The organism is Streptomyces sp. NPDC005878, assembly GCF_040629815.1.
Lineage (GTDB): Bacteria > Actinomycetota > Actinomycetes > Streptomycetales > Streptomycetaceae > Streptomyces.
In genome coordinates, this window is the sequence record NZ_JBEXWK010000026.1 from 56,388 (window position 1) to 114,058 (window position 57,671).

The following is a 57,671-nucleotide window of genomic DNA, read 5'->3' on the forward strand; positions in this document are numbered from 1 at the left end:
CCACAAGGACAGCCGCAACCACTACGCGGTGGCCGCCCGGCGCGGTGAGCGGCTGCCCGTCGCCATCGCCTTCGGCTGCCCGCCGGCCGTCACGTACGCCTCGACCGCGCCGCTGCCGGGCGACATGGACGAGTACATGCTCGCCGGGTTCATCCAGGGCAAGCGCGTGGAGATGGTCGACTGCAAGACCGTGCCGCTCCAGGTCCCGGCCAACGCCGAGGTCGTCATCGAGGGGTGGCTGGAGCCCGGCGAGATGCTTCCCGAGGGCCCGTTCGGCGACCACACCGGCTTCTACACGCCGCAGGAGCCGTTCCCTGCGCTCACCATCGACTGCGTGACCATGCGCCGGCGCCCGCTGCTCCAGTCCATCGTCGTGGGCCGCCCGCCCACCGAGGACGGGCCGCTGGGCCGCGCCACCGAGCGGTTCTTCCTGCCGCTTTTGAAGGTCATCGTGCCGGACATCGTCGACTACCACCTGCCGGAGTCCGGCGGCTTCCACAACTGCGCGATCGTCTCGATCGAGAAGAAGTACCCCAAGCACGCGCAGAAGGTGATGCACGCGATCTGGGGGGCGCACATGATGTCGCTCACCAAGCTGATCGTGGTCGTGGACGCCGACTGCGATGTGCACAACCTGCACGAGGTGTCCTGGCGGGCGCTGGGCAACACCGACTACGCCCGTGACCTCACCGTCGTCGAGGGGCCGGTCGACCACCTCGACCACGCCTCGTACCAGCAGTTCTGGGGCGGCAAGGCGGGCATCGACGCGACCGCGAAGTGGCCCGAGGAGGGCTACACCCGCGACGGCGGCTGGCCGCACATGGTCGAGTCGGACCCGGAGACAGCCGATCGGGTGACCCGACGGTGGAAGGAGTACGGACTGTGAGCGCCTCCGCCGCCGCCGTCCCTCAGCCCGGCCGGACCAGGGCCTTCCTGCGGCTGGTCATGATCGAGCACTCGGTCTTCGCGCTGCCCTTCGCCTACATCGCCGCCCTGACCGCCATGTTCCGCCTGGACGGGGACATCCACTGGATCAAGCTGCTGCTGGTCACCGTCGCCATGGTGGGGCTGCGCACCTTCGCGATGGCCTGCAACCGGATCATCGACCGCGAGCTCGACGCCCGCAATCCGCGCACGGCCCAGCGGGAACTGGTCACCGGCGCCGTGTCGGTGCGCTCGGCCTGGACCGGCGCGCTGATCGCGCTGGTCGTCTTCCTGGGCGCCGCCGGACTGCTCAACCCGCTCTGCCTGGCCCTCGCGCCCATCGCGGTGATCCCGATGGTGGTCTATCCGTACGGCAAGAGGTTCACCAACTTCCCGCAGGCGATCCTCGGCCTCGCCCAGGCCATGGGGCCGGTGGGCGGCTGGCTCGCGATCACCGGGGAGTGGTCGTGGCACGCGGTGGTCCTGGGTCTCGCGGTCGGCGTCTGGATCGGCGGCTTCGACCTGATCTACGCCTGCCAGGACGTGGAGTCCGACCGCGAGTGCGGCGTGCTGTCGGTGCCCGCCCGGTTCGGCGTGCCGAACGCGATCCGGGGCGCGCGCGCCTGCCACGCCGTCACCACGGCGCTGCTCGTCTGGTACGCGCTGGCCACCGGCGCCGGGGTGTTCTTCTGGACCGGGCTGGTGATCGTGGCCGGGGCGTTCGTCTACGAGCACACGATCGTCAAGCCGCACGACCTGTCCCGACTCAACCGGGCGTTCTTCACCACCAACGGTTTCATCGGGATCTCGCTCTTCGTCTGCGCGCTCCTCGATCTGCTGGTGCGCGGGCTCTCGGTGTGACGGTTCCCGCCCCCGGGTGGCCGGATAGGCTCGGACGCGTGGAGCAGGTGAACGTACACAGTCAGCGAGAGGCGCCGCGGCCGCGCACGCCCTGGGTCGTCGGGGTCTCCGGCGCGTCCGGGACGCCGTACGCGGCGGCCGTGCTGCGCGGGCTGCTCGCGGCGGGGGAGAGCGTGGACCTGGTGGTCTCGCGGGCCTCGCGACTCACCCTGCTCGACGAGACGGGGATCGCCTTCCGTGACGCGCACTGGCGCGAGGACCTCGCGGCATGGCTGGCGCGGGGCGCGGACGGCAAGCCCGGGACCTTCGGCGTGGACGAGGCGTCGCTGGAGCGGGTGCGGCACTGGAGCGCCGGGGACCTCGGTGCGGGGCCGTCGTCCGGCTCGTATCCGGTCCGGGGGATGCTGATCGTGCCGGCCAGTACGGCGTGTGTGGCGGGGGTGGCGCTGGGGCTGTCGAAGGACCTGTTGCAGCGGGCCGCGAGCGTGACGCTCAAGGAGCGGCGCCCGCTGGTGGTCGCGGTGCGCGAGACGCCCCTGAACGGGCAGACCCTCCGGCATCTGGTGACGCTGGACGAGGCGGGAGCCGTGGTGCTGCCCGCCTCACCGGCGTTCTACGCGGGGGCGACGCACATCCAGGACCTGGTGGACTTCGTCGCCGGGCGGGTGCTGGACGCGGCCGGAGTGCCGCACGGCCTGTACCGGCGGTGGGAGGGGGAACTCGGGGGAGGCTCTCGTCCCGGCTAGCGCTGCCGGACGGCGTACTCGCACGTCGTGCTCAATGTTTCGCAGGGTGTCGACCCTGCATGCCTTAGATTTATCCATAAACTCGCGGTATTGCTGAATAATGGAAGGCTTCAGGCATATGGACGCCGTGGACAGGCAGCTCATCCAGGCTCTGCGGGAGAACGGCAGGGCCTCGTACGCCGAACTCGGCCGGCTCGTCGGTCTCTCCGGGCCCAGCGTCACCGACCGCATCAACCGCCTGGAGGCGGCGGGCGTCATCACCGGCTACCGCGCCACCGTCAACGCCGCCTCGCTCGGTCTCGGCGTGACCGCCCTCATCGGCATCTCGCTCTCCGACGCGGCCGACCACGAGGACGTCGCCCGCCGGCTGCGCGACCTGGAGGAGATCGAGGACTGCTGGTTCATCGCCGGCGACGACTCGTACATGCTCAAGATCCGCGCATCCGACGTGGACGGCCTGGAGAAGACCATCCGGCGCCTGGGCTCCACCAAGGGCGTCTCGCGCACCCGTACGACCATCGTGCTCTCCACCAAGTGGGAGAACCGGGTCGGAGAGCTGCCCGAATAGAGGGGGGCGTACCGTGGTGGTGGTTTTGTACGCAAGACATTGGGAGGCCGCCGCATGACCGCATCGATCACGGATGTGGGCTTCAAGCGCGAGCTGGAGGCGAAGGTCCGGGCCGGCGAGCGGCTGTCCCGCGAGGACGGCGTCGCGCTCTACGAGTCGGACGACCTGACCTGGCTCGGCGGCCTCGCGCACGAGGTGCGCACCCGCAAGAACGGTGACGTCGTCCACTTCAACGTCAACCGCCACCTCAACATGACGAACGTGTGCACCGCGTCCTGCGCGTACTGCTCGTTCCAGCGCAAGCCGGGCGAGAAGGACGCGTACACGATGCGCATCGAGGAGGCCGTCCGCCTCGCCAAGGCGATGGAGAGCGAGAACCTCACCGAGCTGCACATCGTCAACGGGCTCCACCCGACGCTGCCCTGGCGCTACTACCCGCGGTCGCTCAAGGCCCTCAAGGAGGCCCTGCCGGACGTCGGCCTCAAGGCGTTCACGGCGACGGAGATCCACCACTTCGAGACGATCTCGGGGCTGACCGCGTCCGAGATCCTCGACGAGCTGATCGAGGCGGGCCTCGAATCGCTCACCGGCGGCGGCGCGGAGATCTTCGACTGGGAGGTCCGGCAGCACATCGTCGACCACGACACCCACTGGGAGGACTGGTCGCGCATCCACCGGCTCGCCCACGAGAAGGGTCTCAAGACCCCGGCGACGATGCTGTACGGGCACATCGAGGAGCCCCGGCACCGGGTCGACCACGTGCTGCGGCTGCGTGAGCTCCAGGACGAGACCGGCGGCTTCCAGGTCTTCATCCCGCTGCGCTACCAGCACGACTTCGTGGACATGCAGGACGGCAAGGTCCGCAACAGGCTCCAGGCGCGCACCACGATGGCGACCGGCGCGGAGGCCCTGAAGACCTTCGCCGTCTCGCGGCTGCTCTTCGACAACGTGCCGCACGTGAAGTGCTTCTGGGTCATGCACGGCGTCCAGACCACCCAGCTCGCGCTCCAGTTCGGCGCGGACGACATGGACGGCTCGGTCGTCGAGTACAAGATCACGCACGACGCGGACAACTACGGCACGCCCAACAAGCTGACCCGTGACGACCTCCTCGACCTGATCCGCGAGGCCGGGTTCCGCCCGGTGGAGCGCAACACCCGCTACGAGATCATCCGCGAGTACGACGGGCCGGACCCGGCGCTGCGCGAGTCGCCCCAGGCGATGCGGATCTGACTCCGTGGCGCTGACGTTCACACTCGACCCACCCCTCACCCGCGAGCTGCGCGAGGGCGTCCTCGCGCTGTGGGTGGACGTGTCACAGGCCGGGGGCGCGGTCGGGTTCGTGCCTCCGGTGGACGTCGAGGACGTCCGGGCCGAGCTGGTGCGCCACCTCGTCGGGATGTCCGAGGGCCGCATACGGCTGCTCGTCGGTCTCGACGAGGACGGGGCCGTCGCCGCGGCCGCGTTCCTGGTGCACAACACGCACCGGCTGATGCGGCACTGGATCTGGGCGTACACCGTCATGGTGCACCCCGCCCACCAGGGCCGCGGCCACGGCCGCGACCTCATGGCGGCGCTGGCCGGCGCCGCCCGCTCGCTGGACGGGATCGAGGCGGTCCGCCTGACCTGCCGGGGCGGTCTGGGCCTGGAGCGCTTCTACACCTCCTGCGGCTACAAGGAGGTTGGCCGGGTGCCGGACGCGATCCGGGTCGCGGACGGGGACGATCGCGACGACATCACCATGCTGCTCCCGCTGAATTGATCGAATACCGGACGTGCTTCACTGGTCGGGCAGGGTCGCCGTACGAGAGAGAAGGTCAGCCGTGAACATCGCCAAGCCGAGCGCCACCGTCCGGTACACCGCGATGCGCGTCGCCGTCTTCGTCGCCTGTCTGGTGTTCGTCGCCCTGCTGGTGCACTTCGAGATCGTGCCCTCGGGTCTCGGCGACGCCAACGCCATCTGGGTCGTGCTGCTGGCGCTGGTCCTCTCCGCGCCGCTCAGCTTCGTGCTGCTGCGCAAGCAGCGCGACGAGATGTCCGCGCAGATCGTCACCAAGGTGGAGTCGGCCAAGGCCCGCCTGGAGGCCAACCGCAGCCAGGAGGACGGCGCGGTCCAGTAGCCGCCCCGCACGTACCCTTGCCCGGGAGCAGGACGGCGGCCCGGGAGGATGCGGACTGATGGGTGCGGATGGGGACGCGGGTTCGGGCAGGGGCCGGCGGATGCCGCGGGCCGTGCGCGAGCGGCAGATGCTGGACGCGGCCGTACGGACCTTCGCGCGGCTCGGGTACCGGGCCGCCTCCATGGACGAGATCGCCGAGCTGGCCGGGGTCTCCAAGCCGCTGGTCTATCTCTACCTCAACTCCAAGGAAGACCTCTTCACCGCCGTGATCCGGCGCGAGGCGCGTGCCCTCGTGGACGCGGTACGCGCCGGCACCGAGCCCGGCCTGCCCCCCGACGCCCAGCTGTGGGCCGGGCTGCGGGCCTTCTTCCGCCACACCGCCGAACACCCGGACGGCTGGGCGGTCCTGCACCGCCAGGCCCGCACCCACGGCGAGCCGTTCGCCGCCGAGGTCGCGGTGATGCGCGAGGAGATCGTGGCGTTCGTGACGGCCCTGATAGGCGCCGCGGCCCGGGAGGCCCACGACACCCCCGACCTGGCCGCCCACGACGTGGCGGCCCTGGCCGAGGCCCTGGTGGGCGCGGCGGAGTCCCTGGCGGGCTGGGCCAACGAGACGGAGGACGCCTCGGCGAAGGAGGCGGCGGCGACGCTGATGAACTTCGCCTGGATGGGGCTGGACAGGCTGATGCGGGGGGAGCGCTGGGGGCCGGGGCGGTGAGGACGCGGGGGCCCCGGTGCGGTGTGCCGACGCGGCAGCGCCCGCCCCCCTTTCTCCGGGGGCGGGCGCTGTCGCGTTTCAGGGGGTGTGGGGGGTCAGAACAGGCCCACCACGTTCTGCACCAGCGCCGCGTCCCCCACGACCGTCGACGTGCCGTGCGTCGTCGGGGTGCCGGGGTAGAAGCGCAGGCCGCCGGGGGCCGCCTTGAAGACCGCCCAGAAGTCGGGGGTCTCCTGGCCCGCCGTGGGCTCGAACTTCAGGTACGTGCCAGTGTCCACGACCGTGCCCTGCGCGTTGCCCGCGCCCGCGAAGAACGGGATGTTCGTCGACTGCCAGGAGTTCGGGCCGTAGACCGTGCGGGCGCCGACGCCGTACGTGGAGTTGCCCGAGGTGTCCGTGGCGCGGGTGCCCGGGTACAGGTACAGCTTGCCGTAGTCGGCGTGGGCCGGGTCCGTGGTGATGTGGCGGCCGAGCAGGTCGGGGATGCCGTCGCCGTTGACGTCACCGGGCGAGGTGAAGTCGAAGCGGTCCCAGGAGGTGAAGCCGAACTGCTTGGCGGGGAGCAGCTTGTACGAGCCGGGCTCGGCCGCGAGCGGGCCCTCGGCGGTGCCGGAGTACAGCCACATCCCCTCGCCCTCCTGGACGATGAGGTCGGAGCCGGGCATGCCGTCGGCGTCGCGCGGGGTGAGGATCTGGCCGGTGCCCGCCCAGGTGCCGGGAACCACCCAGTCCTGGGTGGCGGTGGTACGGCAGTTCAGGATCTGCACCGGGGTGCTCTTGACGACCGCGCCGGCCGCCGTGTCCAGGCAGCGTCCCGAGCCCTGGTTGAGCAGGGAGCCGTCACCGCGGTCGAGCCACTGCTGGGCCGGGCTGCCGTCGCAGTCGGCGAGCTGGACCGCGGAGGCGAGGTCGGTGCCCGCGACCGCCGCGCACTTGCCGAGCACCTTCAGGGCTCCCCCGGTGAGCTGGAAGTCCTGGGCGGCGGTGGCGTTGCAGGTGTAGATCTGGAGCGGGGTGCCGTTGGTGCTGCTCGCGGACTTCACGTCCAGGCAGAGGCCGCCGGGACCGGTCAGCGGGCCGTTGTCCTTGCCGGTGGGCCGCAGCAGCTCCTTGCGTTGGGTGGTGAGCGGCATCCCGTTGCCGTCGCCCGGGTACAGGTAGAGCTTGTTGCCGACCTTGACGAAGAAGTCCTCGTACCCGTCCATGGTCTGGCCGTCGGTGGCGGCGATGAAGTCGCCGCGGTGGGCCACGCGCACACCGTTCCAGCCGCCCGAGGCGAGGGTGCGCGGCGCCTTCAGGGTGCCGTCGCCCTGGCCGCTCAGCAGCCGCAGGGTGCCGTCGGAGGCGGTGGCCAGCAGGTCGACCTGTCCGTCGCCGTCGAGGTCGCCCGGCAGGTCTCCGTGGACCCGCCCGGCCGCGTCGTGCACGAACGCGGGCCGGTCGGTGGCGATCAGGGTGGTGTCGGTGGGCGCCGAACCGCCGCCGTAGGCGGAGGAGTTGCCCGCCTTGTCGTACGCCTGGACGTGCAGCCGGTTGTTGGGCCACAGGCTGGGCTTCACGGTCACCGTGGCGGTGCCGTCGGCGGCCGCCTTCACATACGTACCGCTCGGGCACCGCAGGCCGGAGACCGACAGGGGCTGGTTGAGCGAGTAGCAGAAGCCGTCCACGCCGCCCTGGTCGGTGGAGGCGAACCTGAGCCTACGGTCGGTGCGCGCGGGCACCTCCGCCACGTCCAGCGCGTGCCCGTCGGTGGCGGCCACGGTGGGCTGGGCGGGCGCGTCCTTGTCCACGCCGAGCCCGCAGGCCGTGGTCCACGCCGAGGTGTCCAGGCCGTCACGGGACTGGACGGTCCAGGTGTAGCGCTTGCCGGTGGCGAGCAGGGAGGCGTCGATCCGGGCCTGGGCGGTGCCGCCCGCGGTCACGGTCGAGGTGGGCGAGGCGATGACCGCGCCGGTGTCGTAGTCCTTGAGCTGGAAGGCGCCGGTGATCTGGCCGCCCTCCGGGTCGGAGATTTTCGCGGTGAGGGTGAGGCCGTCGTTGCCGACGACGGGGAAGGCGGCCGGGTCGGTGGAGCAGGCGATCGGCAGCAGGCCGTCGGCGCCGGGCGCCCAGGAGCCCTGGAAGGCGCCCGAGGAGTCCACCTTGGGCGGCGAGTTGTAGGTGATCTCCAGGCTGGGGTCGTTCTGGAACTTCTTCCAGCTCTGCTCGTTGCCCTCGAAGTCGGCGCGCGAGCGCAGGCCGAGGGTCATGTCGGTGGCGCCGCTGTCCGCGACGGCCTGCACCGCGGTCTTGATCGCGGCGGCGTCGAAGTCCTCGCCGGCCGCGGCGCACTGGGTCGAGGACCAGCCGTGCGCGAACGTCTTCTCCTGGAGGGTCTGCTTCCAGGCGGGCTGGTTGTTCCAGGTGGTCGCGGTGGAGATGGGGCCGGTCAGGCCCAGCTCGACCGGGGTCTTGGTGCAGGACCAGGAGTAGCTGTTGAAGACGTTGAAGGTGGCCGAGATGATCTTCGATCCGGCCAGGCCCTTGGTGTTCAGCTGGAAGTACGAGCGGGCGGTGCCGTTCGTCGACGTCTCGTGGCCCAGGCGCGCGATCTTGTCGCTGAAGGTGCCGCCGTTCCAGTACGCGGTGTTGGCGATCGTGGAGTTGCCCGCCTGCTTGTACGCCATCGCCCAGTTGTTGCGGCCGCCGCCGGAGAAGACGGGGTCGATGACGACCGGGAAGACCGTCTTCGGGTCCTTCAGCATCGCCGCGTCCGGAGTGATCCGCAGGTGGTCCCCGTCGACCTCGGTGCCCATCGGGACGAGCGCGGGGGGCCCGGTCTCGGCGGCCGGGCGCGCGCCGCGGGCCAGCCGGGCGGCCGCCTGCTTCGGCAGGTGCGAGGAGTCCCACATGGTGGGCGCGGGGGCGGTGAAGAGCCGGGCGCCGGAGCGGGTGTCGGTGGCCGTCAGATTGCCCCGGGCGTCGGCCTTCAGGCGCGCGCCCGCCAGGCGCAGGGCGAGCGAGAGCTCGGTCAGGCGCGGATTGGCGGCGGCCTCGCGGTCCTTGACGACCAGGTGCTGGGCGAAGCCGTCGACGTCGGCGCGCAGGGTGAGGTCGACGCCGGGCAGCACCTCGGGGTAGAGGGCCGTGTCGCCCTCGACGCGGGGCTGCGGCAGCGCGTCCGGCCAGGAGACCGAGAGGGCCCTGCCGTCCTTGGTCATCGTGGCGAGCGGGCCGGTGCCGCCGCCGGAGAAGGAGATGCCGAAGGTGGCGGCGGCCGGGGCGTACCGGCCGTCGGCGCCCTGCTTCAGCGTGGCGTCGGCCGCGCGCCAGGCGCCGCCGACCCGGGCGAAGGCGGGGCGGACGTACTGGCGCATGGTGAGCGACCCGTCCGGGTTGGCCAGCACCTGTGACATCTCGTCGCGGCGGTCCAGGATCTCGATTTGGCGGCCGGTCCGCTTCGCCTGGGCGCGGGCCTCGGCCTCGGCGGCGGACACCCGATTGCCGGAATTACCGGCTCCGGAAGTGGAGCTTCCGGAGCCAGTAATTCCGGAAGTGTTGATTTCGGCCGCGGAATCATTGATTCCATGTGCACTTGTCCGGCTCTGCGTACCGCTGCCGGTGATCTCGTCCGCAAATGCCGCGTGTGCCGCGGCCAGTTGAGCAAGGCCCCCCGCGCCGAGCGCGGCTGCCATCAGCGCGGCCGGCAGCCGTCTGCCGCGGCGCATGTGATGTCCCCTCACCAAACCCCACCCTCGTATCAGTTAATGCTGCTTGCAGAGCGGGAGCGTAACGCCGGAATAACGTCCGAACTGGCCTGTTCGCACCCTTGGCAGGGCCTTTGCGTGCGTATGTTTCGGGGATCGTTCTCCTCTCGTTACCTCCCCCCTCAACTGCGGTGTTCAGCGTACGAATTGTTCTTCCGCCCAGAAATTCCATGGTGTTAAGTTCCCCGAGGCGCCCCCGACTTGGGGCGCCTTTTGAGCTGAATACGGAGAGTTGGAGACTTCCAGTGAGTCGTTCACGGGCGGGGACTTTGAGATACGACGAGGACTCGGGAGGAGCCAGACGCCGACGCGCCACGGCGGCGCTCGGCGCGCTCACGGCGAGCGCGGTGCTGGTCACGCTGCTGCCGAGCGTCGCGGCGGCGGCGGGAAAGGTCGACTTCTCCCTGCGTTCGGTGCAGAAAACGGCCTCCGTTACCGGCTCCGAGCTGGGCAAGGGCGGTTCGGCCGCCACGAGCGAGACCGCGAAGCGGCCCTGGCGGGCGCCGAAGGTGACCTGGCCCGCGGCCGGGGACAGCGAGGTCGACCTGAGCCGGGTCGCACCCGATGCGTTGGCAAAGAGCGCGGCGGGCCGCAGCGTGGCCGGATCGCGTCACGCGGCCGCACCGGGCAGCCCGGTCGGGATCGCGCCGCTCGCGCCGAAGGCGGCCAAGGGCGCCGCCTCCGCCGCGGGTCCGGCCGCGGCCGGGGCGCCCGCCAAGGTGCGGGTACGGATGGGGGACCGCAGGGCGGCCGACCGTCTGGGCCTGGACGGGGTCGTGCTCGGCGTCGCCCGTGACGACCGCGGGACCACGGCGGGCCGCGCCTCCGTACAGCTCGACTACACCGCCTTCCGGGGGGCCTACGGGGCGGACTGGGCGACCCGGCTGCGGCTCGTGCGGCTGCCCGCGTGTGCGCTGACGACGCCCGAGAAGGCGGAGTGCCGGGGGGTGACGCCGCTGGCTTCGCACAACGACGCGATGACGGGCAAGCTGACGGCCGAGATCGATGTGGCGCCGGACGCCGCTGTGGCTGGTGCGGGTGGAGCGGCTGCACGCCGTGGGTCCGCTGTGCCCACCCCTTCCGCCCTTGCGGAACGTATGCCCACAGCGGGGGCCGCCTTCACCGTCCTGGCCGCCACCGCCACCCCCGACGGGGCCAACGGCGACTTCAAGGCGACCTCGCTCGCCCCGTCCGGGAGTTGGAGCGCGGGCGGCAACGAGGGCGGCTTCTCCTGGGAGTACCCGCTCCAGGTGCCGCCCGTGCCCGGGGACCTGAGCCCCAAGCTCGCCCTCGGCTACTCCTCCTCCGGCATCGACGGCCGCACCGCCTCCAGCAACAACCAGCCCTCCGCGCTCGGCGAGGGCTGGCGGATGGAGATGGGCTTCATCGAGCGGCAGTACATGGCCTGCAAGGACGACAACGGCACGGGCACCAACGCCCCGGCCAAGTCCGGTGACCTGTGCTGGCGCTCGGACAACGCCATGATGTCCCTGAACGGCTCCTCGACCGCGCTGGTCAGGACGGGCACCGGGGACGTGTGGCGGCCGGCCGAGGACGACGGCTCGCGCATCCAGCGGATCAAGGGCACCGCCACCGACACCAACAACGGTGACGACGACAACGAGTACTGGAAGGTGACCACGCTCGACGGCACCCAGTACTGGTTCGGCAAGAACCGCCTCCCCGGCTGGGCCTCCGGCAAGACCGAGACCGGCTCCGCCTTCACCGTCCCGGTCTACGGCAACCACACCAACGAGCCGGGCCACGCCACCGCCTTCACGGACTCGGTCCGCGACCAGGGCTGGCGCTGGAACCTCGACTACGTGGTCGACCCGCACGGCAACGCGATGGCGCTCTTCTACACCCAGGAGAAGAACGCCTACGCCAAGAACTCCGGCGGCTCCACGACCACCAAGCCCAAGGCGGACGCGTCCTACACGCGCGGCGGTTACCTGGACCACATCGAGTACGGCCACCGCGCCGGATCGGTGTACACGGCCCAGCCCTCGGCCAAGGTGAACTTCGCCATGGGCGACCGCTGCCTGGGCACCGCCACCGACTGCGCCTTCGACAAGGCGCACGCCTCCAACTGGCCGGACACCCCGGTCGACGAGGTCTGTGCGTTCGGCGCGGACTGCCTCAACGGCTCGCCGTCGTTCTGGTCGAAGAAGCGGCTGACCTCGGTCACCACCCAGGTGCTCAAGGGCACCACCTACGCCGACATCGACACCTGGGCGTTCGGGCAGAGCTTCCCCGGCACCGGTGACACCGGCGGCAACGGGCTGTGGCTCGACTCGATCACCCACACCGGCAAGGCGGGCGGCACCCCCCTGTCCAAGCCGGCGGTGACCTTCGGCGGCACCCTGATGCCCAACCGCGTGGACGCCTCCGAGGGCCGTCCGCCGCTGAACAAGTACCGCATCACGCGCATCAGCTCGGAGTACGGCGGCGACACCCTCGTCTCGTACTCGCCGACCGAGTGCGCCTACGCGAGCCCGCCGGACGAGGCGACCAACACCAAGCGCTGCTACCCGAACTGGTGGACGCCCGAGGGCGGCAGTACGCCGGTGAAGGACTGGTTCCACAAGTACGTGGTGACCAAGGTGACCGAGGACGACAAGGTCGCGGGCACCGACTCGGAGGTGACCGAGTACGAGTACCTGGGCGGGATCGCCTGGGCCAAGGACACCAGCGAGTTCACCCTCGACAAGCACCGCACGTACAGCGACTACCGCGGCTACGGCAAGGTGCGCACCCGGACCGGCACGACCAACAAGACGCTGTCGGAGGCGACGTACCTGCGGGGCATCGAGGGCGCCCAGGTGGCCGACTCCTTCGGCACCCTGTACACCGACGCCGAGCAGTACAGCGGCCAGGAGCTGGAGAGCGTCGGCTACGACAAGGACGGCGGCAGAATCGTCGAGTCGTCGGTGGAGAAGCCGTGGTCGAAGCTGACCGCGACCCAGACCCGTCCGGGCACCACCGACCTGCACGCCTACCAGACGGACACCGAGACCACCACCGGCCGGTCCCTGATGGACGACGGGACCTGGCAGACCACGCGTTCGACGGACACCTTCGACGCCTACGGCCAGACCCTGACCTCCTCGGACGAGGGCGACATCGCTGTCAGCGGTGACGAGCAGTGCACCCGCACCACCTACGTCACCCCCGACACCACCAACTATCTGATCTCCTACATCGCCTCCGAGCAGAAGAGCTCCACCGGCTGTGGCACGGCCCCCTCGGCGGCCACGGTCACCGGCGAGACCCGCACCACGTACGACACCAGCGCGTACGGCGCCGCCCCCGTCGCGGGCAAGGCGATGGCGTCCAGGATCGAGGAGCTGGACCACTACAGCGCCGGTCTGCCGGTGTACGTCACCACCTCCACCGCGCTCTACGACGCGTACGGCCGGATGACGCAGACCACCGACGCGGCCGGGGCCAAGACCCTGACCGCGTACACCCCGGCCACCGGTGCCCAGCCCACCCAGGTGGTGACCACCGACAACAAGGGGTACACCACCAGCGTCGAACTCGACGGGCTGCGCGGCCTCACGCTGAAGGCGACCGACGCCAACGGCCGGGTCACCAGCCAGGAGTACGACGCGCTCGGGCAGCTCTCCGCCGCCTGGAAGCCGGGACGGACCAAGCCCGCCTCGGCCGACGTCACCTTCTCCTACCAGGTGCGGGGCGAGAGCGGCCCGAGCACGGTCACCTCCAACACGCTGCTGGAGAGCGGCAAGTACCGCAAGGCGGTGACGCTCTACGACGGTCTGCTGCGCAAGCGCCAGACCCAGACCGACGCGTACGGCGGCACGGGCCGGCTGATCACGGACAGTTTCTACGACAGCCAGGGCCGCACCTACAAGGACAACGCCGAGTACTACAACGACCAACCGGTCGCGACGGCCGTCTTCGCGGTGCCCGACAGCCAGGTCCCGGCGCAGACCGTGACCGAGTTCGACGGCATGGGCCGCGCCACCGCCGCCATCGCGCTCACCAAGGGCACCGAGCGGTGGCGCACCACCACCACCTACGGCGGCAACTGGACGGCGACCCTCCCGCCGAGCGGCGCGGCCGCCACGCTGGTGGTCAGCAACGCCCACGACAAGCCGGTCGAGCTGCGCCAGTACAAGGACCGCAACCCGGTCATCGGCGCGAGCGCCGACAAGTACGAGGCGCTGAAGTACACGTACGACACCGCCGACCGGCTCACGAAGCTGGTCGACGCGGCGGGCAACACCTGGTCGGCCACCTTCGACCTGCGCGGCCGCCAGGTCACCTCCTCCGACCCGGACAAGGGCGCCGTCTCCACGACGTTCACGCCCGACGGCAAGACGGAGACGACGAAGGACGCCCGGGGCGCCGTTCTCGCGTACACCTACGACGAGCTCGGCCGTCCCACCAGCCTGCGCAAGGACAGCGTCACCGGCCCCAAGCTCGCCGAGTGGACGTACGACACGCTGGCCGGCGGCAAGAAGATGCTCAGCTCCTCGACCCGCTGGGACAACGGCAACGCCTACACCACGGCCGTCAAGGGCTATGACGCCTCGGGCCGGGCCACCGGTTCGGTGATCACGGTTCCGGCCGCCGAGGGCAAGCTCCAGGGCACCTACGAGTTCGGCTCGACCTACACGCCGACCACGGGCCTGGCCAACACCACCACCTTCCCGGCCGGCGGCGGGCTCCCCGCGGAGACCGTCCGCCAGGGGTACACCGACTACGGTCTGCCGACCACGGTCGGCAACGGCACGGACGTGTACTCGCTGGGCACCCAGTACGCGCCCTCCGGGGAGCTCCTGCAGACCGTGCTCGGCGCGGTCGGCGGACGCACGGTCCAGACGTACACCTACGAGGAGGACACGCACCGGCTCAGCAGCGTGGTCAACGACCGCGAGTCGCAGGCCCCGCAGACCATCGACAGCAAGGTCTACAGCTACGACCCGGCCGGCAACATCACCCGTATCCGCGACGACCGCGACGACAAGTCCGTCACCGACACGCAGTGCTTCACGTACGACTTCGCGGCGCGGCTCTCGCACGCGTGGACCGGCACCGACGACTGCGCGCTGAAGCCCTCGACGGACGTGCGCCCGAAGGTGGGCGGCGTCGACCCGTACTGGTACTCGTACACCTACGACACGGTCGGCAACCGGGCCGCCGAGGTCCAGCACGACGTCACCGGCGACACCGCCAAGGACGTCCGGCGCGGCTACTCCTACCCGCAGCCGGGCGAGACCCGTCCGCACGGCATGGACAAGGTCGACATCACCGGGCCCGGGGCGCGCACCGACGCGTTCGAGTACGACGCCTCCGGCAACACCACCCGCCGGGTGACCTCGGCCGGTGACCAGCAGCTGATCTGGGACGCCGAGGGCAACCTCGCCTCCTCCACGATCGACGGCCGGACCTCCACGTTCCTCTACGACGCGGACGGCTCCCGCCTGCTGCGCCGGGAACCGGGCTCGGTGACCCTGTACCTGGGCGCCGAGGAGCTGACGCTGAACAAGGCCGACAACACAGTCAGCGGCGTCCGCTACTACTCGGCGGGCAACACCACCGTGGCACGCGGTTCGGACGGCTCGGTCACCTACCTGCTCAGCGACGCCCAGGGCACCGACGAGGTGGCGGTCGACTCGGTGACCCTGTCGGTCACCCGGCGCGCCTCCGGCCCGTTCGGCACCCCGCGCGGCACCCAGCCGCAGAAGGGCTGGCCGGGCGACCACGGCTTCGTGGGCGGCGTCACCGACAAATCCACGGGCCTCACGCACATGGGCGCCCGTGAGTACGACGCGGCCAACGGCCGGTTCGCCTCGGTGGACCCGGTCATGGACCTCACCGACCCGCAGCAGATCAACGGGTACGCCTACGCCAACAACTCGCCGGTCACCGACAGCGACCCGAGCGGCGAGTTCCACATCGGCCACATCATCAAGAAGATCAAGCACGCGGTGAAGCGGGTCATCCACCGGATCAAGAAGGTCATCCGCCGCATCGTGCACAAGGTCGCGCACCGGGCCAAGGCGTCCGCCTACGCACGGGTCCTGCGGGCGATGTGGTCGCACGGCGAGAAGGGCACCCAGTTCGGCCACTTCAACGTCGGCAAGGGTCCCGACCGGGGCATCATCATGATGCGGTTCTTCATCCACACCAAGGACGCGATGAAGATCCCGGGCCTGGGCTACCAGCTGCTCGGCGACAACCGCGAGTACACGACCGACCCGGACGCGGCCTACCGCATGGTCCTGTTCTGGGACACGGCCACGGGTGACGTGACCTTCAAGATCTCGCCGTCCCACACCAAGCCGTCGACCAAGCACGTCTCGTCGTACCTGCTCGGCCAGGCGGGACAGAGCGGCCCCGGCTACGACATCGAGTCCCCGTCGAGGATGATCCCGGCGTTCCCCATGTCGTTCAACGACTATCCCTCGGGGAGCGTGACCGGCCGGAACATCGTGAACTACAACTTCCTCGGCAAGTACCACTCGAACTCGTCCAAGCTCGACCTCGGCATAGCGGGGGTGAACAGTCTGATGTCGCTGTTCTCCGTCGACACGCATGTGACGATCGCCGCCAACAAGGGCTCGGTGACCGTGACCAGGAAGGGAGACCATTACCCGGACATGGAGGTCGTCCAGTACCGTCGGGCGCAGAAGCCGCTGGTCGTGGCCCACGACCGGATGGACAACGTGTCCGGTCTGGACTCGATGCCCTGGTACGGCAACAAGGACATGCGGTACTGGAACTCCGCCCAATGCCTGAAGGATCCGCCGAAGTGACCCACGCACCCTGGTTCCCGCGCTGCGCGGCGAGGTACGTACCGGTCTGCGCGATCGGCTGGTTCCTGGCCATGGCGCTGACCCCGCGCGGCACGCTCTCCTTCCCGGAGCAGCTGGCCGACGGCATCGGTCTGATGCTGTTCGTCGCGGCGGTCTCGCTGTTCCTGCTGCTCCTCCTGGGCCTGCTCAAGAGGTACGGAACGCCGGGCGGCTTCCGCACGGCGGCCGTGTTCCTGCTGCTCATGCCGGTGCTGCCACTGGCACTGGGCGGCGGGGGAGCGCTGTTCGGGATCATGCTCCTCACCCAGGTGGTCTTCGCGACGGCACTGATGCCGAAGCCGGAGCTGCTGGCGGTGTGAGGCAGTACGTGTGAGGCAGTACGGGTGAGGAGGGCCCGGCACCGGTCACGGTGCCGGGCCCTTTGCCGTGCCGGTGGTTACCGCGCGGCGTACGAGACGAACGCGGCCCAGGCGTGGGGCACGACGGTGATCTCCGGGCCCGGGGTGACCTTGGAGTCCCGGATGTGGACGGCGGAGGGGTGTGCGGCGACCTCGACGCATTCGCCGCCAGCGCCGCTGCTGTAGCTCGACTTGCGCCAGTCGTAGGCGACTTCGAGGCAGGCGCCGCCTTCGCCGTCGCTGTAGCTGCTCTTGAACCAGTTCATGCGTCTCCCAGCATCTTCTCGATCAGGGACAGAGACTCCCGTGGGGTGAGAGCCTGCGCCCGGATGATGCCATAGCGATCAGCGAAGACGCGGACTTCGTTGTGATCAGTGATCAGCCGGGGATGCCCATAGATCTCCGTGTACGCAACTTGGTGCTTCCCCTTGGGCGTCAGCAGGATGAACGGTCCACCGAGCCCGGCATGGTCCTCGCGATCGGTCGGCATTACCTGAAGCTCAACTGTTCGAAGGCTACCCAGGCGCAGCAGCCGCTGAAGCTGGTTCATCTGGACAGTCCGTCCACCAACCGGTCGGCACAGGATGGACTCTTCGAGCACGAAGCTGAAGGTTGGCGCGGGCCAGCGGTCGAAGATCTGCTGTCGGGCCAGACGATCTGCTACTCGCTTCTCGACCGTTTCCTCGTCCAGCAAGGGGCGACGCTGCGTGAACACGGCTCGGGCGTAGGCCTCGGTTTGGAGCAGCCCCGGCAGCGCATGAGTGCTGTAGTCGTGCAGCGCGACCGCCTCCGCCTCCTCCTTGGCGTAGTCGCGGAACCAGCCGGGATGCCGCACCCGGGCCCGCGCCTGCGCGCTCTCGATCGCCTTCCGCGCAGCCCGCAGCACACCCCCCGCGTTCAGGACGTCGTCCGCCTTGTCGAGGAAGTCCGGCTGGGTGATCCGTACGCCCCGCTCCATCGCGGAGATCTGGCTCTCCGTGTAGCCGACGATCCGGCCGAACTCCTTCTGGGTCAGCCCGGCCCGGACCCGCAGCACCTTCAGTTGCTCACCCACGGCGATGAACAGCTCCGAGGTGAGGCCGTCGTCGTCCTCCATGCACGCCTCCAGAGGGTCACGGGCGACGACTCGTACAGGGCTCTCGCCGTACCCGTACAGAAAGGCCGGTGTCGGGGCGACACCCCTTGTTCAGCGTACGCACATCTCGTCACGCTCGGTGACATGAATCCCCAAATCACCACCCCCACGGTCGAGTTCGCGCGGAGCTTCAGCAGTACGCGGCGGGGCGCCAGCAGTGCGCGGAAACTGGCGCTCGGGCAGTTGGACGCGTGGGGCATCCCGCACGGGAGCGAGCGCTCCGACCGGGCCGCCCTGATCGTCGCCGAGCTGGCCGCGAACGCGGTGCTGCACGGGCACGTACCGGGGCACGCGTGCGAACTCCGGCTCGTACTCGGCACGGTACTCCGCATCGAGGTGACCGACACCAGGGCCGTGCGCCGGCCACTGCGCCCGGAACCGGCCGGTGAGGCCGAGTCCGGGCGCGGGCTGCTGCTGGTCGAGGCGCTGGCGAGGGCGTGGGGCGTGGAGGAGCACCCGCCGGGCAAGACGGTGTGGGCGGAGGTGGGGTGCTAGCAGTTGCCCACCGGCGCGCGCCCGGCGAAGCGGTCGGCCAGCCAGTCGGCGGCGGGCAGCGCGCCGACCGTCACTCCGCCGATGTGACCGAGGAGCGGGAGCGTGTGCCAGGAGACGTTCGCGCCCCGCTCGCACCAGTCGGCCCGCAGCCCCTTCCCCACCTCGTACGGGATGAGCTCGTCCACCGAGCCGTGGTAGAGGTACACCGGCGCGTCCGGGGCGTGGGTGCCGAGGCGGGACTCGCCCAGGCGGGCCTGCCAGTCCGGCTGTTCCAGCGGGTTCCTGACCGTCAGATCGGTGATCTTCTTGAAGGAGCCGACGACGGTGTCGACGGCGACGCAGTTCGTCCGGAAGTAGTCGACGAGCGCCTTGCCGGCGGGGTTCAGGTACGTGTCGAGCCCCAGCTCGGGGAAGGCCGCGTCCTGGCCCGCCGCCGCCATGAAGATCAGGCCGGAGCCGAGGCCGCCGTCGTTGGAGTGGGCGACCTTCATGAGGTCGGCCGGGACCCCGCCGGTGGCGGTTCCCTTGACCTTGAGTTCGGGGGCGTAGGAGTCGTGCAGCTCGGCGGCCCAGCCGCTCGCCTGGCCGCCCTGGGAGTAGCCCATGATCCCGACGGGGGAGTCGGCGGAGACGCCGGGGATGCCCAGGCGCTGGGCGGCGCGGGCCGCGTCGAGCATGGCCGTGCCCTCGGCCCGGCCGACCGTGTAGGTGTGGTCCCCCGGCGTGCCCAGGCCCTCGTAGTCGGTCACCGCGACCGCCCAGCCGCGCTGCACGATCTGGTTGATCAGCGTGGCCTCGACGGCCGTCCCGTACGGGAAGTTCGCGCTCGGGGCGCACGAGTCGCCCAGGCCGACCGTGCCGACGGCGTACGTGACGAGCGGGCGCTGCCCGGTGCGGCCGTCTCTGGGCACGATCACCGTGCCGGACACGACGCTGGGACCGCCGGTGGCGGTGGTGGAGCGGTAGGTGATGTGCCACGCCCTGGTGTTGGTCCACTGGCCCGGCAGCGGGTGGAACGCGGTGGGCGCGGAGCTGACGACATCGCCCGGGCGGGCGGCGGGGGCGGCTTTGTCGTCTGCCGCCGCGAACGCGGTCGGGGCGGCTGCGGAGAGGAGGAGTCCGGCGGCGAGCGCACCGGCGACTCTCGTGCGGAGGGACATTGCGGCACTCCCAACGGTCGTGGGGGGCGGTGCGGTTGGGGAGACCGTAGTGACTGACCGGTAGGTACGGGGCTGACCGTACCGCTCAGCTTCCCTGGCCCAGCCGATACGCACCCGGCGTCGTCCCCGTCCAGCGGCGGAACGCCCGGTGGAAGGCGGTGTCCTCGGAGAACCCGAGCCGGGCCGCGAGCTCCGCGATGGGCTCGCGCCCCCCGGCCAGGCCCGCGATCGCCGCGTCCCGCCGCACCGCGTCCTTGAGCCGCTGGAAGGAGGTGCCCTCCCGCTGGAGGCGGCGCCGCAGGGTGGCGGGGGAGAGGGCGAGCCGGGCCGCCGTCTCGTCCAGCGTCGGCAGCCGGGGCGAGGCGTGCAGCGCGCGGGCGAGGTCGCGGTGGACCTGCTCGGCCACCGTCGTCCCGTACGCCCGGCGGCTCAGCAGCTCGAAGGGGGAGCGCCGCAGCATCCGCTCAAGCGCCGCCTCGTCCCGGACGAGCGGCGCGGTCAGCCAGCGCGCGTCGAACACCGCCTCCGTCCGCGCCCGGCCGAAGCGGACGGGGCAGCCGAAGAGCGACGGATACTCGTCGCGGTGCGGGGGCGGCGGATAGCCGAACGCCGCGCGCAGGAGCGGGATGCGGCGGCCGATCAGCCAGCTGCACAGCCGGTGCGTGATGATCAGCAGGCACTCGGTGAGGAAGTGGTCGTCGTCCCGCCCGCCGAAGTCGCCGTGGACGGCCAGGGAAGCTTCTCCGGCGTCCGTGGTGAGGGCGAGCCGGGGCCCGCCGGGGAACAGGCCGTAGAACGTGATCCCGCGCCGCATCGCCCCGCCCAGATCGCGGCAGCCCAGCGCCGCGCAGCACATCATGGCGAACGTGCCGGGGCGGCTCGGGGCCGTGCCGAGCCCCAGGAACTCGTCCTCGGTCGCCCGGTACAGCGCCCGGAACAGCAGCGCGAACTGGTCGGGCGTGACCCGCGCCCGGTCGTCGCCGAGCAGCAGCGGCGGGATGCCGGCGGCCTGGAGCAGCGGCACGGTGTCGATGCCCCGCCGCTCGGCGCCGCGCAGCACGGCACGCACATGGTGCACGGTGACCGTCCCCTTGCCCATGGGCGAGACCGTAGCGGGATCGGGCGGCGCGGTCAGCGGGCCGTACGGGAAAGGCAGGAGCCCTTCTCCGTACGTCGCCGTACGGGGAAGGGCTCCTTGGGTACTGCTGCTAGTCAGCGATCGCCGACCCGGGCAACTAGGCCGGGGTGACGTTCTCCGCCTGCGGGCCCTTCGGGCCCTGCGTGACGTCGAAGTTCACGACCTGGTTCTCCTCGAGGGAGCGGAAGCCAGACGCGTTGATCGCGGAGTAGTGGACGAAGACATCCGGGCCGCCGCCGTCCTGGGCGATGAAGCCGAAGCCCTTTTCAGCGTTGAACCACTTGACGGTTCCGGTAGCCATAAGCCCTCCTTGGGCCAAAGGGTTGCCCTGCTCCAGAACCTGCAAAGAAGTCTGAAAACTACAAAAGCCTGCGGGTTACATGCTCCGCAGGCTCTGTACTGCAAGGGAAACCAAACTGCAACTTGCGCTGAGCGTAGCACGCAGGATCGGGGCTGCGGTAGAGGGAAAGATCACGCCACTCGGACGTTTGACGTGCCCGTGACGCGCTGACGAACGACCCGCCGTAGCTGGACAAACAGGACAGGTCTAGTCTCGCGATGTGGACCAAACAACCACCCGGCCACGGGTCGGGCACATCCAGTTCCTCAACTGTCTGCCGCTCTACTGGGGCCTCGCCCGCACGGGCACCCTGCTCGATCTGGAGCTGACCAAGGACAGCCCCGAGAAGCTGAGCGAGCAGCTCGTCCGGGGAGACCTCGACATAGCGCCGGTGACCCTCGTGGAGTTCCTGCGCAACGCGGACGACCTGGTGGCCTTCCCCGACCTCGCGGTCGGCTGCGACGGGCCCGTCATGTCCTGCGTGATCGTCTCGCAGTGCCCGCTGGAGGAGCTCGACGGCGCCCGGGTGGCGCTCGGTTCCACCTCGCGCACCTCCGTACGCCTGGCCCAGCTGCTGCTCGCCGAGCGCTTCGGCGTCACGCCCGACTACTACACGTGCCCGCCCGACCTCGGCCTGATGATGCGGGAGGCGGACGCGGCGGTCCTGATCGGGGACGCCGCCCTGCGCGCCTCGCTCCACGACGCCCCGCGCCTGGGGCTCCAGGTCCACGACCTGGGCGCCATGTGGAAGGAGTGGACGGGCCTGCCGTTCGTCTTCGCCGTGTGGGCGACCCGCAAGGACTACCTGGCCCGTGAACCCGGGGTCGTGCGCGAGATCCACCAGGCGTTCCTGGCGTCGCGCGACCTCTCCCTGGAGGAGGTCACCAAGGTCGCCGAGCAGGCCGCCCGCTGGGAGGTCTTCGACGCGGAGCTGCTGGAGCGCTACTTCACGACGCTGGACTTCCGCTTCGGCGCCGACCAGCTCGCGGGCGTAAGGGAGTTCGCCCGCCGCACCGGCCCGACCACCGGCTTCCCGGCGGACGTGGCGGTCGAGCTGCTCGGGGCCTAGGGGGAGCCTTCCGGGGCTTCCCCGGGGCTTGCCTTCCCGGGCTTCCCCGGGCTTGCTTCCCCCGGCTTACCGGTCGGTCAGGGCGACGGGATCGGCGCCTGGAGCTTGCTGCTGATCCACTGCATGGTCCCGTCGGCCATCCCCTTGATGTAGGTGTGGGCGTTGTGCCTGCCGCCCTGGATCACCTGGAGACGGGTCTTGACCGGGCCCTTGCCGTACTTGGCGATGAAGCCGTTCAGGTTCGCCATGCCGCCCTCCTTGGTGCCGATCTGGAAGGCGAGGTCGACCTCGGGGCCGTTGCCGTCGATCAGGGCCTGGGCGAGCTTCTCGGGGTTGTTCGCCTGCTTCTCGGCCTCGTGGCCCGCCCACAGCGGGGAGTCCGGCACGGTGTCCGGGCCGGAGGCGATCACGGCCTTGAACCGGTCGGGCCGCTTGAGCACCGACTTCAGGCCGACGAAGCCGCCGGAGGAGGAGCCCATGAACGCCCAGCCGTCGCGGGACTTGAAGGTGCGGAAGTTCGCCTTCACGAAGTCCGGCACGTCCTCGGTCATCCAGGTGCCCATCCGGGGCTGCCCCGGTATGTCACTGCCGTCGTAGTAGTGCTTCGCGTCCGGGTTGAGGACCGGCATCACCACCACGAAGGGGACGCTCCTGCCCTCCTCGGACCACCGGGTGATGCTGCTCTGGAGCTTGAGGTCGGTGCCCATCCAGTAGTTCTTCGGGTAGCCGTTGCCGCCCGGCAGGGCTATGAGCACCGGGAAGCCGCTCTGCGCGTACTTGGGGTCGAAGTACTGCTTCGGCGCCCAGACCCACACCTTGCCCGTGAACCCCGACTTCTCGCCGTGCAGCGTGGTCACCCCGATCCTGGTGCCGTCCTCCAGCGTGTTCTCCGTGGTGAACCGCGCCTTCGGGCCGGTCGGCAGCAGGGTCTTCGCCACCGCCTCGGAGACCGCGCCCCCGCCCGCCCTGTTCTGCCCGCCGGTCCCGCCGGTTCCGCCGGCCTTGGGCGCGGGCGTCTTCGTGGAGGCCGCCGGGCTGTCGAAGCTCACCGGCTCGCCCTCGTCGGAGCAGCCCGAGACCAGCGCGGCCGAGCCGAGGACGGCGGCGGCTATGAGTGCGGTGGTACGGCGATGCATACGGGGCTCCGAGACGGTTTGATGCGTTTCATGACGGATTTTGGCGGTTTGTGGCGGGTCGTGAGGTTTTCGGGCGCGAACTCCGCAGAGAGAGACGACCGGGCGTTCGTATCGGTTCGTCGCCGTACGGTCCCGATCGGGCCCGGCCCGGTGATCCGGCACACGCCACGCTCTACCCTGCTGTGCGACCGTACGTGACGGCATGGGGGAAGGCAGATCGCGATGCAGCCGCTCGAAGCCGGCGAACCGCGCACCATCGGCGCCTACCGACTGCTCGGCAGACTCGGCGCGGGCGGCATGGGCCGGGTCTACCTGGGCCGTAGCGCGGGCGGGCGCACGGTCGCGGTGAAGGTGGTCCACCCGCACTTCGCCCTCGACGAACAGTTCCGTGCCCGGTTCCGCCAGGAGGTGGAGGCGGCCCGCCGGGTGGGCGGCGCCTGGACCGCGCCGGTCCTGGACGCCGACCCCGAGGCGGCGGTGCCCTGGGTCGCCACCGGCTACGTGGCGGGCCCCTCGCTCGCCCAGGCGGTCGCCGCGCACGGCCCGCTGCCCGAGCGCTCTGTGCGGGCCCTCGGCGCGGGGCTCGCGGAGGCGCTGGCGGCGGTGCACGCGCTCGGACTCGTCCACCGCGATGTGAAGCCGTCCAACGTGCTTCTCACCCTCGACGGCCCCCGCCTGATCGACTTCGGCATCGCCCGCGCCGTGGACGGCACGGCCTCGCTCACCGCGACCGGGGTCTCGATCGGCTCGCCGGGCTACATGTCGCCCGAGCAGATCCTCGGCAAGGGCGTCACCGGCGCCGCCGACGTCTTCTCCCTGGGCGCGGTCCTGGCGTACGCGGCGACGGGCGCGCCCCCGTTCCCGGGCGACTCCTCGGCCGCCCTGCTCTACAAGGTGGTGCATGAGGAGCCCGAGCTGGGCGGACCGCTCGCCGGGGAGATGCGGGCGGCGGTGGAGGCGTGCCTGGCCAAGACGGCCGGGGCCCGCCCCGCCCCCGCCGAACTCGCCCGCCGGCTCGCCCCACGGGGTGCCTCGGCCCTGGTCGCGGAGGGCTGGCTGCCGGGGGCGCTGGTGGAGGAGGTCAGCCGGTCGGCGGTACGGCTGCTGGACCTGGAACCGGAGGCGGCGGACGAGCGGGCGCCGGACGATCGGGTGCCGGGCGAGCGGGGGTCGGGGCCGGTGGCGTTCACCAGCCCGGCGGTGGGGGTGTTCGGACCTCCGGACGCGTCCTATGGGTCGGGAGGGGCGGAGGGGGCGTACGGGTCGGCCGGGTCCGTCGGGACGGACGGGGCGTACGGGTCCGGGGCGCCCGGGTCGTACGCGCACAGCCGCGCCGACGCGGACACGGGCGGCGGCGGTGGCGGCTTCGGGGACGGCAGCGGCGCCGGCTTCGGTGGCGGCTTCGGTGGCGGATCCGTCGCGGACGCCGTTCCGGGACAGCGCGCCCCCGAACCGCCCACCACCCCGCCCTCGCGCTTCTCGCTCTCCGTGGGCACCGCCGTCGAGCCGGGCGAGCCGGGCCGGGGGCGGCGGATGAGCTGCACGGTCGCGCTGGCCGTCGCGGGGGCGGTGGCCGCCGCGACCGTGGGCGCCGCGTTCCTCTTCGACCTGATGCCGGGCGACCGCGACCGCGGCCACGACGCGGCGTCGAGCGGCCCGAGCAGCACGGCCACCGCGCCGCCGGGCGCGACCCCCGGCGGGACGGACGGCCCGGCCGTGGCGCGGGTGCCGGGGGAGTTCCTCGGGACCTGGAAGGGCCCGATGACGGAGTCCACGACCGGGCAGCCGCACGGCGACCTGACGGCCGTGTTCACGGCGGGCGTCACCGGCAAGGACGTCCTCACCACGTCCTCCAAAATCAGCGTGCTGGGCACGACCGTGGAGTGCTTCGGGGTGGGCAGGCTCGTCTCCGGCACCGAGCGGAGCCTGACGATCGAGGAGCGCACCGACCCGGCGCGCCGGGGCACGGCGGGCCTGTGCACCGGCGGCCGGGCGATCCTGGTCTTCACCCGCAACGCGGACGGCACGCTCAAGTACGAGTCCCAGGAGGCGGGCGCGGGCAAGCCGTACGCGACGCTGGTCAAGCAGACGGGCTGAGCGGCACACACCCGTACGGGCGGCGGCGCAGGCACCCCGGGCGGAAGCGGCACGCACCCGTACGGGCGGCCCCGGCACCCGGGCCGAAGCGGGCCGGGCCCGCTGGCGTAGGCTGGCTCGGTCCGTCCGCAACCCTGCCGAAAGGGACACTCCGGTGACTGAGAAGGCCGACCTCCAGTCCGTCCTCGACCGTGCCGCCGCGGGTGGACGCATCACCCCCGAAGAGGCGCTCGACCTCTACCGCTCGGCGCCGCTGCACGCGCTGGGCGCCGCCGCCGACGCGGCGCGCCGCCGCCGGTACGCCGGGACCGAGCACATCGCCACGTACATCATCGAGCGCAACATCAACTACACGAACGTGTGTGTCACGGCGTGCAAGTTCTGCGCTTTCTACGCGGCCCCCAAGGACACCAAGAAGGGCTGGACCCGCGACCTCGACGACATCCTGCGCCGCTGCGCGGAGACCGTCGAGCTGGGCGGCACCCAGATCATGTTCCAGGGCGGCCACCACCCGGACTACGGCGTCGAGTACTACGAGAAGCACTTCAGCGCCATCAAGCAGAACTTCCCGCAGCTGGTCATCCACTCCCTCGGCGCCTCCGAGGTCGACCACATGGCCCGGATCTCCGGCGTCTCGGTGGAGGAGGCGATCGAGCGCATCCACGCCGCCGGTCTCGACTCCTTCGCGGGCGCCGGCGCGGAGCTGCTGCCGGAGCGGCCGCGCAAGGCGATCGCCCCGCTCAAGGAGAGCGGCGAGCGCTGGCTGGAGATCATGGAGACGGCGCACCGGCTGGGCGTGGAGTCCACCTCCACGATGCTGATGGGCACCGGCGAGACCAACGCCGAGCGCATCGAGCACATCCGGATGATCCGGGACGTACAGGACCGCACGGGCGGCTTCCGCGCGTTCATCCCGTACACCTACCAGCCCGAGAACAACCATCTGAAGGGCCGGACGCAGGCGAGCGTCTTCGAGTACCTGCGGATGCTGGCGGTCGCGCGCCTCTTCCTCGACAACGTCGCGCACATCCAGGGCTCCTGGCTCACCGTCGGCAAGGAGGCGGGCCAGCTGTCGCTGCACTACGGCGCGGACGACCTGGGCTCGGTGATGCTGGAGGAGAACGTCGTGTCCTCGGCCGGCGCCAGGCACCGCTCCAACCGCATGGAACTCATCGACCTGATCCGCAAGGCCGGGCGGGTGCCGGCGCAGCGCGCCACGACGTACGAGCACCTGCTCGTCCACGACGACCCGGCGAACGACCCGGTCGACGAGCGGGTCATGTCGCACATCTCCTCGACGGCGATCGAGGGCGGCACGGCGCACCCCGAGCTGAAGCTGCTGGCGTCCAACTAGCCCTCCGGTAGCTTTCCGTGCTGACGATCCACGCCCCTTCGACGGGCGACGCGGTCCTGGTCGAGGGCGACCGGCTGGCGGCGATCGGGCCGTACGAGTCGCTGGCCGCGGCGTATCCCGCGGCGCGGGTGCGGCGGTGGCCGGGCCGGCTGTCGCCGGGCCTGGTGGACCTCGGCGGGGTTGAGCTGCTGGAGCGGGCGTACCACCCGGACCCGCGCGAGGCGGACACGCTCGGCACGGAGCCTCTCGACCCGCCGCCGTTCGCCCTGGACGACGTGCGCCGGGGCGGGTCCGCTCGACGCGGGGTGCAGCGGATGCTGGCGCGGGGGGTGGTGGCGGTGGTGGGTTCGCCGCGGTCGCGTGTGGTGGGGGAGGCGGTACGGCGCTCCGGGCTGGCGGTGGTGTCCGCCCCCGCGCTGCCCCCCTTGGCCGTGGGCGGCCCGGCCCGGTTCGTGGTCTTCGACGAGGGCGGGGTGTGCGTGGCGACGGTGGTGGGGGGCCGCCTGGTGTACCGCGCGAGATGACCCCCACCCCACCCCTTCCCGAAAGCCTCCGGCGGATCCCGTCCGTCTGCGGGCCGGTGGGTGGCTGAGCGCGCAGTTCCCCGCGCCCCTGGGCAGTTGGGGGCGCGGGGAACTGCGCGAGCAACCCAGCACGGTCCGCGGCCGAACGGCGGTTTTTGGGGGCGCGGGGAACTGTGCGACCAGCTATCCACCGGTCTGCGGCCGAACGGCGGTTTTTGGGGGCGCGGGGAACTGTGCGACCGGCCATCCACCGGTCTGCGGCCGAACGGCGGTTTTTGGGGGCGCGGGGAACTGTGCGACCAGCCGCCCACCGGTCCGCAGCCGCACGACGGCCCTCGGAGAGTTTCGGGAAGGGGCGGGGTGGGGGAGAACCGCGCGAAGCGCGAAGGCCCGCGCGCAGCGCAAAGGGGGGCGAGGCCGCACGGCCCGCAGGCGGAACGGGCCCGGGCCGACCCGGGGGGCGCGGGCGGCGGGGGCGAAGCCCCAGGCACAATGAAGACGTGACCCGCGCATCCCTGGACAAGCAGCCACACGACGTCGCCTCGATGTTCGACGACGTCGCCGCGAAGTACGACCTCACCAACGACGTGCTCTCCCTCGGCCAGTCCCGCCTCTGGCGCAAGGAGGTCGCCAAGGCGGTCGACGCCCGCCCCGCCCAGAAGGTCCTGGACCTCGCCGCCGGCACCGCCACCTCCTCCCTCCCCTTCGCCGCCACCGGCGCGTACGTCGTCCCGTGCGACTTCTCCCTCGGGATGCTGAAGGTCGGCAAGGGCCGCCACCCCCACCTGCCGTTCACCGCGGGCGACGCCACGAAGCTCCCGTTCAAGGACGACACCTTCGACGCCGTCACCATCTCCTTCGGCCTGCGCAACGTCCAGGACACCGACACCGCCCTGCGCGAGCTGCTGCGCGTGACCCGCCCCGGCGGCCGCGTGGTCATCTGCGAGTTCTCGCAGCCGACCTGGAAGCCGTTCCGTACGGTCTACAGCGAGTACCTGATGCGCGCCCTGCCCCCGGTCGCCACCGCCGTGTCGTCCAACCCCGACGCGTACGTCTACCTCGCCGAGTCCATCCGCGCCTGGCCCGACCAGCCCGCGCTCGCGGCCCGGCTCCAGCGGGCCGGCTGGTCCAAGGTGGCCTGGCGCAACCTCACCGGCGGTGTGGTCGCGCTGCACCGCGGCTACAAGCCCCAGTAACCCGGCACCCGGCACCGGCACCCCGTGGACCAGCAGGACTACCAGGCCGTCCTCCAGCAGATCGCGGACGACGTCGCGCCCCTCGTGGGCGGCGGCACCCCCGCCGCGTACATCCCCGCCCTCGCCGGCGTGGACCCGTCCCGTTTCGGCATGGCCGTCGCGGACCTCGACGGCAAGGTCTACGGGGTCGGGGACTGGCAGCGCCCCTTCTCCGCGCAGTCGATCACCAAGGTGTTCACGCTCGCCCTGGCCCTCGCGCGCGGCGGCGACAGCCTGTGGGAGCACGTCGGCCGCGAGCCCTCGGGCAACCCGTTCAACTCCCTCGTCCAGCTGGAGTACGAGAACGGCATCCCGCGCAATCCGTTCATCAACGCGGGCGCGCTGGTCGTGACGGACCGGCTCCAGACCCTCACGGGGGACGCCAGCAGCGAACTCCTGGAGTTCCTGCGGCAGGAGACCGGCAACCCCGGGCTCGCCTTCGACGCGGTGGTGGCCGAGTCCGAGGCGGCCCACGGCGACCGGAACGCGGCGCTGGCCCACTTCATGGCCTCGTACGGCAACATCGCCAACGACGTACCGACGCTGCTCGACCACTACTTCTGGCAGTGCGCCATCGAGATGAGCTGCGCGGACCTCGCCCTGGCGGCCCGCTTCCTGGCCCGCCACGGCCTGCGCGCGGACGGCTCGCGGCTGCTGTCGCGCAGCGAGGCGAAGCAGGTCAACGCGGTGATGCTGACGTGCGGGACGTACGACGCGGCGGGCGACTTCGCGTACCGCGTCGGGCTGCCCGGCAAGAGCGGTGTGGGCGGCGGGATCATGGCGGTCGTCCCCGGCCGGTGCACGCTGTGCGTGTGGAGCCCGGGGCTGGACGCCCGGGGCAACTCGGTGGCGGGGGTGGCGGCGCTGGACCGCTTCACGACACTGACGGGTCTGTCGGTGTTCTGAGCCCCACCCCGCCCCTTCCCGAAGGTCCTCCGGCGGACGTCCCGTTCTTCGTCCGCGGCTCGGTGGTGGGTTGCTCGCGCGGTTGCCCGCGCCCCTGGGGGGTCGGGCCTCAGCTTGGCCGAAAGACGCCCACCCCCACGGGTTCAGGGGCGCGGGGAACCGCGCGACCAGCCCACGACGGCCCGCGGACAACCGTCACAGCGACAGCTGGAAGCAGTATCCGGTCCGCTGCGACACCGGTGTCGTGAACGTTTCCGACAACGTCATCCCCAGACGCCGCGTCACCGCCACGGACCGCTCGTTCCGGGCGTCGACCATCGCCACCACGCGCCCGACCCCGGCGCCCCGCACCCGCTCCACCGCGACCCGCGCCGCGGCCGTGGCGTACCCCCGCCCCCACGCCCGCCGGGCGAGCCGCCAGCCGATCTCCACCTCGCCGACCGGGCCCCACCCGTGGGGCCACGGCTGCGCGCCCGTGAAGCCGATCACCGCGTCGTCCTCGTCCAGGAGCGTCCAGAGACAGAAGCCCCGCTCCGCGTCGTGCCGGCGCTGGCGCGCGGTCAGCTCCTCGTACACCGACAGCTCCGCCGCCCTGCCCCCGTGGAACTCCATGACCTCCGGGTCGGCGAACACCTCGTGCCAGGCGTACGCGTCCTCCTCGGTCGGCACACGCAGCCGTACGGCCGGTACGGCGGGCAGGGACTTCTCCTCGATGGAGCTCATGGCGTGGGCAACCCTTCGCGATAACGATCAACACCCACCCATAGACTGCACATGTCCCGTGCGTTCCGGCACACGAAAACGAGTCTTCGGGAGAACCCGCTGTGACCGAGCCCCTCTCCGAACACACCGCGGACGTGATCGTCGTCGGGGCCGGCCCCGCCGGGTCGACCACCGCGTACTACCTGGCCAAGGCCGGACTCGACGTACTGCTGCTGGAGAAGACCGCCTTCCCCCGCGAGAAGGTCTGCGGCGACGGGCTGACCCCGCGCGCCACCAAGCAGCTGGTCGCCATGGGCATCGACGTCTCCGAAGAGGCCGGCTGGCTGCGGAACAAGGGCCTGCGCATCATCGGCGGCGGCGTCCGCCTCCAGCTCGACTGGCCGGAGCTCGCCAGCTACCCCGACTACGGACTCGTCCGCAAGCGCGACGACTTCGACGAGCAGCTGGCCCGCCAGGCCCAGAAGGCCGGCGCCCGCCTCTACGAGCGCTGCAACGTGGGCGCGCCGGTCATCGACGACCGTACGGGCCGGATCACCGGCGTGAACGCCAAGCTCGGCGAGGACAAGCGCGAGGTCACCTTCCACGCGCCGCTCGTCGTCGCCGCCGACGGCAACTCCACCCGTCTCTCCCTCGCCATGGGCCTGCACCGCCGCGAGGACCGCCCGATGGGCGTGGCCGTCCGGACGTACTTCCACTCGCCCCGCCACGACGACGACTACCTGGAGTCCTGGCTGGAGCTGTGGGACCGGCGCGGCCCGGGCGAGGACCGCCTCCTGCCCGGCTACGGCTGGATCTTCGGCATGGGCGACGGCACCTCCAACGTCGGCCTCGGCGTCCTCAACACCTCCGCCTCCTTCAAGGAACTCGACTGGCGCGAGGTCCTGAAGGCCTGGTGCGCCTCCATGCCCGCCGACTGGGGCTACACGGAGGAGAACATGACGGGCCCCATCCGCGGCGCGGCCCTGCCCATGGCCTTCAACCGCCAGCCGCACTACACCAAGGGCCTGCTCCTGGTGGGCGACGCGGGCGGCCTGGTCAACCCGTTCAACGGCGAGGGCATCGCGTACGCCATGGAGTCCGGCCAGATCGCGGCCGACGTCATCGTCCAGGCCCACGCCCGCGCGACCCCCGCCCAGCGCGAACTGGCCCTGCACAACTACCCGAAGGTCCTCAAGGACACCTACGGCGGCTACTACACGCTGGGCCGCGCCTTCGTGAAGCTGATCGGCAACCCGAAGGTCATGAAGATCGCCACCCAGCGCGGCCTGACGCACCCGGTGCTGATGAAGTTCACCCTGAAGATGCTGGCGAACCTGACCGACCCCACGGGCGGCGACGCGATGGACCGCATCATCAACGGCCTGTCGAAGGTGGCCCCCAAGGCCTGAGCGGCCTCCTCGCGCCCGCGCGCACGCGAAAGGGCCGGTGCTCCCCCCGAGAGGAGCACCGGCCCTTCGCCGTATCCCTGGAGCGCCGCGACTAGAGGACGCGGACCGCGCCGGTCGGCCGGTCCCAGTCCATGCTGCGCTCGACCACACCGGTCGAGGAGTTCTGCGCGCCGACGAACTTGCCGCCGCCGACGTAGATGGCCACGTGGTACGCGGAGCCCGCACCGCCCCAGTACAGGATGTCGCCCGCCTGGAGGTTCGAGAGCGAGACCTGGCGGCCCGCGGTCGACTGGTCCTGCGAGACGCGCGGCAGGTCGATGCCCACCTGGCGGTAGGCGGCCTGCACCAGGCCCGAGCAGTCGTACGCGCTGGAGCCGGTGGCCCCGGACACGTACGCCTTGCCGACCTGGGCCAGCGCGAAGTTCACGATGGTGGCGGCGGAACCCGTGGCCGTGGAGGACGGCGTGGTGACGGAGCTGCTGCCGCCACCGGTCGAGGCCAGGGTGGTGCGCGCGGAGGAGCGGGAGGCGCGCGCGGCGGCCTCCTCCTTCGCCTTGGCCTCGGCTTCCGCCTTGGCCTTCTTCTCCGCCTCGGCCTTGGCGTCCGCGTCGGCCTTCGCCTTCTTGGCGAGCTTGGCGGCGCTGGAGGCGGCGGCGTTCTGCTCGGCCTTCAGCTGGAGGTCGGCGGCGACCTGCTGGGTGGCCTCGGAGGCGGCGGCGGCGGTGCTCGCGAGACCGGTCGTGAGCGTGGGCATCTCGATGGTCTCGGTCACCGGCTCGGCGGCGATGGCCGGGGCGGCGGCGCCTGCCACCGCGATGGTGCTGAGGACGCCACCGGCAACTCCGGCACGGAGCGCGAGCTTGGAGGCGCTGCGGCGGGGCTTCCGGTGGCTGGGTATGTGAGCGGTGTGGGACATGAGTACAACCGCTATCAGGGGTTCAGGGTTCCCTTCAAGAAACGTGTGCTGCGCCACAGTTGTGCTCGGAACGGGCGAATCCGCTTCGCGCGCGCCCTTATTGACGCCGTAACGGGCAATACGGGCACGGGCAATCACGGCTGTGATCATGTGGTTTTTATAAATAGTCCGAATTGCCCGTCGCCTACCATCCGTTCACACCGTTGGCCAAGCCCGGTTTAATCCGTGACTGTTCCGTGTGACACAGGTCACTTCGTATCCCGGCGTCATCCGTCCCGTGACCGGCTCGTGATCATGAGAGCGCGGAGGGCGGCGGCGAGGTGTCGCTTCTAGATCATTTAGCGCCGGTCCGGATCGGTCTGCGTCGTTCGGTGCGACGGTGCGGAGTTCGTGAACGCGTGCACAGGTCCACCGGCGGGCGACGCTCTCACCCGCATGAGTGAGCCGCGATCCTTTATCACCCGAACGAGTCCATCGCCAATTTGCTTGTAGGGCCCATGTCTTGATAGAGCCACACCCCGTGCGACCAGCGGTAACAGGAGCGGATGCTACGCCTTGTGATCACTCGGCCGCTTCCGGTGTGAAGATCACCGCTCATCCGACTTCATGATCCTTCGTCAGGTGGTGGAGATCACAAAGCCGTTGGCGCACCCCGTGTCGCAGATCACAGACCACCGGGCATAGGATGCGGTGCAGTCGGGCTTGTGAACTGCCTCACATGTGCGCGATCTTCGCGCGGCGGGAGGGGCGGCAGCGGCGCCCGTGTGCGGTCCAACGGTCAAGGACGACTGGAAGGAGCGAGGAGCGTGAATGCCTACGCGCCCATCCTCGTGCTCGGCGCCCTCGGGGCTGGGTTTGCGATCTTCTCCGTGGTCATGGCCACGCTTATCGGCCCAAAAAGGTACAACCGGGCGAAACTTGAGGCGTACGAGTGCGGCATCGAACCGACTCCCACGCCGGCCGGCGGCGGCCGCTTCCCCATCAAGTACTACCTGACGGCGATGCTCTTCATCGTCTTCGACATCGAGATCGTCTTCCTCTACCCCTGGGCCGTCACCTTCGACGCCCTGGGGGTCTTCGGGCTCGTGGAGATGCTGCTCTTCGTGCTCACCGTGTTCGTCGCCTACGCGTACGTATGGCGGCGCGGCGGCCTGGAATGGGACTGAGGGGCTGAGGGGCACCTATGGGACTCGAAGAGAAACTGCCGAGCGGCTTTCTGCTGACCACCGTCGAACAGGCCGCGGGCTGGGTGCGCAAGGCGTCCGTCTTCCCCGCCACCTTCGGTCTGGCCTGCTGCGCCATCGAGATGATGACGACCGGCGCCGGCCGCTACGACCTGGCCCGGTTCGGCATGGAGGTCTTCCGCGGCTCACCGCGCCAGGCGGACCTGATGATCGTGGCCGGCCGGGTCAGCCAGAAGATGGCGCCGGTCCTGCGGCAGGTCTACGACCAGATGCCGAACCCCAAGTGGGTCATCTCCATGGGGGTGTGCGCATCGTCGGGTGGAATGTTCAACAATTACGCGATTGTGCAGGGTGTCGACCACATTGTCCCGGTCGACATCTATCTGCCCGGCTGCCCGCCCCGGCCCGAGATGCTCATCGACGCGATCCTCAAGCTCCACCAGAAGATCCAGGGCTCCAAGCTCGGCGTGAACGCGGAGGAGGCCGCCCGCGAGGCGGAGGAGGCCGCCCTCAAGGCGCTGCCCACCATCGAGATGAAGGGGCTGCTGCGGTGAGCGACGACCGTACTCCCAAGGGGCCGGGCGACGGCGCCCCCGGGACGCCCGAGGCGCCCGAGAGCGGCGGCCTGCCCGCCCAGCGCGACGACACCGGCGACGTCATCGGCGTCCGCCGGGGCATGTTCGGCGCCGAGAAGGGCGGCGACACCAGCGGCTACGGCGGCCTGGTGCGCACCGTCACCCTGCCCGGCGCCTCCTCCCGCCCCTACGGCGGCTGGTTCGACGAGGTGGCCGACGAACTCGAAGGCGCCCTGGAGGAGCAGGACCTGCTCCCCGAGAACGCCATCGAGAAGACGGTCGTGGACCGCGGCGAGCTCACCTTCCACATCGCGCGCGAGCACCTCGTCCGGGTGGCCCGCACCCTGCGCGACGACCCGGCCCTGCGCTTCGAGCTCTGCACGGGCGTCAGCGGCGTCCACTTCCCCGGCGACAAGGGCCGCGAGCTGCACGCCGTCTACCACCTGCGCTCGCTCACCCACGGCCGGCTGATCCGCCTGGAGGTCACCGCTCCGGACAGCGATCCGCACCTGCCGTCCCTGGTCGCCGTCTACCCGACCAACGACTGGCACGAGCGCGAGGCCTACGACTTCTTCGGCCTGGTCTTCGACGGCCACCCCGCCCTCACCCGGATCATGATGCCGGACGACTGGCAGGGCTTCCCGCAGCGCAAGGACTACCCCCTCGGCGGCATCCCCGTCGAGTACAAGGGCGCCCAGATCCCGGCTCCGGACCAGCGGAGGTCGTACACCTGATGAGCACTTCCAGTGACGCTTCCCGCGCCTTCGCGCGGGAGACGACCGAGGGGACCGTCTACACGGTCACCGGCGGCGACTGGGACGAGGTCGCCCGCACCGCCGCCCGCGCCGACGACGAGCGCATCGTCGTCAACATGGGCCCCCAGCACCCCTCCACGCACGGTGTGCTCCGGCTGATCCTGGAGATCGACGGCGAGACCGTCACCGAGGCCCGCTGCGGCATCGGCTATCTGCACACCGGCATCGAGAAGAACCTCGAATTCCGCACCTGGACGCAGGGCACCACCTTCGTCACGCGCATGGACTACCTGACGCCGTTCTTCAACGAGACGGCGTACTGCCTGGGCGTGGAGAAGCTGCTCGGCATCACCGACCAGATCCCCGACCGCGCCTCGGTGATCCGGGTGCTCCTGATGGAGCTGAACCGGCTCTCCTCGCACCTGGTCTGCATCGCCACCGGCGGCATGGAACTCGGCGCCACCACGATCATGATCTACGGCTTCCGGGACCGCGAACTCATCCTCGACATCTTCGAGCTGATCACCGGTCTGCGGATGAACCACGCGTTCGTCCGCCCCGGCGGCCTCGCCCAGGACCTCCCGCCGGGCGCGATGGACCAGCTCCGCGAGTTCGTGAAGACGATGAAGAAGAACCTGCCGGAGTACGACAAGCTCGCCACCGGCAACCCGATCTTCAAGGCCCGGATGCAGGACGTCGGCTACCTCGACCTGACCGGCTGCATGGCGCTCGGGGCCACCGGCCCCATCCTGCGCTCCGCGGGCCTGCCGCACGACCTGCGCAAGACCGACCCGTACTGCGGCTACGAGACCTACGACTTCGAGGTCCCCACCGCCGACAGCTGCGACGCCTACGGCCGCTTCCTGGTGCGGCTGGAGGAGATGCGCCAGTCGCTGAGGGTCGTCGAGCAGTGCCTGGACCGGCTGGAGCCCGGCCCGGTCATGGTCGCCGACAAGAAGATCGCCTGGCCCGCCCAGCTCGCGCTCGGTCCGGACGGACTCGGCAACTCCCTCGACCACATCAAGAAGATCATGGGCAACTCGATGGAGTCCCTGATCCACCACTTCAAGCTGGTGACCGAGGGCTTCCGGGTGCCCCTCGGACAGGCGTACGCGGCCGTCGAGTCGCCCAAGGGCGAGCTCGGGGTGCACGTCGTGAGCGACGGAGGCACCCGCCCCTACCGGGTCCACTTCCGCGATCCGTCCTTCACCAATCTCCAGGCCATGGCGGCGATGTGCGAGGGCGGCCAGGTCGCCGACGTCATCGTGGCCGTGGCGTCCATCGACCCCGTGATGGGAGGCGTCGACCGGTGACCGAGACCACGCCGACGAGCCTGGGCATGCCCCAGTTGCCCGCGCCCGACTACCCGGCCGACGTCCGCGCCCGGCTTGAGGCGGACGCCAAGGAGGTCATCGCCCGCTATCCGGGCAGCCGTTCCGCGCTGCTGCCGCTGCTGCACCTCGTGCAGTCGGAGGAGGGCCACGTCTCCCGCACCGGGATGCGCTTCTGCGCGGAGATGCTGGACCTCACGACCGCCGAGGTGACCGCGGTGGCCACCTTCTACACCATGTACCGGCGCAAGCCCTCGGGCGACTACCAGGTGGGTGTCTGCACCAACACCCTCTGCGCGGTGATGGGCGGGGACGCCATCTTCGACGAGCTCAAGCGCCACCTCGGGGTGGGCAACGACGAGACCACCCCCGACGGCAAGGTGACGCTCGAACACATCGAGTGCAACGCCGCCTGCGACTTCGCGCCCGTGGTGATGGTCAACTGGGAGTTCTTCGACAACCAGACCCCCGAGTCGGCCAAGCGCCTCGTCGACGACCTGCGCGCGGGCAGGCCGGTGGAGCCCACCCGCGGGGCCCCGCTGTGCACCTACAAGGAGACCGCCCGCATCCTGGCCGGCTTCCCCGACGAGCGCCCCGGCGCCGTCGCGGCGAGCGGGGGCGCGGGCCCGGCCTCCCTGGTCGGCCTGCGCCTGGCCAAGGGCGAGGCACCGCAGCCGCGCGTGGTCCACCCGCGCGGCGAGGGCCCGGGCGACGAGAGTCCGCGCGACCAGGGTCCGCGCGGCGCGGGCCCCCACGACGAGGCCCAGCCCGGCTCCGGGCACCTCAGCTCGCACGACGCACCGCAGCAGACCTCTGCGTCCGACCCCGCGCACCCGGCGGGCCCGGTCGACGAGGAGGGGGAGTGATGACCTTGGCAGCCGAACTCAGCGGCAACGGGAACGGAAGCAGCCCGGAGAAACTGCTGGCGCCCGTTCTCTCCGCCTTCTGGGACCAGCCCGACTCCTGGACCCTGGAGACCTACCGCCGGCACGACGGCTACGAAGGGCTGCGCAAGGCCCTGGCGATGTCCCCGGACGACCTCATCGCTTACGTGAAGGACTCCGGGCTGCGCGGCCGGGGCGGCGCGGGCTTCCCCACGGGCATGAAGTGGCAGTTCATCCCGCAAGGTGATGGCAAACCGCACTATCTAGTTGTCAACGCCGACGAGTCGGAGCCCGGGACCTGCAAGGACATCCCGCTCCTCTTCGCCAACCCGCACAGCCTCATCGAGGGCATCGTGATCGCCTGTTACGCGATCAGGTCGTCGCACGCGTTCATCTATCTGCGCGGGGAGGTCGTCCCCGTACTGCGGAGGCTGCACGAGGCCGTGCGGGAGGCCTACGCGGCGGGCTTCCTCGGCAAGGACATCCTGGGCAGCGGCCTCGACCTCGAACTCACCGTGCACGCGGGCGCCGGCGCGTACATCTGCGGTGAGGAGACCGCCCTGCTGGACTCCCTGGAAGGCCGTCGCGGTCAGCCCCGGCTGCGTCCCCCCTTCCCCGCGGTCGCCGGTCTCTACGCGTGCCCCACTGTTGTCAACAACGTCGAGTCCATCGCCAGCGTTCCCGCGATCCTCACCCGAGGGAAAGACTGGTTCAAGTCGATGGGGAGCGAGAAGTCCCCGGGCTTCACGCTCTACTCGCTCAGCGGACACGTCGCGAGCCCCGGCCAGTTCGAGGCGCCCCTGGGCATCACGCTGCGCCAGCTGCTCGACATGAGCGGCGGGATGCGGCCGGGCCACCGGCTCAAGTTCTGGACGCCCGGCGGCTCCTCGACCCCGATGTTCACCGACGAGCACCTCGACGTCCCCCTGGACTACGAGGGCGTCGGCGCCGCGGGCTCCATGCTGGGCACCAAGGCGCTCCAGTGCTTCGACGAGACCACCTGCGTGGTGCGGGCGGTCACCCGCTGGACCGAGTTCTACGCCCACGAGTCCTGCGGTAAGTGCACGCCCTGCCGCGAAGGGACGTACTGGCTCGTCCAGTTGCTCCGCGACATCGAGGCGGGCAAGGGCGCCATGGACGACCTCGACAAGCTCTCCGACATCGCCGACAACATCAACGGCAAGTCGTTCTGCGCGCTCGGCGACGGCGCCGCCGCGCCCATCTTCTCCTCGCTCAAGTACTTCCGCGCGGAGTACGAGCAGCACATCACGGGCCGGGGCTGCCCCTTCGACCCGGCCAAGTCGACCCTGTGGGCCGACAGCCCGCACCGCACCACGGAGGTGAACGCATGACGGTGACGACTGGCGCTCCCTCCGGCGGCGGAGAGGCGGCGGTGCCGCCCGAGGACCTGGTCTCGCTGACCATCGACGGCGTGGAGATCAGCGTCCCCAAGGGCACGCTGGTGATCCGGGCCGCCGAGCAGATCGGCATCGAGATCCCCCGGTTCTGCGACCATCCGCTGCTCGACCCGGTCGGCGCCTGCCGCCAGTGCATCGTGGAGGTGGAGGGCCAGCGCAAGCCGATGGCGTCCTGCACCATCACCTGCACCGACGGCATGGTGGTCAAGTCCCAGCTGACGTCGCCGGTGGCCGAGAAGTCCCAGCGCGGGGTGATGGAGCTGCTGCTCATCAACCACCCGCTGGACTGCCCGGTCTGCGACAAGGGCGGCGAGTGCCCGCTCCAGAACCAGGCCATGCTGGTGGGCGACCCCGACACCCGCTTCGACGGCAGCAAGCGCACCTACGAGAAGCCGGTGCCGATCTCGGCGCAGGTACTGCTGGACCGCGAGCGGTGCGTGCTGTGCGCGCGCTGCACCCGCTTCTCCGAGCAGATCGCGGGCGACCCGATGATCGAGCTCCTGGAGCGCGGCGCCCTCCAGCAGGTCGGCACCGGCGAGGGCGACCCGTTCGAGTCGTACTTCTCCGGCAACACCATCCAGATCTGCCCGGTCGGCGCGCTGACCTCGGCGGCGTACCGGTTCCGCTCCCGCCCCTTCGACCTGGTCTCCTCGCCGTCGGTGTGCGAGCACTGCGCGGGCGGCTGCGCCACCCGCACCGACCACCGGCGCGGCAAGGTCATGCGGCGCCTCGCCGCCAACGACCCCGAGGTCAACGAGGAGTGGCTGTGCGACAAGGGCCGGTTCGGCTTCCGGTACGCCCAGAAGCCCGACCGGCTGACCCATCCGCTGGTGCGCAACGCGGCCGGTGAGCTGGAGCCCGCCTCCTGGCCCGAGGCGCTGGAGGCGGCCGCGGCCGGACTCAATGCCGCCCGGGGCCGCGCCGGGGTGCTCACCGGCGGCCGGCTGACCGTCGAGGACGCCTACGCGTACGCCAAGTTCGCCCGGATCGCCCTCGACACCAACGACGTCGACTTCCGCGCGCGCGTGCACTCGGCCGAGGAGGCCGACTTCCTGGCGGCGCGCGTCGCCGGGCGCGGCCACCTCACCGGGGAGGGCGTCACGTACTCCTCCCTGGAGAAGGCGCCCGCGGTGCTGCTCGCCGGGTTCGAGGCGGAGGAGGAGGCCCCCGGCGTCTTCCTGCGGCTGCGCAAGGCCTGGCGCAAGCACGGCCAGCGCACCTTCTCGCTGGCCACCCATATGACCCCGGGCCTGGAGAAGGCGGGCGGCACGCTGCTGCCCGCCGCCCCCGGCACCGAGACCGAGTGGCTGGACGCGCTGGCGGGCGGGGTGGGCCTCGACTCGGACGGCTCGGCCGCCGCCGAGGCGCTGCGCGCCCCCGGCTCCGTCATCGTGGTCGGCGAGCGCCTCGCGGCGGTCCCGGGCGCGCTGACCGCGGCCGTACGGGCCGCCACCGCGACCGGGGCCGAACTGGTGTGGATCCCGCGCCGGGCCGGCGAGCGGGGCGCGATCGAGGCGGGCGCCCTGGCGGCGCTGCTGCCGGGCGGCCGCCCCGCCACCGATCCACGCGCGCGTGAGGAGGTCGCCGCCGTCTGGGGGGTGCGCCAGCTGCCGCACCGCTTCGGACGGGACACCGGCCAGATCGTCGAGGCCGCGGCCACCGGCGAGCTGGGCGCGCTGCTGGTCGCGGGCGTCGACCCGGCCGACCTGCCGGACCCGGCACGCGCGCGTGAGGCGCTGGCGGGGGCCTTCGTGGTCTCCCTGGAGCTGCGGCCGAGCGAGGTCACCGAGCGGGCGGACGTGGTCTTCCCGGTCGCGGCCGTCGCTGAGAAGTCCGGCTTCTTCCTCAACTGGGAGGGCCGCGCCCGGATGTTCGAGGCCGCGCTGAAGCCCGAGCAGATGACCCGGCCCCTGGCGCCCGCCGACGCGCGCGTGCTGCACATGCTCGCGGACGCCATGGACGTCCACCTGGCGCTCCCCGACAACCGCGCCGCGCGCGCGGAGCTCCAGCGCCTGGGCCACTGGGACGGCCCGCGCGCCACCGAGCCCCTGGAGACCTCCCAGGCGCTGCCCCGGCCCGCCGAGGGCGAGGCGGTCCTCGCCGGCCACCGGCTGCTGCTCGACCTCGGCACCCTCCAGGAGGGCGACGAGGCGCTGGCCGCGACCCGGCACGCGGCCCTCGCCCGGCTCTCGGCGGCCACCGCGGCCGAGAGCGGCGTCAAGGACGGCGACCTGCTCCAGGTGAGCGGCCCCGCGGGCGCCGTCCGGCTGCCGCTGAAGGTCACCGAGATGCCCGACCGGGTGGTGTGGCTGCCGCTCGACTCGGTGGGCGACGGCGTGTACGCGGACACCGGAGCGGTCCCGGGCCGGATCGTCCGCATCGGCCCGGCGGCGCGTGCCGATGCCACCGTCGCCCCGGAGGTGCGGCCGTGACCGACTTCCCCTCCCGCCCCGCGGCACCGGGCGCCGCCGTCCACGTACCGGAGGTGCGCGCGTGACCCCGACCTTCCTCGCGGCCGAGGACCTCTCCCTGTTCGGCCGCGACCCCTGGTGGCTCATCGCCCTCAAGGCGGTGTTCTGCTTCGCCTTCCTGATGGTGACCGTGCTGTTCTCGATCGTCTGGGAACGCAAGGTCGTCGCCTGGATGCAGCTGCGCATCGGCCCCAACCGGCACGGCCCCTGGGGGATGCTCCAGTCCCTCGCCGACGGCATCAAACTGATGCTGAAGGAGGACGTGGTCGTCAAGCGGGCCGACAAGGTGGTCTACGTCCTGGCCCCGATCGTCGCCGCGATCCCCGCCTTCATGGCGATCGCCGTGATCCCCTTCGGGCCGTCCGGCAACGAGGTCTCGATCTTCGGCCACCGCACCACGATGCAGCTCACCGACCTGCCGATCGCGATGCTCTACGTCCTCGCGTGCGCCTCGGTCGGCATCTACGGCATCGTGCTCGCGGGCTGGTCCTCCGGGTCGACGTACCCGCTGCTCGGCGGGCTCCGCTCGTGCGCGCAGATGATCTCGTACGAGATCGCGATGGGCGCGGCCTTCGCCTCGGTCTTCCTCTACTCGGGGTCGATGTCGACCTCGGAGATCGTCGCCCAGCAGCACGACCGCTGGTACATCGTGCTGCTGCCGGTCTCGTTCATCATCTACGTGGTCACCATGGTGGGCGAGACCAACCGCGCCCCCTTCGACATGCCCGAGTCCGAGGGCGACCTCGTCGGCGGTTTCAACACCGAGTACTCGTCGATCAAGTTCGCGCTGTTCATGCTGGCCGAGTACGTCAACATGGTCACCGTCTCGGCGGTGTCGACCACCCTTTTCCTGGGCGGCTGGCGGGCCCCGTGGCCCGTGTCCACCTTCTGGGAGGGCGCCAACCACGGCTGGTGGCCGATGCTCTGGTTCGTCATCAAGGTCCAGCTGCTGCTGTTCTTCTTCATCTGGCTGCGCGGCACGCTGCCCCGCGTCCGCTACGACCAGCTGATGAAGCTCGGCTGGAAGGTCCTCATCCCGGTCTCGGTCGTCTGGCTGATGCTGGTGGCGACCGTGCGCGCGCTGCGCAACGACGGCCACGACTTCTCCAGGATCGTGCTGTACGTGGCCGGCGCGGTCGTCGCCGTCCTGCTGATCTCGCTGGTCGCGGACGTCTTCCGGGGACGCAAGGAGGAGTCGGCGGCCGAGGCCGCGCCACCCGCGTTCGACCCGATGGCGGGCGGATACCCGGTGCCACCGCTGCCCGGCCAGACCCTTCCGCCGGTGCCGCGCCGACGCCCCAGGCACGAGCGGGAGTTGGTTGTCAGTGGTGGGTCCGATACTGAGAGTGACCGTGACGGAAGGGAGGACGAGGGTGTCTAAGTCATCGGAACCGGCGGGGACTCCGGGGGAGCCCGGGGCTTCGTCCGAGGACAAGTTCCTCAACCCCGTGGCCGGCTTCGGCGTGACCTTCAAGGCCATGTTCAAGAAGCGGCTGACCGAGCAGTATCCGGAGCAGCCGAAGACCACGGCTCCCCGCTTCCACGGGCGCCACCAGCTCAACCGGCATCCGGACGGCCTGGAGAAGTGCGTCGGCTGCGAGCTGTGCGCCTGGGCCTGCCCGGCCGACGCGATCTATGTGGAGGGCGCCGACAACACGGACGAGGAGCGCTACTCGCCGGGCGAGCGGTACGGAATCGTCTACCAGATCAACTACGCCCGCTGCATCCTGTGCGGCCTGTGCATCGAGGCGTGCCCCACGCGCGCGCTGACGATGACCAACGAGTTCGAACTGGCCGACAGCAGTCGCGCGAACCTGATCTACACCAAGGAGCAGCTGCTCGCCGGGCTCGACGAGGGCATGGTCGACTCGCCGCACGCGATCCATCCCGGGATGACCGAGGGGGACTACTACCGGGGCCTGGTCACCGAGGCCGCCCCCGGCACGGTCCGCCAGGTCGCCGTCTCCAAGGGCGAGCGGCCCCCCGCCGCCGGACAGCCCGCCACCGGGGAGCAGCCCGAGGAGGTGGACGCGTGATGCAGCTCGCCGTCTCCGCCACGACGACCTCCACCGGGGAGGCGTTCCAGTTCTGGGTGCTCGCCACCGTCGCCGTCATCGGCGCGCTGTGCACCGTCCTGATGAAGAAGGCCGTGCACAGTGCGCTGTGCCTGGCCGGGACCATGATCATCCTGGCGGTCTTCTACCTCGCCAACGGGGCGTACTTCCTGGGCATCGTCCAGGTCGTCGTCTACACCGGCGCGATCATGATGCTCTTCCTCTTCGTGGTGATGCTGGTCGGTGTCACCGCCGCCGACTCGCTCCAGGAGACCATCAAGGGCCAGCGCGTCTGGGCCGCGGTCTGCGGGATCGGCTTCGGGGTGCTCCTCGTCGCGGGCATCGCCAACGCCTCCCTGAAGCACTTCGACGGCCTGAAGCAGGCCAACGCCGGGGGCAACGTGGAGGGTCTGGCCGCCCTCATCTTCACCAAGTACGTGTTCGCCTTCGAGATCACCGGCGCCCTGCTCATCACCTCGGCGATCGGCGCGATGGTGCTCACCCACCGCGAGCGCACCGAGCGCGCCAGGACCCAGCGCGAGCTCTCCGAGCAGCGCGTGCGCGAGGGCAAGCACCTGCCGCCCCTGCCGGCCCCGGGTGTCTACGCCCGGCACAACGCGGTGGACATCGCGGGCCTGCTGCCCGACGGCACGCCGTCCGAGCTCACCGTCAACCAGACGCTGCGCGGCCGCGGTCAGATCCGTGACGTGTCCAGCGAGGCGCTGTCCGACCTGAAGGCGCTGGAGCAGCGCTCCGCGGAGCGGCTCGGCCGGGAAGAGGAGGCCGCGAAGTGAATCCCGTCAACTATCTCTATCTGTCAGCCCTGTTGTTCACCATCGGCGCGGCCGGCGTGCTCATCAGGCGGAACGCGATCGTGGTCTTCATGTGCGTCGAGCTGATGCTCAACGCCTGCAACCTCGCGTTCGTGGTCTTCTCCCGGATGCACGGCAACCTCGACGGCCAGATCATCGCGTTCTTCACGATGGTCGTCGCCGCCGCGGAGGTCGTCGTCGGACTCGCGATCATCGTGTCGCTCTTCCGTTCCCGCCACTCGGCCTCGGTCGACGACGCCAGCCTGATGAAGCTCTGAGGGGTCGCTAGAACCGTGGGAAACACAGAGAACCTGATTGCGCTGCTGATCGCGGCGCCTCTGCTCGGAGCGGCCGTCCTGCTGTGCGGCGGGCGGCGGCTCGACGCCGTCGGACACTGGGTGGGCACCCTGCTCGCGGCCGTCTCCTTCGGCCTCGGCGTGGCGCTCTTCGCCGACATGCTGGGCCGCTCGGCCGACGAACGGGCGGTGCACAAGCACCTGTTCAGCTGGATCCCGGTGGAGGGCTTCCAGGCCGACGTCGGCTTCCAGCTCGACCAGCTGTCCATGACCTTCGTCCTGCTGATCACCGGTGTGGGCACCCTGATCCACATCTACTCGATCGGCTACATGGAGCACGACGAGAACCGCCGGCGCTTCTTCGGCTACCTCAACCTGTTCCTCGCGGCGATGCTCCTGCTGGTCCTCGCCGACAACTACCTGCTGCTGTACGTGGGCTGGGAGGGCGTCGGTCTGGCGTCCTACCTGCTCATCGGCTTCTGGCAGCACAAGCCGAGCGCGGCGACGGCGGCCAAGAAGGCCTTCCTGGTCAACCGGGTCGGCGACATGGGCCTGTCCATCGCCATCATGGTCATGTTCACCACCTGGGGCTCGTTCGCCTTCGCGACCGTCTTCGACCAGGTCGGCGAGACCAGTGACGGCCGCAACACGGCCATCGGTCTGATGCTGCTGCTCGCCGCCTGCGGCAAGTCCGCCCAGGTGCCGCTGCAGTCCTGGCTCGGGGACGCGATGGAGGGCCCGACCCCGGTCTCGGCCCTGATCCACGCGGCGACGATGGTGACCGCCGGCGTCTACCTGATCACCCGCTCCGGGGTGATCTTCAACGCGGTGCCGGACGTGCAGACGGTCGTGGTGGTCGTCGGCGCGGTCACGCTCCTGTTCGGTGCGATCGTCGGTTGCGCCAAGGACGACATCAAGAAGGCCCTGGCGGGCTCGACGATGTCGCAGATCGGCTACATGGTGCTCGCCACCGGCCTCGGCCCCATCGGCTACCCCTTCGCGATCATGCACCTGGTGACCCACGGCTTCTTCAAGGCCGGGCTCTTCCTCGGCGCGGGCTCCGTGATGCACGGGATGAACGACGAGGTCGACATGCGCAAGTACGGCGGCCTGCGCAAGTACATGCCGGTCACCTTCATCACCTTCGGCCTCGGCTACCTCGCCATCATCGGCTTCCCGGGCCTGTCCGGCTTCTGGTCCAAGGACAAGATCATCGAGGCGGCCTTCGCCAAGGGCGGCACCGAGGGCTGGATCCTCGGCGCGGTCACCCTGCTGGGTGCCGCCATCACCGCGTACTACATGACGCGCGTGATGCTGATGACGTTCTTCGGCGAGGAGCGCTGGCGCGACGCCCCGACCCCCTCGCCGGCCGAGCCCGGCGTGGAGCCGGCCGCCGAGCACCGCGGCGAGCACGCCCGGCCGCACCCGCACGAGTCGCCCGGCACCATGACGATCCCGATGATCGTGCTGGCCTTCGGCTCGGTCCTCGCGGGCGGGCTCTTCAGCATCAACGAGTCGTTCGTGAAGTGGCTGGAGCCGGTCACGAGCCTCTCGCACGGCGACTCGCCGGTGAGCGAGGCGGCGGTCACCGCCGCCACCGTCACGGTGCTGCTGATCGGCGTCGGCCTCGCGTACCTCCAGTACGGACGCAAGCCCGTCCCGGTCACCGCCCCGCGCGGCTCGCTGCTCACCCGGGCCGCCCGCCGCGACCTGCTCCAGGACGACTTCAACCACGTGGTCCTGGTCCGCGGCGGCGAGCACCTCACCCGCTCGCTGGTGTACGTCGACCACACCCTGGTCGACGGCGTGGTCAACGGCACCGCGGCCGGGTTCGGCGGGCTCTCCGGCCGGCTGCGCAAGCTGCAGAACGGCTTCGCCCGCAGCTACGCGGTGTCGATGTTCGGAGGCGCGGCGGTGCTCATCGCCGCGACCCTGCTGATGAGGGCGGTGTAAGGCATGTCGTTCCCCCTCCTTACCGCGACGGCGGCGCTCCCGGCGGTCGGCGCGATCGCCACCGCCGCCGTCCCGGCCGAGCGGCGGACGGCCGCCAAGTGGCTGGCGCTGCTGGTCTCGCTCGGCACGCTGGTCCTCGGCGCCGTCCAGCTCGTCCGCTTCGAGCCGGGCGGCGACCGGTACCAACTGACCGAGTCGCACGCCTGGATCAAGGACTTCGGCGTCCGCTACGAACTGGGCGTGGACGGCATCGGGGTGGCGCTGATCGCGCTCACGGTCCTGCTGATCCCGTTCGTCATCGCCGCGGGCTGGCACGACGCCGATCCCCTGGAGACGCACACCAGCCGCTGGCGCCCGACCCAGGGCTTCTTCGCCCTGATCCTCGCCGTCGAGGCGATGGTGATCCTCTCCTTCGAGGCCACCGACGTCTTCCTCTTCTACATCCTGTTCGAAGCCATGCTGATCCCGATGTACTTCCTCATCGGCGGCTTCGGCGACCGGGCCCACGGCTCGTATCGATCCGCAGCCGACGCGGCCCGGGGGGATGAGGCGGCGGCCACCCAGCGGTCGTACGCGGCGGTCAAGTTCCTGCTCTACAACCTGGTCGGCGGTCTGATCATGCTGGCCGCGGTGATCGGCCTCTACGACGTCGCCGGGACCTTCTCGCTCGACGAGATCGCGGCGGCGCGCGCGAACGGCTCGCTGGACATGGCGACCAACACCGAACGGCTGCTGTTCCTCGGCTTCTTCTTCGCCTTCGCGGTGAAGGCCCCGCTGTGGCCGCTGCACACCTGGCTGCCGAACGCGATGGGCGAGGCCACGGCCCCGGTCGCGGTGCTGATCACGGCGGTGGTCGACAAGGTCGGCACCTTCGCGATGCTCCGCTTCTGCCTCCAGCTCTTCCCCGAGGCCTCCAAGTGGGCCACACCGGTGATCCTGGTCCTCGCCGTGATCAGCATCATCTACGGGGCGCTGCTGGCGGTCGGCCAGCGCGACATCAAGCGCCTGGTGGCGTACGCGTCGATCTCGCACTTCGGGTTCATCGTCATGGGCATCTTCGCGATGACCACCCAGGGCCAGTCCGGCGCCACGCTCTACATGGTCAACCACGGGATCTCCACGGCCGCGCTGATGCTGGTGGCCGGCTTCCTGATCTCCCGCCGCGGCTCGCGACTGATCGCGGACTACGGAGGGGTGCAGAAGGTGGCCCCGCTGCTCGCGGGCACGTTCCTGGTGGGCGGTCTGGCAACCCTCTCGCTGCCGGGCCTCGCGCCCTTCGTGAGCGAGTTCCTGGTCCTGGTGGGCACGTTCAGCCGCTATCCGGCGATCGGCGTGATCGCCACGCTGGGCATCGTGCTGGCCGCGCTGTACGTGCTGGTGCTCTACCAGCGGACGATGACCGGCCCGGTCAAGGACGAGGTGCGGGGCATGCCCGACCTGAAGGTCCGCGAGCTGCTGGTGGTCGCCCCGCTGATCGCGCTCCTGGTCTTCCTCGGGGTCTACCCCAAGCCGCTGACCGACATCGTCAACCCGGCGGTCCAGCACACCATGTCCGACGTACACAAGAAGGACCCCGAGCCCGTGGTGGAGGCGGCCCAGTGAGCACAGCAGCAGCTGTCCACAGCCTGTGGACGACGGCGGCCGACGGGAAGGTCGACAAGATCCCGGCGCCGCACATCGAGTACGCCCAGCTGGCACCCACGCTGATCGTGCTCGGCGCGGCGGTGGTGGGCGTGCTGGTCGAGGCGTTCGTCCCGCGCAGAAGCCGGTACTACGCCCAGGTGTTCCTCTCCGTCGTGGCGCTCGCCGCCGCCTTCGCCGCGGTCGTCGCGCTCGCAGCGGACGGGTACGGCACGACGAAGGCGCACATCGCGGCGATGGGCGCGGTGGCCGTCGACGGCCCGGCGCTCTTCCTCCAGGGGACCATTCTCCTCGCCTCGATCGTCGCCGTCTTCACCTTCGCCGAGCGCCGCCTCGACCCCGACGCCCACGGCAACCGGGTCGACTCCTTCGCCGCGCAGGCCGCGTCCGTGCCCGGCAGCGACAGCGAGAAGGAGGCGGTCAAGGCCGGTTTCACCACCACCGAGGTCTTCCCGCTGGCGCTCTTCGCCGTCTCCGGCATGCTGGTGTTCCCGGCGGCCAACGACCTGCTGACGCTCTTCGTGGCGCTGGAGGTCTTCTCCCTGCCGCTCTACCTGCTCTGCGCGCTGGCCCGCCGCAAGCGGCTGATGTCGCAGGAAGCGGCCGTGAAGTACTTCCTGCTCGGCGCCTTCTCGTCGGCGTTCCTGCTGTTCGGCATCGCGCTTCTGTACGGATACGCGGGCTCCGTCCAGTACGCGACGATCGCGGACGTCGTCGACGGCACGGTCCAGACCGTGGACCCGGCGCTCGCGGGCACCATGGGCAACGACGCGCTGCTGCTGATCGGCGGCGCGATGCTCCTGATGGGGCTGCTGTTCAAGGTCGGCGCGGTGCCGTTCCACATGTGGACGCCGGACGTCTACCAGGGCGCTCCCACCCCGGTCACCGGCTTCATGGCCGCCGCCACCAAGGTCGCCGCCTTCGGCGCGCTGCTGCGGCTGCTGTACGTGGTGCTGCCCGGGATGCGCTGGGACTGGCGGCCGGTCATGTGGGGCGTCGCCATCGTCACGATGGTCGGCGGCGCGATCGTGGCGATCACCCAGACCGACATCAAGCGGCTCCTCGCGTACTCGTCGATCGCGCACGCGGGCTTCATCCTCGCCGGTGTGATCGCGACCAACGCGGACGGCATCTCGTCGGTGCTGTTCTACCTCGGCGCGTACTCGTTCGTGACGATCGGGGCGTTCGCGGTCGTCACGCTGGTGCGCGACGCGGGCGGCGAGGCGACGCACCTGTCCAAGTGGGCCGGGCTCGGCCGCCGTTCGCCCCTGGTGGCGGCGGTGTTCGCGGTCTTCCTGCTCGCCTTCGCCGGCATCCCGCTGACCTCCGGCTTCACGGGGAAGTTCGCGGTCTTCAAGGCGGCGGCGGAGGGAGGCGCGGGGGCGCTGGTCGTGGTCGGTGTGATCTCCTCGGCGATCGCCGCGTTCTTCTACATCCGGGTGATCGTCCTGATGTTCTTCAGCGAGCCCAAGGCGGACGGGCCGACCGTGGCCGTTCCCTCGCCGCTGACGATGACGGCGATCGGCGTCGGCGTCGCGGTGACGCTGGTGCTGGGCGTGGCGCCGCAGTACTTCCTGGATCTGGCCGGCCAGGCGGGGGTCTTCGTGCGGTAAGCGCCCCCGGGAGGTCCAGGAGCCCCGGTACGTCCCCTCGTGCCGGGGCTCCGCGCTACCCCCGTCAGGACCCTGTGGATAACTTTTCAGCTCGTCCGACCTGCGGTTATGGCGCGATCCGGTCCGACTGCGGCAGGGCGTGTCCGCCCGGACCCCTATCGTGGCAGGGGTGGCGGAGTTACGAGGACGACGGTGGGGGACGGTGGGATGAACGGGACAGAAGGGGCGGTCGAGGTGGTGGACCAGCCGGTGGCCGGGACGACGGACGGGCCGGCGGCCGGGAGCGAGGCGCTGCGGACGCTGAACCGGGTCTTCGGCTACGAGAGCTTCCGCGGCGACCAGGGCGCGGTCATCGAGCACGTGGTGAACGGCGGCGACGCCGTGGTGCTCATGCCCACGGGCGCCGGAAAGTCGCTCTGCTACCAGATCCCCGCCCTGGTCAGACCCGGTACGGGAGTGGTGGTCTCGCCCCTCATCGCCCTGATGCAGGACCAGGTCGACGCACTGCGGGCGCTCGGCGTGCGGGCCGGCTTCATCAACTCCACGCAGGACTTCGACGAGCGCCGCACGGTGGAGGCGGAGCTCCTCGCGGGCGAGCTCGACCTGCTCTACCTGGCCCCGGAGCGGCTGCGCGTGGAGGCCACGCTCGACCTGCTCTCCCGGGCGAAGATCTCCGTCTTCGCGATCGACGAGGCGCACTGCGTGGCGCAGTGGGGCCACGACTTCCGCCCGGACTACCTGGCGCTGTCGATGCTGGGGGAGCGCTGGCCGGACGTGCCGCGCATCGCCCTGACGGCGACGGCGACGCGGGTCACCCACCGCGAGATCACCGACCGGCTCGTGATGCCCAGGGCCCGCCACTTCGAGGCGAGCTTCGACCGGCCCAACATCCAGTACCGGATCGTGCCGAAGAACGACCCCAAGAAGCAGCTCCTGACCTTCCTCAAGGAGGAGCACGAGGGGGACGCGGGCATCGTCTACTGCCTCTCGCGCGCCTCGGTGGAGAAGACCGCCCAGTATCTGAGCGACAACGCCGTGGCGGCCGTGCCGTACCACGCGGGCCTGGACGCGGCCACGCGCGCGCTGCACCAGTCCCGCTTCCTGCGCGAGGACGGCCTGGTCGTGGTGGCGACCATCGCGTTCGGCATGGGCATCGACAAGCCCGACGTGCGGTTCGTGGCCCACCTGGACCTGCCCAAGTCGGTCGAGGGGTACTACCAGGAGACGGGCCGCGCGGGCCGCGACGGCCTGCCGTCCACCGCGTGGATGGCGTACGGCCTCCAGGACGTGGTCCAGCAGCGCAAGCTCATCCAGGGCGGTGAGGGCGACGAGGCGTTCCGGCGCCGGGCGGGCGCCCATCTGGACTCGATGCTGGCGCTCTGCGAGACCGCCGAGTGCCGCCGCGCCCAGCTCCTCCAGTACTTCGGCCAGGACGCCCCGGCCGCCCACTGCGGCAACTGCGACACCTGTCTGAACCCGCCGGAGACCTGGGACGGCACGGTGGCCGCCCAGAAGGTGCTCTCGACGGTCGTACGGCTGGAGCGGGAGCGGCGCCAGAAGTTCGGGGCGGGCCAGATCATCGACATCCTGCTCGGCCGCAAGACCGCCAAGGTCATCCAGTTCGACCACGACGGGCTGTCGGTGTTCGGCATCGGCGAGGACCTCTCCGAGGCACAGTGGCGGGGCGTGGTGCGGCAGTTGCTCGCCCAGGGCCTGCTGGCGGTGGAGGGCGAGTACGGGACGCTGGTCCTGACCGGGACGAGCGGGGAGGTCCTGGGCGGCGGGCGCGAGGTCAGGCTCCGCTCGGAGCCGGCGAAGCCCGAGCGCGCGCCCCGGGCACGTGGTGCGGGCAAGGCCAAGGCCGCCCCGGCCGACTTCCCGCAGGAGGCCGCCCCGCTCTTCGAGGCCCTGCGCGCCTGGCGGGCCGCGCAGGCCCGCGAGCAGGGCGTCCCCGCGTATGTGATCTTCCATGACGCCACCCTGCGGGAGATCGCCGTGGCCCGCCCCGGTTCGGTGGAGGAGCTGGGCACGATCGCCGGGGTGGGCGAGAAGAAGCTGGTGACGTACGGCGAGGGCGTGCTGGCGGTGCTGGGGGAGCAGGAGTAGGCGGAGGGGCGCGCCGGGCGCCCCTCCGCCTGTCCCGCCAGGACTCGGAACCTGTCCCGCCAGGACTCGATGCCTGTCCCGTCAGGTTCCGGCGCCTGTCCCGTCAGGACTCGACGATCCGGCCCGTGACCTCGCCGAGCCCGACCCGGACGCCGTCCGGGCCGGGGGCCCACGCGGTCATGGTGACGACGTCGCCGTCCTCCAGGAACGTGCGCTTGCCGGTGGTGAGGTCCATCGGCTCCGTACCGTTCCAGGTGAGCTCAAGGAAGGAGCCGCGCTGGTCGCGCTCGGGGCCGCTCACGGTCCCCGAGCCGTACACGTCGCCGGTGCGCAGCGAGGCGCCGTTCACCGTCATGTGGGCGAGCTGCTGGGCGGCGGTCCAGTACATGCCGGCGAACGGCGGCTCGGCCACCACCTGCCCGTTGAGGGCGACCGAGATGTGGATGTCGAAGCCCCCCGGCACCTCCGCCGACGCGTCGTCGAGGTAGGGCAGCAGCGGGAAGTCCCGCGCGGGCGGGGCCACCCGGGCGGCCGTCAGCGCCTCCAGCGGCGTCACCCACGCCGAGACGGAGGTGGCGAAGGACTTGCCGAGGAAGGGGCCCAGCGGCACGTACTCCCATGCCTGGATGTCCCGCGCCGACCAGTCGTTCAGCAGGAACAGACCGAAGACGTGGTCCTCGAAGGAGGCCAGCTCCACCGGCCTGCCCAGCTCGGAGGGGGTGCCCACCACGAAGCCCACCTCGGCCTCGATGTCCAGCTTCACCGAGGGGCCGAACACCGGCGCCGGGTCCGAGGGCGCCTTGCGCTGCCCGTGCGGGCGGGCCACGTCCGTCCCCGACACCACGATCGTGCCGGACCGGCCGTGGTAACCGATGGGCAGGTGCTTCCAGTTGGGGGTGAGCGCGTCCCCGTCCGGCCGGAAGATCCGGCCCACGTTGGTGGCGTGGTGCTCGCTCGCGTAGAAGTCGACGTAGTCCGCGACCTCGTACGGCAGGTGCAGGGTGACCGTGTCCAGCGGGTGCAGCAGGGGCTCTATGTCGGGCCGGTGCGCGGGCACCGTCACCCACGCGGTGAGCGCGCGCCGCACATCGCGCCAGGCCGTGCGCCCGGCCGCGAGCAGCGGGTTGAGCGTGGGCCTGGCGAGCAGCGCCGCGTACGGGGAGCCGAGCGCGTGCGCGGCGGCCCCCGCGTCGAGGACATGGTTGCCGATGCGGACGCCGACGCGGCGGTGGTCGGGCGCGTCGGGCGTGGAGAAGACGCCGTACGGAAGGTTGTGCGGGCCGAAGGGGTCGCCCTCGGCCAGGTCGAGCGGGCTCTGCTCGGACATCTGTGCCTGCCTCGCTTTCCACGGGTGTTCAGGACACGTTACGTCGGCGGTGGTCGCGCGGGCAGGGCCCAAAGAGTGTGCGATGTCCGGAAACTCCCCGTCGGGGAGGGACGGTTGCCCCCTTCCTCCTGGCGCTCCTCGCGCGGCGCCGGACCCTTTCAGCCCGCCGTCCGGGGGATGCGTTTCTCCCAGGTCCGGTGGAAGACGATCTCGTCGCCGTCCCGGCACACCACCTCGTCCGAGGCGAGGAAGTCCGCCGCGTCGCAAGCGAGCTCGGAGCGGGTGGTGATGGTCACGTTCCAGGCGAGCTCCGGCCGGTGCAGCCGCAGGCTCCAGTCGGAGCGGGTGCGGGCGGACTGCGGGTCCGCCTCCTCGATGGTGTACGTCTCCACCACCTCCTCGGTGACCTCGAGACCGTCGGGGTGGACCTTCGTACCGCCGGAGCGGGGCGCCACTTCCAGGCGCCACTCGCCCTTGGCGACATCGCGGACGACCAGGCGCTCGGGCCGGGGCTCGTCCAGCGGCTCGGGGCAGACCACGCCGAGCGGCGCCGCCTGCTCGGGCTCGTCGAAGACGACGGTGTCGGCCGTGTGCTCACGGACGGGCAGGCTCAGGGCGCTGTCCTGCGGGTCGAGCGTGAAGCCCGCCGAGTCCGCCTGCGGCCAGAGCCACGGCCAGTACGCCGAGGAGACGGCCAGGCGGACGCGGTGGCCGGGCGGGAAGCTGTGGCCGATGGCGGCGAGGGGAAACGTCACGTCCTGGGTGGCGCCCAGCGGCCAGGCGTCCGCGCGGTCCGGTCCCTCGCGCGCGGACAGGTTGAGCGCGCCCCGGGTGACCAGCGTGGACGAGCCGTCCGGCGCCACATCGCACAGCCGCGCGACGGCCTGCCCGAACGGCACGTCCACCCGCAGCCGCAGCGTCACCCGCGGGCACCCCAGGATCTCCAGCGGCGGCCCGTCCGGCACCGGGTAGTCGAACACCGCCGAGTGCGCGTCCTCGGCGCGCTGGTCCGGCGGCAGGTCGCCGTCGCCGCCGGACGGGAGGAAGCGGCCCGCGTCCAGACCGGTGTGCTGCGGGGAGGCGACCCGGACCGGAGTGCCCCCGAGCGTGTACACGACAGGGGTGACGTGCGGTGAGGGCCAGGCCGGGTCGCCGACCCAGCGGCCGGGCAGCTCCCCGTAGACCGTGGCGGGCCGGTGCGAGCCGCTGATCCAGGAGCGCAGCAGCGGCTCGTCCATGATCCCGCTGTCCCGTCCCCGGAGCCACTGGTCCCACCAGCGCAGGCTCTCCTGGAGGAAGCCGATGGCGGGCCCCGGCGGAAGGCCCCGGTCCGGGTACTGGTGCGACCACGGCCCGATCAGCCCGCGCACCCAGTCCGCGGGCAGGTGCTCCACCAGGCGCAGCACGCTGTCCCGGTACGGGTCGTGCCAGCCGCCCACCGCGAGCACGGCGGCCCGGATCGCCCCGTACTCCTCGCGGACGCTGCCGTGCCTCCAGTAGTCGTCGCGCCGCTGGTGGGCCAGCCAGGTGTGCAGCGGCGGCTCCAGGGCCTCCAGCCGCTCCGCCCACAGCCGGCTCCACCGCTCGCCGACGTGTGCCGGGTCCGGCGGGCGTGCCGTGAACGCCAGCGTCCTCGCCGCCCGCGCGTGCATGGCTTCCGCGAGGACGGAACCTCCCAGGTAGTGCCCGTCGTTGTCATAGCGGTCGTCCGGCGCGCAGACGGTGACGACCGCCTTGAGCGGCCCGGGCGCCAGGGCCGCGATCTTGAGGGAGTTGAAGCCGCCCCAGGAGATCCCGATCATGCCGACCTTGCCGTCGCACCAGGGCCGCGCGGCGAGCCACTCGACGACCGCGACCCCGTCCGCGAGCTCGGTCGCGTCGCACCGGTCGCCCGGCAGCCCCTCGCTGTTGCCGTGCCCGCGCACGTCGACGCGTACGCAGGCGTAGCCGTGCCCCGCGTACCAGGGATGGCGCTGCCGGTCGCGCGGCGCGGTGGCGTCGGTGAGGCGGTGGGGCACGTATTCGAGCAGCGCCGGGACCGGCTCCTCGGTCACCGGGCGCCAGATCCGCGCGTACAGCCTCGTCCCGTCCGGGAGCGGGACGAGCACGTCCGCGCGCGTGGTCTCGTACGGGAAGTCGGTGCGGATCCGCATGGTCAGCTACCCCTCGGCGCCGGGCCGGGCACGGTCTCGGTGGGTGTTCCGGACAATCAGCATCTTTCCTAAGATATTGGCTGATCACGAACATACCGGGGTCCATCGGGCTGTGCGCGGGGGGTGACGGGAAGGCGCCAACGGTGATCGAACAACGACCGGATACGCTGACTTGAGTGAAGGCAGCGACACATCGACAATCCGTGTGATCGTCAGCAGACAGGAGTACCTCTCGTGACCGTCGTCGGGCCGTTCGGGCTGAGCGTGCGGGACCAGGCTCTTGAGGCCGATGTCCAGACCGGATTGGCGGCAGTCGAGGCGGGCCTGCTCGACGCCACCAAGAGCGAGGTCCCCTTCATCACGGAGGCCGCGCAGCACCTCGTGCGCGCGGGCGGCAAACGCTTCCGGCCGCTGCTCGTGATGCTCGCCGCGCAGTTCGGCGACCCGTACGCGCCGGGTGTCGTGCCCTCGGCGGTGGTCGTGGAGCTCACGCATCTGGCGACGCTCTACCACGACGACGTCATGGACGAGGCCGAGGTGCGGCGCGGGGTGGCCAGCGCCAACGTCCGCTGGGACAACTCGGTCGCGGTCCTCACCGGCGACTTCCTGTTCGCCCGCGCCTCGCACATACTGGCCGACCTGGGCCCGGAGGCCGTGCGCATCCAGGCCGAGGCCTTCGAACGGCTGGTCACCGGCCAGATCCTGGAGACCGCGGGCCCGCGCGACGGCCGCGACCCCGTGGACCACTACCTCGACGTACTCGCCGGCAAGACCGGCTCGCTGGTGGCCGTCTCCGGCCGCTTCGGCGCGATGATGTCCGGCGCCGACGAGTCGGTCGTGGACATCCTCACCCAGTACGGCGAGCGGCTCGGTACCGCCTTCCAGCTGGCCGACGACGTCCTGGACATCGCCAGCGACTCGCACGAGTCCGGCAAGACCCCCGGCACCGACCTGCGCGAGGGCATCCCCACACTGCCGGTCCTGCACCTGCGGGCGCACGCCGCCCAGCACGGCCGCCCGGAGGACCTGGAGCTCGTCGCGCTGCTCGACGGCGACCTGACGGACGACGCCCGGCACGCCGAGGCGCTGCGCCGGCTGCGGGTCCACCCGGCCCTCGAACAGGCCCGCAGGGACACCGTGCGGTACGCGGAGGAGGCCCGCGCCACGCTGGCGCCGCTCCCCGAGTGCTACGCGAAGGCGGCTCTGGAGGAGCTGTGCGACGCGGTGGTGCACCGCGCGGGCTAGGCCCGGTCCCCGCCCGTCCGGACGGTTTCCTCAGTACCCGGAGCCGCTCGGCGGTGTGCTGACACCGCCGGAGGTCGTGCCGCCGCCCGTGTCGGCGGTGGCCTTTCCCCCCGCCGGGGTGATCGCGAACCAGGTGCCGGCGGCGCCCTGCCCGTACGCCTGGTGGGGCGCGTCGTCCTTGGCGTACCGGTAGAGCGGCCAGCCCCCGAGGGTGAGCTGGGTCGTGCCGTCGGGGCGGGCGACCTTGCCGACCAGCGCCCTGTCGACGCCCTTGACGGTCGGCGCGGCGGTGGCGGGGACGGGCGGCCAGATCGCCGCGCAGGCGGCCAGACAGGCGGAGCGGGACGGCTTCGCGCTGTCCTTGTCGAAGCGGTAGAGGACGTATCCGTCGCCGTCCGTGACCACCGTGCCGACCTTGTCGACCCGGGTCGCGCTGAGGGCGGAGGCGGCCCGTTCCGGGGTCGCGGGTGCCGTCGTGGACTGTCCGTCGTGCGTACTGGTGCCGCTTCCGCACCCGGTGGCGGCCAGCGCCAGGACGGCTGTCCCGGCCGCCGTGCCGAAGGCGATGCGGTGGACGCTGAGCATGGCGCTCCCCTTTGGTGGGCACGGTCGGTGCCGGTTGCTCCTGTTCAGGTGTACGGATTCCGGCCCAAAGCGACTCGAACACCCGATCAGCCAAGAGTGTGACCCAGGTCACATGATCGGGGCTCGGTGGCGCTGTCCGGACAGCCGCCTACCCGGTGAAACACCAGTCAACCGGCCCCGGCGCGTCTGCGCGCGGCACCGCCGCCGGGAGGGACGGGCGACGGCGGCGCCGCCGGGCGCACGCACCGGCGCACGAGCGGGCGCCCGGTCCGTGGCCGAGGAGCGTCCAAGTGCGAGGCGGATCCGGGCGGGTTGGCGACGGCCGGGAACAACCGGTCCTGGCCTCGGCGGAGTTGACGCGAATGACAGGTACGCGACGTACAACCCCTACTGGTCGGCCCGGCCGAGGGGCGAGGGTGTCATCCCAGAGAGGTACACGAGGTTGCTCCCGAGGGGTGACGCCTGGCGGCGGCCGATTTGGTCAGATGGAGAAGACCACTCCTGACCAATTCGGGTGAGAATGGCGGCGCGGGGTGGACAGAGCGCAGCACTACGGACGGACGCCGCCGACCACGGAGGTAAGGCACACATGGCACCGAACGACAGCGCACACACCACCGAGGAGGCCGGAGACCTCGTCGCGGGCCGCCGCAAGGCCGCGCGCTACCTGGTCCCGGTCGGGGTGGCGGGGGTGGCGGCCGCGACCATCGGGCTGGTCCCGGCGCTCGCGGCCTCGGGTGACCCGGATCTGCCGAAGATCAGCGCACAGCAGCTCATCGAGAAGAT

At 71.1% G+C, this 57,671-nt stretch carries 47 protein-coding genes (2 of these 47 cut by a window edge); 35 read left to right on the plus strand and 12 right to left on the minus strand.

Features of this window, described 5'->3' with window-relative positions; translation table 11 throughout:
* From ABZ404_RS29720 to ABZ404_RS29755, 8 genes are all read left to right on the plus strand, one after another.
* Positions 1 to 886, plus strand: partial view of a menaquinone biosynthesis decarboxylase gene (locus ABZ404_RS29720; RefSeq protein WP_358832714.1) — the 3' portion only. Its footprint begins 566 nt before the window's first position; only the last 886 of its 1,452 coding nucleotides appear in the window; its start codon lies beyond the left edge, outside the window; it ends in the stop codon at positions 884 to 886.
* Positions 883 to 1,785 (plus strand): menaquinone biosynthesis prenyltransferase MqnP, encoded by a 903-nt coding sequence (gene mqnP / locus ABZ404_RS29725; protein WP_358832713.1) that lies wholly within the window; start codon positions 883 to 885, stop codon positions 1,783 to 1,785. Before ABZ404_RS29720 ends, mqnP begins: the two co-directional genes overlap by 4 nt.
* A gap of 38 nt (positions 1,786 to 1,823) precedes the next feature.
* Positions 1,824 to 2,531, plus strand: a complete 708-nt coding sequence (locus ABZ404_RS29730; protein WP_358832712.1) for a UbiX family flavin prenyltransferase — start codon at positions 1,824 to 1,826, stop codon at positions 2,529 to 2,531.
* A gap of 118 nt (positions 2,532 to 2,649) precedes the next feature.
* Positions 2,650 to 3,099 carry an Lrp/AsnC family transcriptional regulator gene (locus tag ABZ404_RS29735; protein WP_067160265.1) on the plus strand — a complete coding sequence of 150 codons (450 nt, stop codon included), beginning with the start codon at positions 2,650 to 2,652 and terminating at the stop codon, positions 3,097 to 3,099.
* Positions 3,100 to 3,153: 54 nt separating this feature from the next.
* Entirely contained in the window at positions 3,154 to 4,332 is a 1,179-nt protein-coding gene (gene mqnE / locus ABZ404_RS29740; RefSeq protein ID WP_358832711.1) for an aminofutalosine synthase MqnE, read from the plus strand.
* 4 nt (positions 4,333 to 4,336) lie between these two features.
* Positions 4,337 to 4,861, plus strand: coding sequence for a GNAT family N-acetyltransferase (locus ABZ404_RS29745; protein ID WP_358832710.1), 525 nt, complete (start codon positions 4,337 to 4,339; stop codon positions 4,859 to 4,861).
* A gap of 61 nt (positions 4,862 to 4,922) precedes the next feature.
* Positions 4,923 to 5,219 carry a DUF4229 domain-containing protein gene (locus ABZ404_RS29750; RefSeq protein WP_358832709.1) on the plus strand — a complete coding sequence of 99 codons (297 nt, stop codon included), beginning with the start codon at positions 4,923 to 4,925 and terminating at the stop codon, positions 5,217 to 5,219.
* Positions 5,220 to 5,277: 58 nt separating this feature from the next.
* A complete protein-coding gene (locus ABZ404_RS29755; RefSeq protein ID WP_358832708.1) occupies positions 5,278 to 5,937 on the plus strand; it encodes a TetR/AcrR family transcriptional regulator in 660 nt (219 codons plus the stop codon).
* Between the two features lie 95 nt (positions 5,938 to 6,032).
* Here the strand turns inward: ABZ404_RS29755 and ABZ404_RS29760 are convergent, their stop codons facing one another.
* The gene (locus tag ABZ404_RS29760) at positions 6,033 to 9,413 is read right to left on the minus strand and encodes a ricin-type beta-trefoil lectin domain protein (RefSeq protein WP_358832707.1); all 3,381 of its coding nucleotides are present in this window, start codon (positions 9,411 to 9,413) and stop codon (positions 6,033 to 6,035) included.
* 539 nt (positions 9,414 to 9,952) lie between these two features.
* Between ABZ404_RS29760 and ABZ404_RS29765 the strand changes: the two genes are divergently transcribed.
* Positions 9,953 to 16,468 (plus strand): RHS repeat-associated core domain-containing protein, encoded by a 6,516-nt coding sequence (locus ABZ404_RS29765; protein WP_358832706.1) that lies wholly within the window; start codon positions 9,953 to 9,955, stop codon positions 16,466 to 16,468.
* Positions 16,465 to 16,827, plus strand: a complete 363-nt coding sequence (locus tag ABZ404_RS29770; protein ID WP_358832705.1) for a hypothetical protein — start codon at positions 16,465 to 16,467, stop codon at positions 16,825 to 16,827. Before ABZ404_RS29765 ends, ABZ404_RS29770 begins: the two co-directional genes overlap by 4 nt.
* Before the next feature lie 77 nt (positions 16,828 to 16,904).
* On the opposite strand, the gene ABZ404_RS29775 is transcribed toward ABZ404_RS29770, so the two are convergent.
* On the minus strand, positions 16,905 to 17,132 hold the full coding sequence (locus ABZ404_RS29775) for a DUF397 domain-containing protein (protein ID WP_358832704.1): 228 nt from the start codon (positions 17,130 to 17,132) through the stop codon (positions 16,905 to 16,907).
* On the minus strand, positions 17,129 to 17,962 hold the full coding sequence (locus tag ABZ404_RS29780; protein ID WP_358832703.1) for a helix-turn-helix transcriptional regulator: 834 nt from the start codon (positions 17,960 to 17,962) through the stop codon (positions 17,129 to 17,131). The genes ABZ404_RS29775 and ABZ404_RS29780 overlap by 4 nt, the downstream gene beginning before the upstream one ends.
* 123 nt (positions 17,963 to 18,085) lie before the next feature.
* Here ABZ404_RS29780 and ABZ404_RS29785 point away from each other — a divergent pair, with 123 nt between their 5' ends.
* Positions 18,086 to 18,496, plus strand: a complete 411-nt coding sequence (locus ABZ404_RS29785; protein ID WP_358832702.1) for an ATP-binding protein — start codon at positions 18,086 to 18,088, stop codon at positions 18,494 to 18,496.
* Here the strand turns inward: ABZ404_RS29785 and ABZ404_RS29790 are convergent.
* From ABZ404_RS29790 to ABZ404_RS29800, 3 genes are all read right to left on the minus strand, one after another.
* Positions 18,493 to 19,656: a lipase family protein gene (locus ABZ404_RS29790; protein ID WP_358832701.1), complete on the minus strand. Its 1,164-nt coding sequence runs from the start codon at positions 19,654 to 19,656 to the stop codon at positions 18,493 to 18,495. The genes ABZ404_RS29785 and ABZ404_RS29790 overlap by 4 nt on opposite strands.
* 85 nt (positions 19,657 to 19,741) lie before the next feature.
* Positions 19,742 to 20,755 carry an AraC family transcriptional regulator gene (locus tag ABZ404_RS29795; RefSeq protein WP_358832700.1) on the minus strand — a complete coding sequence of 338 codons (1,014 nt, stop codon included), beginning with the start codon at positions 20,753 to 20,755 and terminating at the stop codon, positions 19,742 to 19,744.
* A gap of 136 nt (positions 20,756 to 20,891) precedes the next feature.
* Positions 20,892 to 21,095 (minus strand): cold-shock protein, encoded by a 204-nt coding sequence (locus ABZ404_RS29800; RefSeq protein ID WP_003967102.1) that lies wholly within the window; start codon positions 21,093 to 21,095, stop codon positions 20,892 to 20,894.
* Positions 21,096 to 21,354: 259 nt separating this feature from the next.
* Here ABZ404_RS29800 and ABZ404_RS29805 point away from each other — a divergent pair, with 259 nt between their 5' ends.
* A complete protein-coding gene (locus ABZ404_RS29805) occupies positions 21,355 to 22,203 on the plus strand; it encodes a menaquinone biosynthesis protein (RefSeq protein WP_358832699.1) in 849 nt (282 codons plus the stop codon).
* 77 nt (positions 22,204 to 22,280) lie between these two features.
* Here ABZ404_RS29805 and ABZ404_RS29810 read toward each other — a convergent pair whose 3' ends face one another.
* Complete coding sequence (locus tag ABZ404_RS29810; RefSeq protein ID WP_358832698.1) at positions 22,281 to 23,339, minus strand: alpha/beta hydrolase-fold protein; 1,059 nt, start codon at positions 23,337 to 23,339, stop codon at positions 22,281 to 22,283.
* 222 nt (positions 23,340 to 23,561) lie between these two features.
* On the opposite strand from ABZ404_RS29810, the gene ABZ404_RS29815 reads away from it, so the two are divergent.
* The 5 genes from ABZ404_RS29815 to ABZ404_RS29835 all read left to right on the plus strand — a co-directional run bounded on the left by ABZ404_RS29815 (position 23,562) and on the right by ABZ404_RS29835 (position 29,455).
* Positions 23,562 to 25,436, plus strand: a complete 1,875-nt coding sequence (locus ABZ404_RS29815; RefSeq protein WP_358832697.1) for a serine/threonine-protein kinase — start codon at positions 23,562 to 23,564, stop codon at positions 25,434 to 25,436.
* Between the two features lie 154 nt (positions 25,437 to 25,590).
* The gene (mqnC, locus tag ABZ404_RS29820; protein WP_358832696.1) at positions 25,591 to 26,790 is read left to right on the plus strand and encodes a cyclic dehypoxanthinyl futalosine synthase; all 1,200 of its coding nucleotides are present in this window, start codon (positions 25,591 to 25,593) and stop codon (positions 26,788 to 26,790) included.
* Positions 26,791 to 26,807: 17 nt separating this feature from the next.
* Complete coding sequence (locus ABZ404_RS29825) at positions 26,808 to 27,314, plus strand: hypothetical protein (protein WP_358832695.1); 507 nt, start codon at positions 26,808 to 26,810, stop codon at positions 27,312 to 27,314.
* Between the two features lie 500 nt (positions 27,315 to 27,814).
* A complete protein-coding gene (locus ABZ404_RS29830; RefSeq protein WP_358832689.1) occupies positions 27,815 to 28,510 on the plus strand; it encodes a demethylmenaquinone methyltransferase in 696 nt (231 codons plus the stop codon).
* 24 nt (positions 28,511 to 28,534) lie between these two features.
* Positions 28,535 to 29,455 (plus strand): glutaminase, encoded by a 921-nt coding sequence (locus tag ABZ404_RS29835; RefSeq protein ID WP_358832688.1) that lies wholly within the window; start codon positions 28,535 to 28,537, stop codon positions 29,453 to 29,455.
* Between the two features lie 195 nt (positions 29,456 to 29,650).
* Here the strand turns inward: ABZ404_RS29835 and ABZ404_RS29840 are convergent, their stop codons facing one another.
* Positions 29,651 to 30,178, minus strand: a complete 528-nt coding sequence (locus ABZ404_RS29840; RefSeq protein WP_358832687.1) for a GNAT family N-acetyltransferase — start codon at positions 30,176 to 30,178, stop codon at positions 29,651 to 29,653.
* Positions 30,179 to 30,279: 101 nt separating this feature from the next.
* Here ABZ404_RS29840 and ABZ404_RS29845 point away from each other — a divergent pair, with 101 nt between their 5' ends.
* Positions 30,280 to 31,566 (plus strand): geranylgeranyl reductase family protein, encoded by a 1,287-nt coding sequence (locus tag ABZ404_RS29845; RefSeq protein ID WP_358832686.1) that lies wholly within the window; start codon positions 30,280 to 30,282, stop codon positions 31,564 to 31,566.
* A 91-nt stretch (positions 31,567 to 31,657) separates the two neighbouring features.
* On the opposite strand, the gene ABZ404_RS29850 is transcribed toward ABZ404_RS29845, so the two are convergent.
* On the minus strand, positions 31,658 to 32,482 hold the full coding sequence (locus tag ABZ404_RS29850) for a C40 family peptidase (RefSeq protein ID WP_358832685.1): 825 nt from the start codon (positions 32,480 to 32,482) through the stop codon (positions 31,658 to 31,660).
* An 806-nt stretch (positions 32,483 to 33,288) separates the two neighbouring features.
* Between ABZ404_RS29850 and ABZ404_RS29855 the strand changes: the two genes are divergently transcribed.
* The 15 genes from ABZ404_RS29855 to recQ all read left to right on the plus strand — a co-directional run bounded on the left by ABZ404_RS29855 (position 33,289) and on the right by recQ (position 51,575).
* Positions 33,289 to 33,648 (plus strand): NADH-quinone oxidoreductase subunit A, encoded by a 360-nt coding sequence (locus ABZ404_RS29855; RefSeq protein ID WP_007383963.1) that lies wholly within the window; start codon positions 33,289 to 33,291, stop codon positions 33,646 to 33,648.
* Between the two features lie 17 nt (positions 33,649 to 33,665).
* Positions 33,666 to 34,220, plus strand: coding sequence for an NADH-quinone oxidoreductase subunit B (locus ABZ404_RS29860; RefSeq protein WP_067163033.1), 555 nt, complete (start codon positions 33,666 to 33,668; stop codon positions 34,218 to 34,220).
* Between the two features lie 71 nt (positions 34,221 to 34,291).
* Entirely contained in the window at positions 34,292 to 34,975 is a 684-nt protein-coding gene (locus ABZ404_RS29865; protein ID WP_358832694.1) for an NADH-quinone oxidoreductase subunit C, read from the plus strand.
* Complete coding sequence (locus tag ABZ404_RS29870) at positions 34,975 to 36,309, plus strand: NADH-quinone oxidoreductase subunit D (RefSeq protein WP_358832684.1); 1,335 nt, start codon at positions 34,975 to 34,977, stop codon at positions 36,307 to 36,309. The genes ABZ404_RS29865 and ABZ404_RS29870 overlap by 1 nt, the downstream gene beginning before the upstream one ends.
* A gap of 26 nt (positions 36,310 to 36,335) precedes the next feature.
* The gene (nuoE, locus tag ABZ404_RS29875; RefSeq protein WP_358832693.1) at positions 36,336 to 37,193 is read left to right on the plus strand and encodes an NADH-quinone oxidoreductase subunit NuoE; all 858 of its coding nucleotides are present in this window, start codon (positions 36,336 to 36,338) and stop codon (positions 37,191 to 37,193) included.
* Positions 37,193 to 38,563 (plus strand): NADH-quinone oxidoreductase subunit NuoF, encoded by a 1,371-nt coding sequence (gene nuoF, locus ABZ404_RS29880; RefSeq protein ID WP_358832683.1) that lies wholly within the window; start codon positions 37,193 to 37,195, stop codon positions 38,561 to 38,563. Before nuoE ends, nuoF begins: the two co-directional genes overlap by 1 nt.
* Positions 38,560 to 41,061, plus strand: a complete 2,502-nt coding sequence (locus ABZ404_RS29885; RefSeq protein WP_358832682.1) for an NADH-quinone oxidoreductase subunit G — start codon at positions 38,560 to 38,562, stop codon at positions 41,059 to 41,061. The genes nuoF and ABZ404_RS29885 overlap by 4 nt, the downstream gene beginning before the upstream one ends.
* A gap of 61 nt (positions 41,062 to 41,122) precedes the next feature.
* Complete coding sequence (gene nuoH / locus ABZ404_RS29890) at positions 41,123 to 42,481, plus strand: NADH-quinone oxidoreductase subunit NuoH (protein WP_358832681.1); 1,359 nt, start codon at positions 41,123 to 41,125, stop codon at positions 42,479 to 42,481.
* A gap of 67 nt (positions 42,482 to 42,548) precedes the next feature.
* A complete protein-coding gene (gene nuoI, locus ABZ404_RS29895; protein ID WP_358832692.1) occupies positions 42,549 to 43,136 on the plus strand; it encodes an NADH-quinone oxidoreductase subunit NuoI in 588 nt (195 codons plus the stop codon).
* The gene (locus ABZ404_RS29900) at positions 43,136 to 43,948 is read left to right on the plus strand and encodes an NADH-quinone oxidoreductase subunit J (RefSeq protein ID WP_358832691.1); all 813 of its coding nucleotides are present in this window, start codon (positions 43,136 to 43,138) and stop codon (positions 43,946 to 43,948) included. Before nuoI ends, ABZ404_RS29900 begins: the two co-directional genes overlap by 1 nt.
* A complete protein-coding gene (gene nuoK, locus ABZ404_RS29905; RefSeq protein WP_067163047.1) occupies positions 43,945 to 44,244 on the plus strand; it encodes an NADH-quinone oxidoreductase subunit NuoK in 300 nt (99 codons plus the stop codon). Before ABZ404_RS29900 ends, nuoK begins: the two co-directional genes overlap by 4 nt.
* Positions 44,245 to 44,259: 15 nt before the next feature.
* Positions 44,260 to 46,215, plus strand: a complete 1,956-nt coding sequence (gene nuoL / locus ABZ404_RS29910; RefSeq protein ID WP_358832680.1) for an NADH-quinone oxidoreductase subunit L — start codon at positions 44,260 to 44,262, stop codon at positions 46,213 to 46,215.
* Between the two features lie 3 nt (positions 46,216 to 46,218).
* Complete coding sequence (locus ABZ404_RS29915; RefSeq protein ID WP_358832679.1) at positions 46,219 to 47,817, plus strand: NADH-quinone oxidoreductase subunit M; 1,599 nt, start codon at positions 46,219 to 46,221, stop codon at positions 47,815 to 47,817.
* Positions 47,814 to 49,469, plus strand: a complete 1,656-nt coding sequence (gene nuoN / locus ABZ404_RS29920) for an NADH-quinone oxidoreductase subunit NuoN (protein ID WP_358832678.1) — start codon at positions 47,814 to 47,816, stop codon at positions 49,467 to 49,469. Before ABZ404_RS29915 ends, nuoN begins: the two co-directional genes overlap by 4 nt.
* 207 nt (positions 49,470 to 49,676) lie before the next feature.
* Positions 49,677 to 51,575, plus strand: a complete 1,899-nt coding sequence (recQ, locus tag ABZ404_RS29925; RefSeq protein WP_358832677.1) for a DNA helicase RecQ — start codon at positions 49,677 to 49,679, stop codon at positions 51,573 to 51,575.
* Between the two features lie 103 nt (positions 51,576 to 51,678).
* On the opposite strand, the gene fahA is transcribed toward recQ, so the two are convergent.
* Positions 51,679 to 52,902 carry a fumarylacetoacetase gene (fahA, locus tag ABZ404_RS29930; protein ID WP_358832676.1) on the minus strand — a complete coding sequence of 408 codons (1,224 nt, stop codon included), beginning with the start codon at positions 52,900 to 52,902 and terminating at the stop codon, positions 51,679 to 51,681.
* 158 nt (positions 52,903 to 53,060) lie between these two features.
* A complete protein-coding gene (locus tag ABZ404_RS29935; protein WP_358832675.1) occupies positions 53,061 to 55,055 on the minus strand; it encodes a CocE/NonD family hydrolase in 1,995 nt (664 codons plus the stop codon).
* A gap of 234 nt (positions 55,056 to 55,289) precedes the next feature.
* Here ABZ404_RS29935 and ABZ404_RS29940 point away from each other — a divergent pair, with 234 nt between their 5' ends.
* Positions 55,290 to 56,300 (plus strand): polyprenyl synthetase family protein, encoded by a 1,011-nt coding sequence (locus ABZ404_RS29940; protein ID WP_358832674.1) that lies wholly within the window; start codon positions 55,290 to 55,292, stop codon positions 56,298 to 56,300.
* Between the two features lie 30 nt (positions 56,301 to 56,330).
* On the opposite strand, the gene ABZ404_RS29945 is transcribed toward ABZ404_RS29940, so the two are convergent.
* A complete protein-coding gene (locus ABZ404_RS29945; protein WP_358832673.1) occupies positions 56,331 to 56,885 on the minus strand; it encodes a hypothetical protein in 555 nt (184 codons plus the stop codon).
* 589 nt (positions 56,886 to 57,474) lie between these two features.
* On the opposite strand from ABZ404_RS29945, the gene ABZ404_RS29950 reads away from it, so the two are divergent.
* A protein-coding gene (locus ABZ404_RS29950) for a DUF2092 domain-containing protein (protein ID WP_358832672.1) crosses the window boundary here: on the plus strand, positions 57,475 to 57,671 show its start. 1,060 nt of this gene lie beyond the right edge of the window; only the first 197 of its 1,257 coding nucleotides appear in the window; the start codon lies at positions 57,475 to 57,477; the stop codon falls past the right edge of the window.

Bases quoted from the DNA above. Each gene is read 5' to 3' on its own strand.
- ABZ404_RS29735 (WP_067160265.1), top strand. From the start codon at position 2,650: ATGGACGCCGTGGACAGGCAGCTCATCCAGGCTCTGCGGGAGAACGGC.
- mqnE (WP_358832711.1), top strand. From the start codon at position 3,154: ATGACCGCATCGATCACGGATGTGGGCTTCAAGCGCGAGCTGGAGGCG.
- ABZ404_RS29755 (WP_358832708.1), top strand. From the start codon at position 5,278: ATGGGTGCGGATGGGGACGCGGGTTCGGGCAGGGGCCGGCGGATGCCG.
- ABZ404_RS29775 (WP_358832704.1), bottom strand. From the start codon at position 17,132: ATGAACTGGTTCAAGAGCAGCTACAGCGACGGCGAAGGCGGCGCCTGC.
- ABZ404_RS29780 (WP_358832703.1), bottom strand. From the start codon at position 17,962: ATGGAGGACGACGACGGCCTCACCTCGGAGCTGTTCATCGCCGTGGGT.
- ABZ404_RS29785 (WP_358832702.1), top strand. From the start codon at position 18,086: ATGAATCCCCAAATCACCACCCCCACGGTCGAGTTCGCGCGGAGCTTC.
- ABZ404_RS29790 (WP_358832701.1), bottom strand. From the start codon at position 19,656: ATGTCCCTCCGCACGAGAGTCGCCGGTGCGCTCGCCGCCGGACTCCTC.
- ABZ404_RS29795 (WP_358832700.1), bottom strand. From the start codon at position 20,755: ATGGGCAAGGGGACGGTCACCGTGCACCATGTGCGTGCCGTGCTGCGC.
- ABZ404_RS29800 (WP_003967102.1), bottom strand. From the start codon at position 21,095: ATGGCTACCGGAACCGTCAAGTGGTTCAACGCTGAAAAGGGCTTCGGC.
- ABZ404_RS29810 (WP_358832698.1), bottom strand. From the start codon at position 23,339: ATGCATCGCCGTACCACCGCACTCATAGCCGCCGCCGTCCTCGGCTCG.
- ABZ404_RS29815 (WP_358832697.1), top strand. From the start codon at position 23,562: ATGCAGCCGCTCGAAGCCGGCGAACCGCGCACCATCGGCGCCTACCGA.
- ABZ404_RS29840 (WP_358832687.1), bottom strand. From the start codon at position 30,178: ATGAGCTCCATCGAGGAGAAGTCCCTGCCCGCCGTACCGGCCGTACGG.
- ABZ404_RS29850 (WP_358832685.1), bottom strand. From the start codon at position 32,482: ATGTCCCACACCGCTCACATACCCAGCCACCGGAAGCCCCGCCGCAGC.
- ABZ404_RS29860 (WP_067163033.1), top strand. From the start codon at position 33,666: ATGGGACTCGAAGAGAAACTGCCGAGCGGCTTTCTGCTGACCACCGTC.
- ABZ404_RS29870 (WP_358832684.1), top strand. From the start codon at position 34,975: ATGAGCACTTCCAGTGACGCTTCCCGCGCCTTCGCGCGGGAGACGACC.
- nuoE (WP_358832693.1), top strand. From the start codon at position 36,336: ATGCCCCAGTTGCCCGCGCCCGACTACCCGGCCGACGTCCGCGCCCGG.
- nuoF (WP_358832683.1), top strand. From the start codon at position 37,193: ATGACCTTGGCAGCCGAACTCAGCGGCAACGGGAACGGAAGCAGCCCG.
- ABZ404_RS29885 (WP_358832682.1), top strand. From the start codon at position 38,560: ATGACGGTGACGACTGGCGCTCCCTCCGGCGGCGGAGAGGCGGCGGTG.
- ABZ404_RS29900 (WP_358832691.1), top strand. From the start codon at position 43,136: ATGCAGCTCGCCGTCTCCGCCACGACGACCTCCACCGGGGAGGCGTTC.
- ABZ404_RS29915 (WP_358832679.1), top strand. From the start codon at position 46,219: ATGTCGTTCCCCCTCCTTACCGCGACGGCGGCGCTCCCGGCGGTCGGC.
- recQ (WP_358832677.1), top strand. From the start codon at position 49,677: ATGAACGGGACAGAAGGGGCGGTCGAGGTGGTGGACCAGCCGGTGGCC.
- fahA (WP_358832676.1), bottom strand. From the start codon at position 52,902: ATGTCCGAGCAGAGCCCGCTCGACCTGGCCGAGGGCGACCCCTTCGGC.
- ABZ404_RS29935 (WP_358832675.1), bottom strand. From the start codon at position 55,055: ATGCGGATCCGCACCGACTTCCCGTACGAGACCACGCGCGCGGACGTG.
- ABZ404_RS29945 (WP_358832673.1), bottom strand. From the start codon at position 56,885: ATGCTCAGCGTCCACCGCATCGCCTTCGGCACGGCGGCCGGGACAGCC.